Annotated in this window: 56 protein-coding genes (1 of these 56 only partly in view); 32 read left to right on the top strand and 24 right to left on the bottom strand. The window is 68.2% G+C overall.

The annotated features are described in order from the left end of the window. From lysA to H165_RS0114755, 5 genes are all read left to right on the top strand, one after another. Positions 1 to 404, top strand: the final stretch of a protein-coding gene (lysA, locus tag H165_RS0114775; protein WP_017939718.1) for a diaminopimelate decarboxylase. It extends 844 nt beyond the left edge of the window; the window shows 404 of its 1,248 coding nt (coding positions 845–1,248); its start codon lies beyond the left edge, outside the window; the stop codon is at positions 402 to 404. A gap of 4 nt (positions 405 to 408) precedes the next feature. Next, a complete protein-coding gene (gene dapF, locus H165_RS0114770) occupies positions 409 to 1,239 on the top strand; it encodes a diaminopimelate epimerase (RefSeq protein WP_017939717.1) in 831 nt (276 codons plus the stop codon). Further along, complete coding sequence (locus H165_RS0114765) at positions 1,236 to 1,928, top strand: DUF484 family protein (protein ID WP_017939716.1); 693 nt, start codon at positions 1,236 to 1,238, stop codon at positions 1,926 to 1,928. Before dapF ends, H165_RS0114765 begins: the two co-directional genes overlap by 4 nt. Positions 1,929 to 1,989: 61 nt before the next feature. Then, complete coding sequence (xerC, locus tag H165_RS0114760; RefSeq protein ID WP_026146656.1) at positions 1,990 to 2,889, top strand: tyrosine recombinase XerC; 900 nt, start codon at positions 1,990 to 1,992, stop codon at positions 2,887 to 2,889. Next, positions 2,886 to 3,584 (top strand): HAD family hydrolase, encoded by a 699-nt coding sequence (locus tag H165_RS0114755; RefSeq protein ID WP_017939714.1) that lies wholly within the window; start codon positions 2,886 to 2,888, stop codon positions 3,582 to 3,584. The genes xerC and H165_RS0114755 overlap by 4 nt, the downstream gene beginning before the upstream one ends. Before the next feature lie 101 nt (positions 3,585 to 3,685). On the opposite strand, the gene sutA is transcribed toward H165_RS0114755, so the two are convergent. The 4 genes from sutA to glnK all read right to left on the bottom strand — a co-directional run bounded on the left by sutA (position 3,686) and on the right by glnK (position 6,345). Further along, a complete protein-coding gene (gene sutA, locus H165_RS0114750; protein WP_017939713.1) occupies positions 3,686 to 4,009 on the bottom strand; it encodes a transcriptional regulator SutA in 324 nt (107 codons plus the stop codon). Positions 4,010 to 4,084: 75 nt separating this feature from the next. Further along, positions 4,085 to 4,510, bottom strand: a complete 426-nt coding sequence (locus tag H165_RS0114745; protein ID WP_017939712.1) for a secondary thiamine-phosphate synthase enzyme YjbQ — start codon at positions 4,508 to 4,510, stop codon at positions 4,085 to 4,087. Positions 4,511 to 4,651: 141 nt separating this feature from the next. Continuing rightward, entirely contained in the window at positions 4,652 to 5,974 is a 1,323-nt protein-coding gene (locus H165_RS0114740) for an ammonium transporter (protein WP_026146655.1), read from the bottom strand. 32 nt (positions 5,975 to 6,006) lie between these two features. After that, positions 6,007 to 6,345 (bottom strand): P-II family nitrogen regulator, encoded by a 339-nt coding sequence (gene glnK / locus H165_RS0114735; RefSeq protein WP_003457590.1) that lies wholly within the window; start codon positions 6,343 to 6,345, stop codon positions 6,007 to 6,009. Positions 6,346 to 6,741: 396 nt separating this feature from the next. Here glnK and H165_RS0114730 point away from each other — a divergent pair, with 396 nt between their 5' ends. Continuing rightward, positions 6,742 to 7,002, top strand: a complete 261-nt coding sequence (locus H165_RS0114730) for an accessory factor UbiK family protein (RefSeq protein ID WP_017939710.1) — start codon at positions 6,742 to 6,744, stop codon at positions 7,000 to 7,002. Between the two features lie 34 nt (positions 7,003 to 7,036). Further along, positions 7,037 to 8,533 carry a YifB family Mg chelatase-like AAA ATPase gene (locus H165_RS0114725; protein WP_017939709.1) on the top strand — a complete coding sequence of 499 codons (1,497 nt, stop codon included), beginning with the start codon at positions 7,037 to 7,039 and terminating at the stop codon, positions 8,531 to 8,533. Between the two features lie 71 nt (positions 8,534 to 8,604). On the opposite strand, the gene H165_RS0114720 is transcribed toward H165_RS0114725, so the two are convergent. Further along, the gene (locus H165_RS0114720) at positions 8,605 to 9,039 is read right to left on the bottom strand and encodes a YybH family protein (RefSeq protein ID WP_017939708.1); all 435 of its coding nucleotides are present in this window, start codon (positions 9,037 to 9,039) and stop codon (positions 8,605 to 8,607) included. 315 nt (positions 9,040 to 9,354) lie between these two features. On the opposite strand from H165_RS0114720, the gene H165_RS0114715 reads away from it, so the two are divergent. Further along, complete coding sequence (locus H165_RS0114715) at positions 9,355 to 11,322, top strand: BCCT family transporter (RefSeq protein ID WP_017939707.1); 1,968 nt, start codon at positions 9,355 to 9,357, stop codon at positions 11,320 to 11,322. A 279-nt stretch (positions 11,323 to 11,601) separates the two neighbouring features. Here the strand turns inward: H165_RS0114715 and H165_RS0114710 are convergent, their stop codons facing one another. Continuing rightward, positions 11,602 to 12,525: a LysR substrate-binding domain-containing protein gene (locus tag H165_RS0114710; RefSeq protein WP_017939706.1), complete on the bottom strand. Its 924-nt coding sequence runs from the start codon at positions 12,523 to 12,525 to the stop codon at positions 11,602 to 11,604. A gap of 137 nt (positions 12,526 to 12,662) precedes the next feature. On the opposite strand from H165_RS0114710, the gene H165_RS0114705 reads away from it, so the two are divergent. After that, positions 12,663 to 14,054 carry a NorM family multidrug efflux MATE transporter gene (locus H165_RS0114705; protein ID WP_017939705.1) on the top strand — a complete coding sequence of 464 codons (1,392 nt, stop codon included), beginning with the start codon at positions 12,663 to 12,665 and terminating at the stop codon, positions 14,052 to 14,054. A 10-nt stretch (positions 14,055 to 14,064) separates the two neighbouring features. On the opposite strand, the gene H165_RS0114700 is transcribed toward H165_RS0114705, so the two are convergent. Then, positions 14,065 to 15,735 (bottom strand): putative bifunctional diguanylate cyclase/phosphodiesterase, encoded by a 1,671-nt coding sequence (locus H165_RS0114700; RefSeq protein ID WP_026146654.1) that lies wholly within the window; start codon positions 15,733 to 15,735, stop codon positions 14,065 to 14,067. A gap of 310 nt (positions 15,736 to 16,045) precedes the next feature. Between H165_RS0114700 and rep the strand changes: the two genes are divergently transcribed. Together rep and H165_RS0114690 are read left to right on the top strand one after the other, a co-directional pair. After that, complete coding sequence (rep, locus tag H165_RS0114695) at positions 16,046 to 18,067, top strand: DNA helicase Rep (protein WP_026146653.1); 2,022 nt, start codon at positions 16,046 to 16,048, stop codon at positions 18,065 to 18,067. Positions 18,068 to 18,129: 62 nt separating this feature from the next. Continuing rightward, on the top strand, positions 18,130 to 18,702 hold the full coding sequence (locus H165_RS0114690) for a xanthine phosphoribosyltransferase (protein ID WP_017939702.1): 573 nt from the start codon (positions 18,130 to 18,132) through the stop codon (positions 18,700 to 18,702). Between the two features lie 90 nt (positions 18,703 to 18,792). Here the strand turns inward: H165_RS0114690 and H165_RS0114685 are convergent, their stop codons facing one another. From H165_RS0114685 to dadA, 5 genes are all read right to left on the bottom strand, one after another. Beyond that, positions 18,793 to 19,215, bottom strand: coding sequence for a c-type cytochrome (locus H165_RS0114685; RefSeq protein WP_026146652.1), 423 nt, complete (start codon positions 19,213 to 19,215; stop codon positions 18,793 to 18,795). A gap of 179 nt (positions 19,216 to 19,394) precedes the next feature. Continuing rightward, positions 19,395 to 19,943 carry a cupin domain-containing protein gene (locus tag H165_RS0114680; RefSeq protein ID WP_017939700.1) on the bottom strand — a complete coding sequence of 183 codons (549 nt, stop codon included), beginning with the start codon at positions 19,941 to 19,943 and terminating at the stop codon, positions 19,395 to 19,397. 214 nt (positions 19,944 to 20,157) lie between these two features. After that, positions 20,158 to 21,225 carry an alanine racemase gene (gene alr / locus H165_RS0114675; RefSeq protein ID WP_017939699.1) on the bottom strand — a complete coding sequence of 356 codons (1,068 nt, stop codon included), beginning with the start codon at positions 21,223 to 21,225 and terminating at the stop codon, positions 20,158 to 20,160. A gap of 96 nt (positions 21,226 to 21,321) precedes the next feature. Continuing rightward, entirely contained in the window at positions 21,322 to 21,675 is a 354-nt protein-coding gene (locus tag H165_RS0114670; RefSeq protein WP_017939698.1) for a RidA family protein, read from the bottom strand. Further along, on the bottom strand, positions 21,650 to 22,948 hold the full coding sequence (gene dadA / locus H165_RS0114665; protein ID WP_017939697.1) for a D-amino acid dehydrogenase: 1,299 nt from the start codon (positions 22,946 to 22,948) through the stop codon (positions 21,650 to 21,652). The genes H165_RS0114670 and dadA overlap by 26 nt, the downstream gene beginning before the upstream one ends. A 155-nt stretch (positions 22,949 to 23,103) precedes the next feature. On the opposite strand from dadA, the gene H165_RS0114660 reads away from it, so the two are divergent. Together H165_RS0114660 and H165_RS0114655 are read left to right on the top strand one after the other, a co-directional pair. Beyond that, positions 23,104 to 23,592, top strand: a complete 489-nt coding sequence (locus H165_RS0114660) for an Lrp/AsnC ligand binding domain-containing protein (RefSeq protein WP_017939696.1) — start codon at positions 23,104 to 23,106, stop codon at positions 23,590 to 23,592. Between the two features lie 110 nt (positions 23,593 to 23,702). Continuing rightward, a complete protein-coding gene (locus tag H165_RS0114655; RefSeq protein ID WP_017939695.1) occupies positions 23,703 to 25,034 on the top strand; it encodes an NAD(P)/FAD-dependent oxidoreductase in 1,332 nt (443 codons plus the stop codon). Between the two features lie 24 nt (positions 25,035 to 25,058). Here the strand turns inward: H165_RS0114655 and H165_RS0114650 are convergent, their stop codons facing one another. Together H165_RS0114650 and H165_RS0114645 are read right to left on the bottom strand one after the other, a co-directional pair. Further along, positions 25,059 to 26,216, bottom strand: coding sequence for an MFS transporter (locus H165_RS0114650; RefSeq protein ID WP_017939694.1), 1,158 nt, complete (start codon positions 26,214 to 26,216; stop codon positions 25,059 to 25,061). A 103-nt stretch (positions 26,217 to 26,319) separates the two neighbouring features. Then, positions 26,320 to 27,825, bottom strand: coding sequence for an aldehyde dehydrogenase (locus H165_RS0114645; RefSeq protein ID WP_017939693.1), 1,506 nt, complete (start codon positions 27,823 to 27,825; stop codon positions 26,320 to 26,322). Positions 27,826 to 28,046: 221 nt separating this feature from the next. Here H165_RS0114645 and H165_RS0114640 point away from each other — a divergent pair, with 221 nt between their 5' ends. Further along, positions 28,047 to 28,409, top strand: coding sequence for a cupin domain-containing protein (locus H165_RS0114640; RefSeq protein WP_017939692.1), 363 nt, complete (start codon positions 28,047 to 28,049; stop codon positions 28,407 to 28,409). Positions 28,410 to 28,530: 121 nt separating this feature from the next. On the opposite strand, the gene rpmG is transcribed toward H165_RS0114640, so the two are convergent. Both rpmG and rpmB read right to left on the bottom strand, forming a co-directional pair. Continuing rightward, entirely contained in the window at positions 28,531 to 28,686 is a 156-nt protein-coding gene (gene rpmG / locus H165_RS0114635; RefSeq protein WP_012703270.1) for a 50S ribosomal protein L33, read from the bottom strand. 10 nt (positions 28,687 to 28,696) lie between these two features. Then, positions 28,697 to 28,933 (bottom strand): 50S ribosomal protein L28, encoded by a 237-nt coding sequence (rpmB, locus tag H165_RS0114630; RefSeq protein WP_026146651.1) that lies wholly within the window; start codon positions 28,931 to 28,933, stop codon positions 28,697 to 28,699. A gap of 323 nt (positions 28,934 to 29,256) precedes the next feature. Between rpmB and H165_RS0114625 the strand changes: the two genes are divergently transcribed. Next, positions 29,257 to 30,837 carry an ABC transporter substrate-binding protein gene (locus H165_RS0114625; RefSeq protein ID WP_017939690.1) on the top strand — a complete coding sequence of 527 codons (1,581 nt, stop codon included), beginning with the start codon at positions 29,257 to 29,259 and terminating at the stop codon, positions 30,835 to 30,837. On the opposite strand, the gene radC is transcribed toward H165_RS0114625, so the two are convergent. Continuing rightward, complete coding sequence (radC, locus tag H165_RS0114620; RefSeq protein WP_017939689.1) at positions 30,838 to 31,512, bottom strand: RadC family protein; 675 nt, start codon at positions 31,510 to 31,512, stop codon at positions 30,838 to 30,840. 144 nt (positions 31,513 to 31,656) lie between these two features. Between radC and coaBC the strand changes: the two genes are divergently transcribed. The 4 genes from coaBC to argB all read left to right on the top strand — a co-directional run bounded on the left by coaBC (position 31,657) and on the right by argB (position 36,896). Next, a complete protein-coding gene (gene coaBC / locus H165_RS0114615) occupies positions 31,657 to 32,865 on the top strand; it encodes a bifunctional phosphopantothenoylcysteine decarboxylase/phosphopantothenate--cysteine ligase CoaBC (protein WP_017939688.1) in 1,209 nt (402 codons plus the stop codon). A 7-nt stretch (positions 32,866 to 32,872) separates the two neighbouring features. Next, positions 32,873 to 33,328: a dUTP diphosphatase gene (gene dut, locus H165_RS0114610; RefSeq protein ID WP_017939687.1), complete on the top strand. Its 456-nt coding sequence runs from the start codon at positions 32,873 to 32,875 to the stop codon at positions 33,326 to 33,328. Between the two features lie 1,237 nt (positions 33,329 to 34,565). Beyond that, a complete protein-coding gene (gene algC / locus H165_RS19835; protein ID WP_211206292.1) occupies positions 34,566 to 35,963 on the top strand; it encodes a phosphomannomutase/phosphoglucomutase in 1,398 nt (465 codons plus the stop codon). A gap of 27 nt (positions 35,964 to 35,990) precedes the next feature. Beyond that, positions 35,991 to 36,896 carry an acetylglutamate kinase gene (gene argB, locus H165_RS0114600; protein WP_017939685.1) on the top strand — a complete coding sequence of 302 codons (906 nt, stop codon included), beginning with the start codon at positions 35,991 to 35,993 and terminating at the stop codon, positions 36,894 to 36,896. A gap of 201 nt (positions 36,897 to 37,097) precedes the next feature. Here argB and H165_RS0114595 read toward each other — a convergent pair whose 3' ends face one another. Both H165_RS0114595 and pyrE read right to left on the bottom strand, forming a co-directional pair. Beyond that, positions 37,098 to 37,685, bottom strand: a complete 588-nt coding sequence (locus H165_RS0114595) for a DUF4124 domain-containing protein (RefSeq protein ID WP_017939684.1) — start codon at positions 37,683 to 37,685, stop codon at positions 37,098 to 37,100. Between the two features lie 21 nt (positions 37,686 to 37,706). Then, positions 37,707 to 38,348 (bottom strand): orotate phosphoribosyltransferase, encoded by a 642-nt coding sequence (gene pyrE / locus H165_RS0114590; RefSeq protein ID WP_017939683.1) that lies wholly within the window; start codon positions 38,346 to 38,348, stop codon positions 37,707 to 37,709. 80 nt (positions 38,349 to 38,428) lie between these two features. On the opposite strand from pyrE, the gene H165_RS0114585 reads away from it, so the two are divergent. Next, entirely contained in the window at positions 38,429 to 39,208 is a 780-nt protein-coding gene (locus H165_RS0114585; RefSeq protein ID WP_026146650.1) for an exodeoxyribonuclease III, read from the top strand. A 96-nt stretch (positions 39,209 to 39,304) separates the two neighbouring features. On the opposite strand, the gene H165_RS0114580 is transcribed toward H165_RS0114585, so the two are convergent. Both H165_RS0114580 and rph read right to left on the bottom strand, forming a co-directional pair. Next, positions 39,305 to 39,673 (bottom strand): DUF4870 domain-containing protein, encoded by a 369-nt coding sequence (locus H165_RS0114580; RefSeq protein ID WP_017939681.1) that lies wholly within the window; start codon positions 39,671 to 39,673, stop codon positions 39,305 to 39,307. A 33-nt stretch (positions 39,674 to 39,706) separates the two neighbouring features. Beyond that, a complete protein-coding gene (gene rph / locus H165_RS0114575) occupies positions 39,707 to 40,435 on the bottom strand; it encodes a ribonuclease PH (RefSeq protein ID WP_017939680.1) in 729 nt (242 codons plus the stop codon). Between the two features lie 153 nt (positions 40,436 to 40,588). Between rph and H165_RS0114570 the strand changes: the two genes are divergently transcribed. From H165_RS0114570 to H165_RS0114550, 5 genes are all read left to right on the top strand, one after another. Continuing rightward, positions 40,589 to 41,452: a YicC/YloC family endoribonuclease gene (locus H165_RS0114570; protein ID WP_017939679.1), complete on the top strand. Its 864-nt coding sequence runs from the start codon at positions 40,589 to 40,591 to the stop codon at positions 41,450 to 41,452. A gap of 44 nt (positions 41,453 to 41,496) precedes the next feature. Next, positions 41,497 to 42,117, top strand: coding sequence for a guanylate kinase (gmk, locus tag H165_RS0114565; protein ID WP_017939678.1), 621 nt, complete (start codon positions 41,497 to 41,499; stop codon positions 42,115 to 42,117). A 143-nt stretch (positions 42,118 to 42,260) separates the two neighbouring features. Next, positions 42,261 to 42,524, top strand: a complete 264-nt coding sequence (gene rpoZ / locus H165_RS0114560; protein ID WP_017939677.1) for a DNA-directed RNA polymerase subunit omega — start codon at positions 42,261 to 42,263, stop codon at positions 42,522 to 42,524. Between the two features lie 60 nt (positions 42,525 to 42,584). Then, the gene (gene spoT / locus H165_RS0114555) at positions 42,585 to 44,690 is read left to right on the top strand and encodes a bifunctional GTP diphosphokinase/guanosine-3',5'-bis pyrophosphate 3'-pyrophosphohydrolase (protein ID WP_017939676.1); all 2,106 of its coding nucleotides are present in this window, start codon (positions 42,585 to 42,587) and stop codon (positions 44,688 to 44,690) included. Positions 44,691 to 44,810: 120 nt separating this feature from the next. Beyond that, positions 44,811 to 45,191 carry a RidA family protein gene (locus tag H165_RS0114550; protein ID WP_017939675.1) on the top strand — a complete coding sequence of 127 codons (381 nt, stop codon included), beginning with the start codon at positions 44,811 to 44,813 and terminating at the stop codon, positions 45,189 to 45,191. 52 nt (positions 45,192 to 45,243) lie between these two features. Here H165_RS0114550 and H165_RS0114545 read toward each other — a convergent pair whose 3' ends face one another. The 3 genes from H165_RS0114545 to H165_RS0114535 all read right to left on the bottom strand — a co-directional run bounded on the left by H165_RS0114545 (position 45,244) and on the right by H165_RS0114535 (position 47,583). Beyond that, positions 45,244 to 45,858 carry a LysE family translocator gene (locus tag H165_RS0114545; protein ID WP_017939674.1) on the bottom strand — a complete coding sequence of 205 codons (615 nt, stop codon included), beginning with the start codon at positions 45,856 to 45,858 and terminating at the stop codon, positions 45,244 to 45,246. Between the two features lie 67 nt (positions 45,859 to 45,925). Next, on the bottom strand, positions 45,926 to 46,720 hold the full coding sequence (locus H165_RS0114540; protein WP_017939673.1) for a helix-turn-helix transcriptional regulator: 795 nt from the start codon (positions 46,718 to 46,720) through the stop codon (positions 45,926 to 45,928). After that, positions 46,717 to 47,583 carry an NAD-dependent epimerase/dehydratase family protein gene (locus H165_RS0114535; protein WP_017939672.1) on the bottom strand — a complete coding sequence of 289 codons (867 nt, stop codon included), beginning with the start codon at positions 47,581 to 47,583 and terminating at the stop codon, positions 46,717 to 46,719. Before H165_RS0114535 ends, H165_RS0114540 begins: the two co-directional genes overlap by 4 nt. 145 nt (positions 47,584 to 47,728) lie before the next feature. On the opposite strand from H165_RS0114535, the gene exbB reads away from it, so the two are divergent. The 7 genes from exbB to H165_RS0114500 form a co-directional block, all read left to right on the top strand. Next, positions 47,729 to 48,700: a tonB-system energizer ExbB gene (gene exbB / locus H165_RS0114530; RefSeq protein WP_017939671.1), complete on the top strand. Its 972-nt coding sequence runs from the start codon at positions 47,729 to 47,731 to the stop codon at positions 48,698 to 48,700. Positions 48,701 to 48,704: 4 nt separating this feature from the next. After that, positions 48,705 to 49,124: a TonB system transport protein ExbD gene (exbD, locus tag H165_RS0114525; RefSeq protein ID WP_017939670.1), complete on the top strand. Its 420-nt coding sequence runs from the start codon at positions 48,705 to 48,707 to the stop codon at positions 49,122 to 49,124. Next, complete coding sequence (locus tag H165_RS0114520) at positions 49,121 to 49,858, top strand: energy transducer TonB (RefSeq protein ID WP_026146649.1); 738 nt, start codon at positions 49,121 to 49,123, stop codon at positions 49,856 to 49,858. The genes exbD and H165_RS0114520 overlap by 4 nt, the downstream gene beginning before the upstream one ends. Positions 49,859 to 50,033: 175 nt before the next feature. Then, positions 50,034 to 50,957, top strand: a complete 924-nt coding sequence (locus tag H165_RS0114515; RefSeq protein WP_017939668.1) for a hydrogen peroxide-inducible genes activator — start codon at positions 50,034 to 50,036, stop codon at positions 50,955 to 50,957. Between the two features lie 5 nt (positions 50,958 to 50,962). Next, on the top strand, positions 50,963 to 53,038 hold the full coding sequence (recG, locus tag H165_RS0114510; protein ID WP_017939667.1) for an ATP-dependent DNA helicase RecG: 2,076 nt from the start codon (positions 50,963 to 50,965) through the stop codon (positions 53,036 to 53,038). A 67-nt stretch (positions 53,039 to 53,105) separates the two neighbouring features. Continuing rightward, the gene (locus H165_RS0114505) at positions 53,106 to 54,512 is read left to right on the top strand and encodes an aminoacyl-tRNA deacylase and HDOD domain-containing protein (RefSeq protein WP_017939666.1); all 1,407 of its coding nucleotides are present in this window, start codon (positions 53,106 to 53,108) and stop codon (positions 54,510 to 54,512) included. 87 nt (positions 54,513 to 54,599) lie between these two features. Further along, on the top strand, positions 54,600 to 54,873 hold a 274-nt coding region (locus H165_RS0114500; protein ID WP_017939665.1), incomplete at its 3' end, for an IS5 family transposase.

Below are 54,873 nucleotides of genomic sequence, written 5' to 3'. Positions count from 1 at the left end.
CCGGGGTGCTGCTGACCCGCGTGGAATACCTCAAGCACACCGCCCACAAGGACTTCGCCATCGTCGACGCGGCGATGAACGACCTGATTCGCCCAGCCCTCTACCAAGCCTGGATGGACATAGTCCCGGTGCGCCCGCGGGACGGCGAGTCGCGCTGCTACGACGTGGTCGGGCCGATCTGCGAGACCGGCGACTTCCTCGCCAAGCAGCGCGACCTGGTGCTGGAGGAAGGCGACCTGCTGGCCGTGCGCTCGGCGGGCGCCTATGGTTTCGTCATGAGCTCCAACTACAACACCCGCGGCCGCGCCGCCGAGGTGCTGGTGGACGGCACCCGGGCTTTCGAGGTGCGCCGCCGCGAGACCCTGACCGAGCTGTTCGCCGGCGAAAGCCTGCTGCCGGAGTGATGCCATGCTGCTGCGTTTCACCAAGATGCACGGCCTCGGCAACGACTTCATGGTCATCGATCTGATCAGCCAGCACGCGCACATCCAGCCCAAGCACGCCAAGGCCTGGGGCGACCGCCACACCGGCATCGGCTTCGACCAACTGCTGCTGGTCGAGGCGCCGTCCGACCCGGAGGTGGACTTCCGCTACCGCATCTTCAACTCCGACGGCTCGGAGGTGGAGCAGTGCGGCAACGGCGCGCGCTGCTTCGCCCGCTTCGTGCTGGACAAGCGCCTGACCGTGAAGAAGCGGATCCGCGTCGAGACCAAGGGCGGGATCATCGAGCTCAACGTGCGCCCCGACGGCCAGGTCACCGTGAACATGGGCGCGCCTCGCCTGGCCCCCGCGCAGGTGCCCTTCCAGGCCGACGACGAGGCGCTCAGCTATCTGGTGGAGCTGGATGGCCAGAGCATCGAGCTGGCCGCGCTGTCCATGGGCAACCCCCACGCGGTGCTGCGCGTCGACGACGTGCGCACGGCGCCGGTGCACGAGCTGGGGCCGAAGCTGGAGCATCACCCGCGCTTCCCGCAGCGGGTCAACGTCGGCTTCCTCCAGGTGCTCGACCGCCACCACGCCAAACTGCGCGTCTGGGAACGCGGCGCCGGCGAGACCCAGGCCTGCGGCACCGGCGCCTGCGCCGCGGCGGTTGCGGCGATCCGCCAGGGCTGGATGGACTCCCCGGTACAGATCGAGCTGCCCGGCGGCAAGCTGTCCATCGAGTGGGCAGGCCCGGGACAGCCGGTTATGATGACCGGCCCGGCCGTTCGCGTGTACGAAGGACAGGTTCGTCTATGACCGATCAGCAACAGCCCGCCGCCCTCGACGCCGAGCAGGTGGCCGCCTATCTGCGCCAGCACCCGGAATTCTTCGTCGACCACGAGGAGCTGATCCCCGAGCTGCGCATTCCGCACCAGCCGGGCGAGGCGGTATCGCTGGTGGAGCGCCAGGTCAAACTGCTCCGCGAGCGCAACATCGAGATGCGCCACCGCCTGTCGCAGCTGATGGACGTGGCCCGCGAGAACGACCGGCTGTTCGACAAGACCCGCCGCCTGGTGCTCGACATCCTCGACGCCACCAGCCTGGAGGAAGTGGTCGGCGCCGTGGAGGACAACCTGCGGCATGCCTTCCAGGTGCCCCACGTCAGCCTGATCCTGTTCAACGACACGCCGTTGGGCGTCGGCCGCTGGGTCAGCGACGCCGAGGCCCACCAGGCCATCGGCGGCCTGCTCGGCGGCAGCAAGACGGTCTGCGGCGTGCTGCGCGCCAACGAGCTGGAATTCCTGTTCGGCGCCGAGGCCCCACAGGTCGGCTCGGCGGCCATGGTCGCCCTGGCCCACCAGGGCCTGCACGGCGTGCTGGCGATCGGAAGCCCCGACCCGCAGCACTACAAGAGCTCGCTGGGCACCCTGTTCCTCGGCTACATCGCCGAGGTCCTGGCCCGCATCCTGCCGCGCTTCGTCGCTCCTCAGCCGTCGGCGCGCTAGACGCCGCGCGGCGCAGGCCTCAAGCTACGGGACAGGCCCCGCCGGGAGCACGAGCGTGACGCTGGAAGCCGACCTTACCGCCTACCTGGAACACCTGCGCAGCGAGCGCCAGGTGTCCGCCCATACCTTGGACGGCTACCGCCGCGACCTGGAGAAGGTCCGCGATCTCGCGGAGCAGGCCGGGATCGCCGCCTGGGCCGATCTGGACGGGCGCCGCCTGCGCGGCTTCGTCGCCCGCCTGCACGGCCAGGGCCAGTCCAGCCGCTCCCTGGCCCGCCTACTCTCGGCGGTGCGCGGCCTGTACCGCTACCTGAACCGCGAGGGCCGCTGCCGCCACGATCCGGCCAGCGGCCTGCGCCCGCCCAAGGGCGAACGGCGCCTGCCGCGCCTGTTGGATGCCGACCGTACCGCCCAATTGCTCGACGGCGCGGTGGAGGACGACTTCATCGCCCGCCGCGACCAGGCGCTGCTGGAGCTTTTCTACTCCTCCGGGCTGCGCCTCTCCGAGCTGGTCGGCCTGAACCTGGAGCAGCTCGACCTGGCCGCCGGGCTGGTGGAGGTACGCGGCAAGGGCAGCAAGACCCGCGTCCTGCCGGTGGGCAGCAAGGCCCGCGCGGCCCTCGAAGAGTGGCTGCCGCTGCGCGCGCAGAGCCGCCCGGCCGACGGCGCCCTGTTCGTCAGCCAGCAGGGCCGCCGCCTGAGCCCCCGCGCCGTGCAGCTGCGGGTACGCCAGGCGGGGATCCGCGAGCTGGGCCAGCACCTCCACCCGCACATGCTGCGTCACAGCTTCGCCAGCCATCTGCTGGAATCCTCCCAGGACCTGCGCGCGGTGCAGGAGCTGCTCGGGCATGCCGACATCGCCACCACCCAGGTCTATACCCACCTGGACTTCCAGCACCTGGCCAAGGTCTACGACAGCGCCCATCCGCGCGCCAAGCGCCGCAGCGGAGCGAGCGAATGAGCATTCGCCTGATCACCTTCGACCTCGACGACACCCTGTGGGACAACCGCCCGGTGATCCAGGGCGCCGAGGCGGCGATGCGCGACTGGCTGGCGGTCCACGCCCCGCGCCTGGTCGAACGGCCGGTGGAGTTCCTCTGGGCGATCCGCAGCCGCCTCGTGGCGCACGAGCCCGGTCTGCGCCACCGGCTCAGCGAGCTGCGCCGACGCACGCTGTTCCACGCCCTGACGGAGGTCGGCTACCCCCACCACGAGGCCCTGCGACTGGCCGAAGGCGCCTTCCAGGCGATGCTTAGCGCCCGCCACCGCATCACCTTCTTCCCGGACACGGTACCGACCCTGGAAACCCTCGCCGGCCGCTACCACCTGGGGGTGATCACCAACGGCAACGCCGACGTACGCCGCCTGGGCCTGGCCGACTACTTCCAGTTCGCCCTCTGCGCCGAGGAGCTGGGCGTCGGCAAGCCGGATCCGGCGCCCTTCCGCGAGGCGCTGAAGCGGGTCGGGGCGCACCCCGACCAGGCGGTGCACATCGGCGACCACCCCGGCGACGACATCCGCGGCGCCCTGGCCGCCGGCCTGCGCGCCGTGTGGTTCAATCCGGGCGGCCTGGACTGGGAAGGCGAGGACGCCCCGGATGGGCAAATCCGCAGTCTCGCCGAACTGCCGGGACTGCTGGCGCGCTGGGGCGGCTGAAGGGCCACTTTGCCCCTGAAACGAAGACACCCCGCGAAAGCAGCGCTCTCGCAGGGTGTCGGGCAAACCACCGAGGTCCGCGACGGACCTGGGCGACTGACTCAGATGGGCCGGCTGCCGTACTTGCTGTCCGGCTTGCGGGGCGGGTCGGCGACCACGTTGGGCTCGATCTCCTGGACCTTGCCGCCACGCGCGAGGAATTCCTGCATGGCGCGTTCCAGGGCTTCGCGCTCCTTCTGCTTGGCCTCGATGCTGGGCAGCTCTTCCGGCTCCACGGCCGCCTTGGCCTTCTTGCCGGGCTTGAGGACGGCTTCGCCCTCGTCGCCGTCGTCGATCTCCACATCGCCGTCATCGGCGGCCGCCAGCTCTTCGCCGTCGTCCTCGACGCCTTCCAGCTCGTCTTGTTCCAGTTCTTCGTCGCTCATGTTCAACCTCATGACTTGCGAAAAGCAGGTTAGTTATAGCCCGGCCACGTACCTATAGAACGCCGCCGGAAAATTTCAAACGGTCTCGCCATAGAGGGTGGCGATGACCTGGCGTGAGCCGCCATGCTCTCGGTGCTCGCCGAGGTAGATGCCCTGCCAGGTACCCAGCGCCAGGCGGCCATCGGCCACCGGCAGGCTCAGCTGGCAACCGAGCAGGCTGGCCTTGAAATGCGCCGGCAGGTCATCCGGCCCTTCGTAGTCATGCTCGTAGCCGCCCTCGCCCTCCGGCGCCAGCCGCGAGAAGAAGCGCTCGAAGTCGCGGCGCACCGCGGGATCGGCGTTCTCGTTGACGGTCAGCGAAGCCGAGGTGTGGCGCAGCCACAGGTGTAACAGACCGACGCGGCAGTCACGCAGTTCCGGCAAGGCGGCGAGGATCTCCTCGGTAACCAGGTGAAACCCCCGCGGCCGCGGTTGCAGGCGGATCAGGCGCTGCTGCCACATACTGAGCCCTCCAGTTTGGCGCGCATTCTAGCGTGCCCCGTGGAAAAGCAAAGAGCGACCTTGGCCGGGCCTGGCAGGTCATGTCCGCAGACAGCAAAACGCCCGGCGAGAGCCGGGCGTTTCGGGTACCGCAGGCGAGGCTTACAGGTTGTAGCCGCGCTCGTTGTGCAGGGCCAGGTCGAGACCGACGGTCTCTTCCTCTTCGCTGACACGCAGGCCCATCACCGCATCCACGACCTTGAGGATGATGAAGGTCAGCACGGTGGTGTAGACGATGGTGAACAGCACGCTCTCGGTCTGGATCCACAGCTGGCTGGCGATGCTCTCGATCTCGCCAAAGCCGCCCAGGGACGGGGCGCCGAAGGCACCGACCAGGATCGCGCCGACGATACCGCCGATGCAGTGCACGCCGAACACGTCGAGGGAGTCGTCATAGCCCAGCTTGCGCTTCAGGCTGGTGGCGGAGAAGAAGCAGATCACGCCGGCGGCGATGCCGATCACCAGGGCGCCCACCGGGCCGACCGCACCGGCAGCCGGGGTAATGGCCACCAGACCGGCCACCACACCGGAGGCGATGCCCAGGGCGCTCGGTTTGCCGTGGGTGACCCACTCGGCGAACATCCAGCCCAGTGCGGCAGCAGCGGTGGCGATCTGGGTCACCAGCATGGCCATGCCGGCGGTGTCGTCAGCGGCGGCCGCGGAGCCGGCGTTGAAGCCGAACCAGCCGATCCACAGCATGGCAGCACCGATCAGGGTGTAGCCGAGGTTGTGCGGGGCCATCGGGGTGGTCGGATAGCCCTTGCGCTTACCCAGCACCAGGCAGGCCACCAGGCCGGCGATACCGGCGTTGATGTGCACCACGGTGCCGCCGGCGAAGTCGATCACGCCTTCATCCCACAGGAAGGCACCGTCGCCGGACCACACCATGTGGCACATGGGGGCGTAGACGATGGTGAACCAGATGGCCATGAAGACCAGCATCGCGGAGAACTTCATGCGCTCGGCGAAGGCACCGACGATCAGCGCCGGGGTGATGATCGCGAAGGTCATCTGGAAGGTGACGAACACGCTTTCCGGGAAGGCGCCGACCAGGCTGTCCTTGGTCAGGTTGCTCAGGAAGGCGTTATTCAGGCTACCCACGAAGGAGTTGAAGTTGACGACACCCTGTTCCATGCCGGTGGTGTCGAAGGCCAGGCTGTAGCCGTAGGCGAACCACAGGATGCTCATCAGGCCGGTGATGGCGAAGCATTGCATCATCACCGAGAGGATGTTCTTGGAACGCACCATGCCGCCGTAGAACAGCGCCAGGCCGGGGATGGTCATGAACAGCACCAGCGCGGTGGAGGTCAGCATCCACGCGGTATCGCCGGCGTTCAGGGTGGCCGCTTCCTCGGCCATGGCCAGGCCGGGTGCGGTGAACAGGGACACGAGGGCTCCTAGCCCTGCGAGCTTACGCAGAGTCATATGTTTTCTCCTGGGGCTTTGGGTTCGGCGAATTAGATGGCGTCTGTGCCGGTTTCGCCGGTACGGATGCGGATAGCCTGTTCCAGATTGACCACGAAGATCTTGCCGTCACCGATCTTGCCGGTATTGGCAGCCTTGGTGATGGCTTCGATCACCCGGTCGAGCTGGTCATCGGCGATCGCCACGTCGATCTTCACCTTGGGCAGGAAGTCGACGACGTACTCGGCACCGCGATACAGCTCGGTATGACCCTTCTGCCGTCCGAAGCCCTTGACCTCGGTAACGGTGATGCCCTGCACGCCGATCTCGGACAACGACTCACGCACGTCGTCCAGCTTGAACGGCTTGATGATGGCAGTGACTAGCTTCATGAAATCTCTCCCGTTTTGGTGGACTCGCCCCAGGAAATAAACGAACCCGGTTCAAGTCTATGCGCAGTGTCTGGCTTTGTAACGCATCGGGAGCCCTGGCTCGGCCATCCCGACAACAACCAACCGCCTTCCGGTGGAACGACTCCCCCCGTTCCACCCTGCACCGAACTGCATCAGTGCATGCGTCAGCGCTTACCAAGCAGAAACCTTGCCATGTCCGTGCAGTCCAGGATTTTCGAGGCATGGCGCGCGTCCCCGGACGGCATGCGGGGCAATTTGCCACGACACGCGCACCATATTGGTGCAACCAACCCGACGGGCTCGCTCAATAGCTGTGCAAATTCTGGCCGCCGGGCGGCGTGATACACTGCGAGCGTCTTCATCGGAACCATCGCCATGCTGCCACCCAAAGCCCTGCTCGACGCCCTCGCCAGCCAAGCCACCCGCCTGTTCGGCACCGACAGCCCGCTGCCCCGCACGGAGCTGGAAAGCCAGTTCAAGGCCCTGCTGCAGAGCGCCTTCAGCAAGCTCGACCTGGTCAGCCGCGAGGAATTCGACAGTCAGATGACCGTGCTGGCCCGCACCCGTGCGCGCCTGGAGGCGCTGGAGGCGCGGGTCGCCGAGCTGGAAGCCAAGCAGAACCCGCCCGCCGAGTGACCCCGCAGGCGGGACAGTCGATCAAGGAGCGATCATGTCCCTGGCCATCATCCACAGCCGCGCACTGGTCGGCGTCGAGGCGCCGGCCGTCACCGTCGAGGCCCATCTCGCCAACGGCCTGCCGTCCCTGACCCTGGTCGGCCTGCCGGAAACCAGCGTCAAGGAAAGCAAGGACCGCGTGCGCAGCGCGATTCTCAACGCCGGCTTCGACTTCCCAGCGCGGCGCATCACCCTCAACCTGGCCCCCGCCGACCTGCCCAAGGACGGCGGACGCTTCGACCTGGCCATCGCCCTGGGCATTCTCGCCGCCAGCGGACAGCTTCCGGGAGAGGCCCTGGACGACCTGGAATGCCTCGGCGAGCTGGCCCTCTCCGGCGCCCTGCGCCCGGTGCAGGGCGTGCTGCCGGCGGCCCTGGCAGCCCGCGCCAGTGGACGCACCCTAGTGGTGCCGCGGGCCAACGCCGAGGAGGCCAGCCTGGCCTCGGGCCTAAAGGTGCTGGCGGTGGACCACCTACTGGAGCTGGCCGGGCACCTCAACGGCAGCGCGCCGCTGGCCGCCTATCAGGCCCGCGGCCTGCCGCAGCAGCCGACGCCCTATCCGGACCTCGCCGAGGTACAGGGCCAACTGGCCGCCAAGCGTGCCCTGCTGGTGGCCGCCGCCGGCGCACACAACCTCCTGCTCAGCGGCCCGCCAGGCACCGGCAAGACCCTCCTGGCCAGCCGCCTGCCTGGCCTGCTGCCGCCGCTCACCGAAGCCGAGGCCCTGGAGGTGGCCGCCATCCACTCGGTGGCCAGCCAGACGCCGCTGGAGGCCTGGCCGCAGCGGCCGTTCCGTACCCCACACCATTCCGCCTCCGGCCCCGCTCTGGTCGGCGGCGGCAGCCGCCCGCAGCCCGGCGAGATCACCCTGGCGCACCACGGCGTGCTGTTCCTCGACGAGCTGCCGGAGTTCGACCGCAAGGTTCTCGAGGTGCTCCGCGAGCCCCTGGAAACCGGACACATCGTGATCGCCCGGGCCCGCGACCGGGTACGCTTCCCGGCGCGCTTCCAACTGGTCGCGGCGATGAACCCCTGCCCCTGCGGCTATCTGCACGACCCCGGCGGGCGCTGCCGCTGCACCCCGGAACAGGTGCAGCGCTACCGCGCCAAGCTGTCCGGACCACTGCTCGACCGCATCGACCTGCACATCACCGTGGCGCGGGAAACCACCTCGCTCGAGGCGAGCGGCGAACCCGCTCAGACGAGCGCTAGCGTCGCCGCCCGGGTGGCCGCCGCGCGGCAGCGCCAGCTGGCCCGCCAGGGCTGTACCAACGCCGCCCTCGACCTGCCCGGACTGCGACAGCACTGCCCATTGCGCACGGCCGACCGGCACTGGCTGGAGCAGGCCTGCGAGCGCCTCGGCCTATCCCTGCGCGCCACCCACCGGCTGCTCAAGGTGGCGCGCACCCTCGCCGACCTGGACGAGCAGGAGACCATCGCCCGGCCGCACCTGGCAGAGGCGCTGCAGTATCGGCCGGGGCTGGGGGCTTAGACGGACTTGGGGCTGGCTTGGCCCCTCGCCAAGGGAAAGGGAGCGGCTGGCGGGCCCCCAAGACCGGGGGCTCAGGGCTGAGCGTCGACCAGCGCCTTGTTGCTTTCCAGGTCGATCGGGAAGGAGAAGTGCTCGTGAACGATCAGCCAGCGCCCTTCGATCTTGCGGAAGCCCTGGGTGACGCGGCACCAGCAGCCCTGCACGTTGCCCTGCGCATCGACCCCGCCGCAATGGGAGAGGTAGTGGGCGAAGGCCAGGTTGCCGTCGACCTGCAGTTCCCGTTCGCGGGTCTCGTAGATCGGCTTGCCCTCGCAGAGGCCCATGCAGAACTCCCAGTGCGCGCGGTAGGCGTCGCGGCCCTTGAACTGCAGCTGCTGGATGGCATCGAAGGCGACGATGTCCTCGGCGTAGGTGGCCACCACGGTGGCGACGTCCTTGTCGATGAAGCCCTTCACCCAGGTATCCAGCAGGGCGAGGATCTGGTCGCGGTCGGAGACAGTAGTCATGGCGATTTCCTCTGGTTGTCATGGTCGGGCTCGATGCTTCACAGCTGCGGCTGGCCTACCGGCGCACCTCGACGCGGCGCGGGGATCCGCATGACGCGCTCCGCTACGGGCTCAGCGCATCGCCTAGGCTCTGGAGTCCGGCGGCGTGGCCCCATGGTAGGCGATGGTCGCAGACGGAGCGGCGACGGCGACGGATGGAGCAAGCAAAAAACTATCGATGCGAAATATTAGATTGTAAAAAGCTATCGAAATTGGTTAACATGGGACACTTTTCCGCCCTTGGGCGCCCATCCGATCACAAGGAGAGCTGTCTCAATGGAGGCCAAGCAGTCTTCGCTCAACCCGCCGGTTTTCTTCGGCTCCGCCATCCTGATCTGCGCCACGGTGGCGTACTGCATGCTGTTCCCGACGCAGGCGCAGCAGACCTTCGGCCAGGTCCAGGAATGGATCGTCAACAACGCCAGCTGGTTCTACGTGCTCGCCGTGGCACTGATTCTGATCAGCGTAGTGTTCCTCGCCACCAGCCGCTACGGCGACCTCAAGCTGGGTCCCGACCATAGCCAACCCGAATACCGCAACCTCACCTGGTTCGCCATGCTGTTCTGCGCCGGCATGGGCATCGGCCTGATGTTCTTCGGCGTGGCCGAGCCGCTGATGCACTACGCAGCGCCGCCGGTGGGCGAGCCGCAAAGCGTGCAGGCGGCTCGCGAGGCAATGAAGCTGACCTTCTTCCACTGGGGTCTGCATGCCTGGTCGATCTACGCCATCGTGGCGCTGATCCTCGCCTTCTTCAGCTTCCGCCACGGCCTGCCGCTGACCCTGCGCTCGGCGCTCTACCCGCTGATCGGAGCACGCATCCACGGGCCCATCGGCCATGCGGTGGACATTTTCGCCATCCTTGGCACCGTGTTCGGGGTGGCCACCTCGCTGGGCTACGGGGTGCTGCAGATCAACAGCGGCCTGCACCACCTGTTCGGCGTGCCGGTCAGCGTGCCGGTGCAGGTCACCCTGATCGCCGGCACCTGCGCCTTGGCTACCCTGTCGGTAGCCAGCGGCCTGAACCGCGGCATCCGCATCCTCTCCGAGCTGAACATGGGCCTGGCGGTGCTCCTGCTGCTGTTCGTGCTGGTCCTCGGGCCCACGGTGTTCCTGCTCAAGACCTTCGTGCAGAACACCGGCAGCTACCTCTCGGAGATCGTCAGCAAGACCTTCAACCTGTACGCCTACGAACCGACCGACTGGATCGGCGGCTGGACCCTGCTGTACTGGGGCTGGTGGCTGTCCTGGTCGCCCTTCGTCGGCCTGTTCATCGCGCGCATCTCCCGCGGGCGGACCATCCGTGAGTTCGTCTGCGGCGTGCTCTTCGTGCCCGCCGGCTTCACCCTACTGTGGATGACGGTGTTCGGCGACACGGCCATCCACCTGGTGCTCCAGGAGGGCGTCGGCAGCCTGCTGGACACGGTGCGCGCCGACAGCTCGCTGGCATTGTTCGCCTTCCTCGAACAGCTGCCGCTGTCGGGCCTGATGTCCAGCCTGGCGGTGCTGATGGTGGTGATCTTCTTCGTCACCTCGGCGGACTCCGGCGCCCTGGTGGTAGACATGCTGGCCTCCGGCGGCCAGGAGCGCACGCCACTCTGGCAGCGCCTGTTCTGGTCGATCCTGATCGGCGTGGTGGCCGTCGCCCTGCTCCTCGCCGACGGCCTCAAGGCCCTGCAGACCGCCACCATCGCCAGCGCCCTGCCGTTCGCCATGGTCCTACTGGCGGCCACCTGGGGACTGTTCAAGGCCCTGCGCCTGGATGCCACCAAGCGCGGCATCCGCTACCAGGCGCTGAACAGCTCGCGGCCCGCGCCGCGCCACCCCGGCGGCTGGCAGCGCCGCCTGCGCAGCCTGGTGATGTTCCCGCGCCGCGCTCATGTCACCCGTTTCATCAGCGAGGTGGTGGAACCGGCCTGCCAGGCCGTGGCTGAGGAACTGCGCAAGCAGGGTCTGGACGCCCAAGTGATCGACGGCGAGGACGGCCGCATCGGCCTGGAGGTAGCCCACGGCACGGAGATCGATTTCCGCTACGAGGTGCGCCCACGCGCCTTCGTGCAGCCCAGCTTCGCCCTGCGCGACACCAGCGACGCCGGCAGCGAGGAGCGCAAGTACTTCCGCGCCGAGGTCTACCTGCGCGAGGGCGGCCAGGACTACGACGTCATGGGCTGGGGCCGCGACGAGGTGATCAGCGATATCCTCGACCAGTACGAGAAGCACATGCACTTCCTGCACCTGGTGCGCTAGCTGCGAGATCTCTCCGTAGGTTGTTCATCCGGAGCATTCCCGGATTCTGGACGTGTGCCCTCCAGGAGCTCCGGATGGACCCGCATGAAAGCAGCGGCACCCAGCGCGAACGCCTGATGCCCCGACGTTGTGCGGACGCCGCGCAAGGCGTTGGCCGGATCGACGCGCACCCGGTCGATCACTTCCTGGCACAAGCCTCGCGCCAGCCTTGGCTAGCCCCCTCCCATCAGCCGCGCGCCACATCCACTGGACCACGTACTGGGTTTACACAGCTAGCGCTCAGGACCGGACGAACTCCACCTGCGGCAGGCGCATCGCCGCCACTTCGGCCTGCAGGAAGTCGCGCAGGCGACGGAAGCGCTCCTGGCCGCGACGCGCCTTCGGCCACACCAGGTAGTAGCCGCTGCCGCTGAACACCGCGCTCGGCCAGGGCAGACCGAGGCGCCGGTCGGCGACGTCCTCGGCGACCATCAGCAGGTCGCCGATGGACACCCCGTAACCGCGCGCCGCGGCGACTATGCCCAGCTCCAGCATGTCGAAGGTCTGCCCGCTGCGCAGCGGCACCTGGCGGTCCAGCTTCATGGCCTTCAGCCAGCGCCGCCAGTCGCGGCGGTCCGGGGTCGGGTGCAACTGGTCGGCGGCCTGCAGGCGCGGCAGGTCCCAGGGCCCGTCGGCCGCCGCCTCGGGGGCGCAGACCGGGATTAGCCATTCCTCGAAGAGCAGCGCGCTCTCCCAGTCATCGGGAAAGCTGCCGTCGCTGAGCAGCACCGCGCAGTCGTAGGGCTCGTGCTGAAAGTCCACGCCGTCCACGTCCATCCAGGCGCTGGTCAGCTGCACCTCGATGTCGGGGTTGTGCATGCGAAAGCGCGACAGGCGCGCCAATAGCCAGCGCACCGTGAGGGTGGAGGGCGCCTTCAGGCGCAGCGCGCCCTCCTCACTGCGCAGGCTGGCGCAGGCCCGTTCCAGGGCGTCGAAACCGTCGCGCAGGCCGGGCAGCAGCAGACGCGCGCTCTCGGTGAGGCGCAGGTGGCGACCGGCGCGCTCGAACAGCCGGCAGGCGAAGTGCTCTTCCAGGGTGCGCACGTGCCGGCTCACCGCGCTCTGGGTGATGGCCAGCTCCTCGGCGGCGCGGGTGAAGGACAGGTGCCGGGCAGCGGCCTCGAAGGCACGCAGGGCATAGAGCGGCGGCAGGCGACGGGCCATGGCGGCATCCCATGAGTCTGTGTCATGACAGGCATGGCTTTTTTCCCTTTGTCCGCAGCGTGCCTGCCCTGGAAAATTAAGACATTCTCCTGCTGCCGGCGTTCTGCCGGCAAGCCACTGCCTGAGCCTGACTCATCATGTCGAACCTCACCCGCGACGAGTTGGTCGCCCTCTTCCGTCTCGCCGGTCCGCTGATCGCCGCACAGTTGGCCCACGTACTCATGGTGTTCACCGACACCATCATGATGGGCTTGCTCGGCCCCGAGCAGTTGGCCGGCGGCGCCTTGGGCGCCACCTGCTACTTCATGCTCTCGCTGTTCTGCGTCGGCATGGTGGCGGCGGTCGGCAGCCTGGTGGCGATCCGCCACGGCGCCGGGGACGCCGCGGGTGCCACGCGCCTGCTGCAGAACGGCCTGTGGCTGGCCCTGCTGCTCGGCATCGGCGGCGCCCTGTGCCTGCGCTCCCTCGGTCCGCTGCTGCCGTATCTCGGCCAGCAGCCGGAAGTGGCGACGCGCGCCATGCAGCTGCTCGGCCCACTGGCCCTCGCCCTGCCCGGCTACCTAGCCTTCATGGCCCTGCGCGGCTTTACCAGCGCGATCGGCCATCCCGGTCCGGTGATGACCATCGGCCTGGCCGGCGCGGCGGCCAACCTCCTGATCAACTACGCGCTGATCCGCGGCTGGTTCGGCCTGCCCCGGCTGGGCCTGGCCGGCATCGGCCTGACCACCGCGCTGGTCAGCAGCGGCATGGCCCTGGCACTGGCCCTGTACATCCTGCGCGCGCCGGTCTATCGCCAGTACCGGGTACTGCGCGGCCTGCTGCGCCCGCGCCGCGCCGAGCTGGGCGCGCTGCTGCGCCTGGGTCTGCCGATCGGCGGCACCTACGCCGCCGAGCAGGGCATGTTCAGCTTCGCCACCCTGTGCATGGGCGCCCTGGGCAGCGTGCAACTGGCCGCGCACCAGATCGCCCTCCAGGCGGTGACCCTGGCCTTCATCCTGCCCCAGGGGCTGTCCTACGCGGTGACCTACCGGGTCGGCCAGCACCTCGGCGCCGGCCACCCGGCCTTGCTGCGCCGCGCCGGACGCCTGGGCATCGCCAGCGGCGCCGCCTGCATGCTGGTCTTCGCCCTGCTGTTCTGGCTGCTGCCGGAGCCGGTGATCGGCCTGTTCGTCGACCGCCACGACCCGGCCTTCACCGAGGTGGTCAGCCTGGCCGTCGGCCTGCTGGCGGTGGCCGCGGTGTTCGAGCTGTTCGACGGCACCCAGAGCATCGCCATGGGCACCATCCGCGGCCTGGGCGACGGCAAGACCACTCTCCTGGTCGGCCTCGGCTGCTACTGGCTGATCGGCATCCCGCTGGCCTGGGGGCTGGCCTTTCCGCTCGGCTGGGGCGCCCACGGGGTCTGGTGGGGCCTGGCCGCCGGCCTGGCCTGTGCGGCACTGGGCCTGAGCCTCGGCTTCGAGGCCAAGTGCGCGCGTCTGCTGCGCCGGGCGCGGCGCGAGCCGGCGGCGGAAGGGTGTCCGGCCTGAGTGACCGGAGTCAGGACTGCTCGGCGAGCAGCGCCTGGCGCTCGCTCTGCATCAGGAAACGCACCAGCTCGGCGAGCGGTAGCGGAGGGCTGATCAGGTAGCCCTGCACCTGGTCGCAGCCATAGCGGCGCAGCAGGGCCAGCTGATCGCTGTGCTCGACGCCCTCGGCGACCACCTCGAGGCCGAGGTTGTGCGCCAGGTTGATCATCGCCCGCACCAACTGATGGTTCTCCCCGTGCTTGCCCATGTCGGCGACGAAGCTCTTGTCGATCTTCAGGAGGGTGATCGGCAGGCTGTTGAGGTGCACGAAGGACGAGAAGCCGGTGCCGAAGTCGTCCAGGGAGAAGCGCACGCCCAGCTGGGCCAGGCCGTGCATGGTCTGCTGCACCGGCTCGCGGCGGCGCATCACCGCGGTTTCGGTGAGCTCGAACTCCAGCCAGCGCGCCTCAACGCCGCGGTCGGCGATCAGCCGCTGCAGGGTGGACAGCAGCTGACTGTCCTGGAACTGCCGGAACGACAGGTTGACCGCCATGTGCATGGCCGGCAGGCCGCGGCCGCGCAGCCACTGCATGTCGCGCAGGGCGCGGGCCATCACCCAGTAGCCGAGCGGCACGATCAGCCCGCTCTGCTCGGCCAGGGGGATGAACTGGTCGGGGCCGAGCAGGCCGCGCTCGGCGTGCTGCCAGCGCACCAGCGCCTCCAGGCCGACGATGCGCCCGCTGGCCAGGCTCAGGCGCGGCTGGTAGTGCAGCTCCAGCTCGTCGCGGCGCAGGGCGTGGCGCAGCTCGCCCTCCAGGTCGGCGAGGCTGCGCGCACTGCGGTTGATGCGCTCGTCGAAGATGTGGAAGGTGCAGCCCTGCGCGCTCTTGGCCTGTTGCATGGCGATGTGCGCATGCCACATCAGCGGGTCGGCGCCGGCACCGGCGCGGGCGTGGGCGATGCCCAGGCTGCAGCCGAGCAGCAGACTCTCGCCGTCCACCAGGTAGGGTTCGGAAAGCGCTTCGGTGAGCCGCTCGGCGAGGCGCTCGGCGCGCTGTGGGTCGCGGCGGGTGTCGATGAGCAGGGCGAACTCGTCACTGCCCAGACGCGCCAGCTGGTCGCCGGGAGCCAGTTGCGCCTGCAGGCGGGCCACCACCTGGAGGATCAGACGGTCGCCGGCACGGTGGCCGAGGGCGTCGTTGGCGTGGTGGAAGTTGTCCAGGTCGAGGTGGCCGAGGGCCAGACCGCGCCCGCCGGACTCGGCCAGACGGGCGGCCAGCAGGGCCTGGAAGCCCTGGCGGTTGGCGATGCCGGTCAGCGGGTCCTGCTCAGCCAGGCGCTGCAGGCTGAGCTTCAGCTGCACCTGCTCGCGCACGTGGCGCAGGCAACGACGCAGCATGTCGGCACAGAAGCCGTCGCGCACCAGCCAGTCGCAGGCGCCCAGCGGCGGCTCGCGGGGTTCCTCGTCGAGAAGCAGGACCACCGGCAGCGAGCAACGCTCCGGCGCCGGCTGGAAGCGCGGGGTGGTCAGCAGCAGCCCCTGGGGATGGTCGTCGAACAGCGCGCTGGCCGCCTCCCATGACGGCGCGGTGATCAGCGCGGAGGGATTGCCCAGCGCCGCCAGCTGCTCACGCAGCAGGCGCCCCCAGTCCGACCCATCGGCCAGCAGCACCATCCGCAAGGGCTCAATGAACGCGGACAAGCATCCCCCCGACACAAGAACAATGGCGGTTCGAACCGCCCCGGCGCACCTTTCCAGGTGTCTAGCTCGCCCTTCCCATGGCGAATCGAAGCATCCTGCGGCATCGTCCGTCGGGCGACAAGCCCTGACGGTGCAACAAAGCCTACTGCATCTCATCCTCGGATCGAAGAAAGCATAGTGGCATCGCGCCCAACCGGGCAGACCCGTCGCGCGACCGCACCGCCAGGCGGCGCCTTCCGGACGGTTAGGGCATCGCCGGCCCCGGCCTGCTAGAATGCGCGCCCATCCTTTCCCGTTCCCCGACTGCGAGATGTCCCGACTCAACCCCCGGCAACAGGAAGCCGTGAACTACGTCGGCGGTCCCCTGCTGGTGCTGGCCGGCGCCGGCTCCGGCAAGACCAGCGTGATCACCCGCAAGATCGCCTACCTGATCCAGCAGTGCGGCATCCGCGCCCAGTACATCGTGGCGGTGACCTTCACCAACAAGGCCGCCCGCGAGATGAAGGAGCGCGTCAGCAGCCTGCTGCGCCCCGGCGAGGGCAAGGGGCTTACCGTCTCCACCTTCCACAACCTGGGGCTGAACATCATCCGCAAGGAGCACGCGGTACTCGGCTACAAGGCCGGCTTCTCGATCTTCGACGAGTCGGACATCAAGGCGCTGCTCAGCGACATCATGCAGAAGGAGTACGCCGGGGACGACGGCATCGACGAGGTGAAGAACCTGATCGGCGCCTGGAAGAATGACCTGATCCTCCCCGAGGAGGCCCTGGCCAAGGCCCGCTCGCCCCGCGAGCAGACCGCAGCGATCGTCTACCTGCACTACCAGCGCACCCTCAAGGCGTACAACGCGGTGGACTTCGACGACCTCATCCTGCAACCGGTGAAGCTGTTCCAGGAGCACCCGGAGATCCTCGAAAAATGGCGCAACCGAGTGCGCTACATGCTGGTCGACGAATACCAGGACACCAACGCCAGCCAGTACCTGCTGGTCAAACTGCTGGTCAAGGAGCGCGCGCAGTTCACCGTGGTGGGTGACGACGACCAGTCGATCTACGCCTGGCGCGGCGCACGGCCGGAGAACCTGATGCAGCTGAAGGAGGACTTCCCCTCCCTGAAGGTGGTGATGCTCGAGCAGAACTACCGCTCCACCAGCCGCATCCTCAAGTGTGCCAACGTGCTGATCGCCAACAACCCGCACGTGTTCGAGAAGCAGCTGTGGTCGGAAATGGGCCACGGCGACCCGATCCGGGTGATCCGCTGCAAGAACGAGGACGCCGAGTGCGAGCGGGTGGCCATGGAAATCCTCACCCAGCACCTCCGCACCGGCCGGCCGTACAGCGACTTCGCCATCCTCTACCGCGGCAACTACCAGGCCAAGCTGATGGAGCTGAAGCTCCAGCACCACCAGATCCCCTACCGACTGTCCGGCGGCACCAGCTTCTTCGCCCGTCAGGAGGTGAAGGACCTGATGAGCTACTTCCGCCTGCTGGTCAACCCGGACGACGACAACGCCTTCCTGCGGGTGATCAACGTGCCGCGCCGCGAGATCGGCTCGACTACCCTGGAGAAACTCGGCAACTACGCCAGCGAGCGGCAGATCAGCATGTACGCGGCGATCGACGAGCTGGGCCTCGCCGAGCATCTCGACAGCCGCTACATCGAGCGCCTGCAGCGCTTCAAGCGCTTCATGGACAGGATCCGCCAGCAGTGCGCCGAGCAGGAGCCGATCACCGTGTTGCGCAGCATGGTGATGGACATCGACTACGAGAACTGGCTGCGCCAGAACGCCTCCAGCGACAAGGTCGCCGAGGCGCGCATGGGCAACGTCTGGTTCCTCCTCGACGCGCTGAAGAACACCCTCGAAAAGGACGAGGACGGCGACATGACCATCGAGGACGCCATTGGCAAGCTGGTGCTGCGCGACATGCTGGAGCGCCAACAGGAGGAGGAGGAAGGCGCCGAGGGCGTACAGATGATGACCCTGCACGCCTCCAAGGGTCTGGAGTTCCCCCAAGTGTTCATCATCGGCGTGGAAGAGGACATCCTTCCCCACCGCTCGAGCATCGAGGCCGACACCATCGAGGAGGAGCGCCGCCTAGCCTACGTGGGCATCACCCGTGCGCGGCAGAACCTGACCCTCACCTACGCGGCGCGGCGCAAGCAGTACGGCGAGATCATCGAGTGCTCGCCGAGCCGTTTCCTCGACGAACTGCCCCAGGAGGATCTGCAGTGGGAAGGCCAGGAGGACACCCCCGTGGAGGTCAAGGCCGCCCGCGGCAACGACGCCCTGGCGGCGATGCGCGCCATGCTGAAGCGACCGGCGCTGGAATGAGCCCGGCCACCCGAACCACCCCCGGCCGCCGCCGGGCCCAATGTCACTGAGAGGAACAAAGCGTGGAAGCGCTGAAACAGAAGATTCGTGAGGAGGGCATCGTGCTCTCCGACCAGGTGCTGAAGGTCGACGCCTTCCTCAACCACCAGATCGACCCGGCCCTGATGCAACAGATCGGCCACGAGTTCGCCGAGCGTTTCCGCGGCCAGGGCATCACCAAGATCGTCACCATCGAGGCCTCGGGCATCGCCCCGGCGGTGATGGCCGGCCTGGAGCTGGGCATCCCGGTGATCTTCGCCCGCAAGTTCCAGTCGCTGACCCTGAAGAGCGACCTGCTGATCTCCAAGGTGTTCTCCTTCACCAAGCAGACCGAGAGCACCATCGCCATCTCCGCGCGGCACCTGAGCAGCACCGACCACGTGCTGGTGATCGACGACTTCCTCGCCAACGGCCACGCCGCCAAGGCGCTGATCGACCTGATCCAGCAGGCCGGGGCGAGCGTCGCCGGGATCGGCATCGTCATCGAGAAGTCCTTCCAGGACGGCCGCGCCCTGCTGGAGCGCGAGGGCTACCGGGTGGAATCCCTGGCCCGGGTGCGCTCGCTGGCCGATGGTCAGGTGCACTTCCTCGACTGACCCGCGCGGGCCGCAGGCGCTACGGCCCCAGGGCGGATCCCAGGCATGAAAAAACCGCCCGAAGGCGGTTTTTTCGTCGGAAGGCGTCGGTCAGAGACCGGACATCTTCTTGATGGCGGCGAGCAGCTCGTCGTCCGAGCAGTCCGCGCAGGTGCCTTTCGGCGGCATGGCGTTGAGACCGGCGACGGCGCTGGCCACCAGCCCCTCTACACCGCCCTTGCCGTCGGCACGACCTTTCCAGGCTGCGCTGTCGCCGATCTTCGGCGCGCCCAGCAGGCCTGCGCCGTGGCAGGCGTTGCAGTGCTTGCCGATGATGTCGTCGGCGCTACGGTTGCCGCCGCCGGCAGCCGCCGCCACGGCGCCGACGCCCTGGCATTCCTGACCCTGGATACACACTTCGCCGACCGGCTTGAGACGCTCGGCAATGGCCTCATCGGTCGTGGCCTGAGCAGACACTGCCCACAGGGCCATCACGGCAACCGGCGCCGCCAGCATTTTGCTAATTGGATTCACGGTACACCCTCATCGTGGCTAGTCACGCCCGCGGCCACGGTTTCGCGAGCGGGCGACAGTATAGCGGCAAGCCTGCCTGGCCGGAATAACCAGATTGTCGCAGGAATTCCGTCCGGGGCCCCGGGCAGATGGTGCACAGGCGCCTCAGTACTGCTCCGGGGAGTGCGGCTTGCCGCGGCCTAGAAATTTGCCGGCGTGGTGGCGCTGATCAGCCGTGCCGGCACGTCGAACGGATTGCGGAAGCGGTGCGGCTTGCTGCTTTCGAAGTAGTAGCTGTCGCCCGGCTCGAGGATGTACACCTCGCTGCCGACGGTCAGCTCCAGGCGGCCCTCGATGAGCATCCCGGCCTCCTCGCCGTCGTGGCTGTACATCTCGTCGCCGGTGTCGCTACCCGGCGGGTAGGTCTCGTCGAGGAAGGAGATGGCCCGGCTCGGATGCGCCTTGCCGACCAGCTTCATGGTGATGGCGCCGCTGCAGATGTCGGTGAGTTCGGCGGCCCGGTAGACCACCTGGGTGTGGCTTTCCTGCTCCAGGTCGAGGGAGAAGAATTCCACCAGGGACATGGGAATGCCGCTCAGCACCTTCTTCAGCGAACTGATGGAGGGGCTGACGCTGTTCTTCTCGATCATCGAAATGGTGCTGTTGGTGACGCCCGCACGCTTGGCGAGCTCACGCTGGGAAAGGCCTTTCAGCTTGCGGATGGATTGCAGTCGAACGCCGACGTCCAATGGCGGGTTCCTCCTCTGGGAACGGGACTTGAGTGCCGGAGTATCATGGCAACGGCGTTCAGAATTTTCAACACGCCGGCGACCAATGTCGCGAAAACACCCCTCCAAACGAGTAACTTTCTCGCGAAAGCCTTGTTCTAGAGGGGTTTTATCGGTTTCCGCTCATTTTTCTGAGCGCTTTGCCCTGTTTCGGGAGATGCCCGCGGGCGCCGCCTCAGAAGTAGCTCAGCGGCACCCGGCGCAGGTTGCAGAAGATCTGGTAGGGGATGGTTCCGGCGCAGGTCGCTACCTCGCTGGCCGGCACCTGCTTGCCCCACAGCTCGACGCGGCTGCCCAGGCCAGCCTGGGGCAGGTCGGTGAGGTCCACGGTGAGCATGTCCATGGACACCCGGCCGATGATCCGGCTCGGCTGGCCGTCGATGGCCACCGGGGTGCCGGTCGGCGCATGGCGCGGATAGCCGTCGGCGTAGCCCATGGCGACCACCCCGACGCGGGTCGGCCGCTCGCTGACGAAGCGCGCGCCGTAGCCCACCGGCTCGCCGGCCGGCAGTTCGCGGACGCTGATGATCTTCGACTCCAGGGTCATCACCGGCCGCAGGCGCTCGGCCAGCGGGTGCGGCTGCGCGAAGGGAGTGGCGCCGTAGAGCATGATGCCGGGACGCACCCAGTCGCTGGGGATCTCCGGCCAGCCGAGCAAGGCCGGCGAGTTGCGCAGGCTGATCTCGGCGGAGAGGCCCTGGGCGGCCTGCTGGAAGGTCACCAGCTGTTCGCGGCTGCGCGAACAGTCCAGCTCGTCGGCGCGGGCGAAGTGAGTCATCAGCACGATGCGCGCCACCTTGCCGCTGGCTTCCAGGCGGCGGTAGGCGGCCTGGTACTGCTCGGGATGGAAGCCGACCCGGTGCATGCCGGAGTCGAGCTTCAGCCAGATGGTCAGCGGCCGGCGCGGGCGGGCCTGTTCGACGGCCGCCAGCTGCCAGGGTGAATGCACCACGCACCACAGGTCGTGGCGATCGATCAGCTCCAGCTCGCCAGCCTCGAAGAAGCCCTCGAGGAGCAGGATCGGCTTCTGGATGCCCGCCTCACGCAGCTGCAGGGCCTCCTCGATGCAGGCCACCGCAAAGCCGTCGGCCTCGCCCTGCAGCGCCTCGGCGCAGCGCACCGCGCCGTGCCCGTAGGCATCCGCCTTGACCACTGCCAGGGCGCGGGCGCCGGAGAGTTCGCGGGCCAGCCGGTAGTTGTGACGCAGGGCTTGCAGATCGATCAGGGCACGGGCGGGACGCATGGCTATATCACTACTTCGTCATTCTGATGGAAGCGGCCGCGGCGTAGCGCGGCCGGAGGGCAGGCCAGCCCGGCGCAAGTACCGGGCTGGTAGGAGTCACTTGAGCGCGGCGACCACGGTGATTTCCACCAGGACTTCGGGCGCATACAGCTTGGCTTCGACGCAGGTGCGCGCAGGCGCGGTACCCGGCACCAGCCAGGCGTCCCACTCGGCATTCAGCCCCGCATAGTGGGCGGCGATGTCCTTGAGGTAGACGGTCGCCGAGAGGATCCGCGACTTGTCGCTGCCGGCCTCGGCCAGCAGGCGCTCGATGCTGGCCAGGGTCTCGCGAGTCTGCTGGCGGATGTCGCCGCTCAGGTCGTCGGCCAGTTGGCCGGCCAGGTAGACAGTGCCGTTGTGAATCACCGCCTCGCTGTAACGGGTCTCAGTGTGCAGGCGCTGGATGGCCATGGGCCGAGCCCTCCTTGCAGTTGCCGTAACGGAAGATGTCCAGGCCCTCGGTGCTGATCTGCGGCCGGCGGCTCGCCATCAGGTCGGCGAGGTAGCGGCCCGAGCCACAGGCCATGGTCCAGCCAAGGGTGCCGTGGCCGGTGTTGAGGAACAGGTTGCGGTACGGCGTGGCGCCGACGATCGGCGTGCCGTCCGGGGTGGCCGGGCGCAGACCGGTCCAGAAGGTGCCCTGGGACACGTCGCCGCCTTCCGGGTAGAGGTCGCGGGTGATCATCTCCAGGGTCGCCCGGCGCTTCGGGTTCAGGCTCAGGTCGAAGCCGGCGATCTCCGCCATGCCGCCGACCCGGATGCGGTCGTCGAAGCGGGTGATGGCCACCTTGTAGGTCTCGTCGAGGATGGTCGAGGTCGGCGCCATCGCCGGGTTGCTGATCGGCACGGTCAGCGAGTAGCCCTTCAGCGGGTAGACCGGCAGCTTCAGGCCCAGCGGCTTGAGCAGCTGCGGGCTGTAGCTGCCGAGCGCCAGCACGTAGCGGTCGGCGGTCTCCAGCTTGCCGTTGATCCACACCCCGTTGATGCGGTCGCCGGCTACGTCGAGGCGCTCGATGGTCTGCCCGAAGCGGAACTCGACGCCCAGCTTGGCAGCCAGTTCGGCCAGGCGGGTGGTGAACATCTGGCAATCGCCGGTCTGGTCATTGGGCAGGCGCAGGGCGCCGGCCAGCTTGTGGACGACCTTGGCCAGGGCCGGCTCGACACGCACGATGCCGTCACGGTCGAGCACCTCGTAGGGCACCCCAGAGGCTTCCAGCACGGCGATGTCCTTGGCCGCGGCGTCCAGCTGCTGCTGGGTACGGAACAGCTGGGTGGTGCCCAGCTGGCGGCCTTCGTAGGCGATGCCGGTCTCGGCGCGCAGCTCGTCCAGGCAGTCACGGCTGTACTCGGAGAGGCGCACCATGCGCTCCTTGTTCACCGCGTAACGGGCCGCGGTGCAGTTGCGCAGCATCTGCCACATCCAGCGGTACTGGTCGAGGCTGGCGGTGAGCCGGATGGCCAGCGGCGCATGTTCCTGGAGCAGCCACTTGATGGCCTTCAGCGGCACGCCGGGGGCGGCCCAGGGCGAGGCGTAACCGGGCGACACCTGGCCGGCGTTGGCAAAGCTGGTTTCCAGGGCCGGCCCCGGCTGGCGGTCGACCACGACCACTTCGAAACCGGCCCGGGCGAGATAGTAGGCGCTGGCGGTGCCGATCACACCGCTGCCGAGAACCATCACACGCATCGTCTTCTCCTCGCCGCGATAATACGCTGGCGTTTGTTATCTAGGCATGAGATACGCGCAGTATATGAATCCCAATCCAGTGCTTTTCACTATTGTTACGGCTATATTTGGTGAGATTCACCGTTAAAAATCCCTTTCATGGAGTGGCAGCCATCATGCGTACCCAGCACCAGAGTCGCCGCGAGCTGGACAAGATCGACCGCAACATCCTCCGCATCCTCCAGCAGGACGGACGCCTGTCCTTCACCGAGCTGGGCGAACGCGTCGGCCTGTCCACCACCCCCTGCACCGAGCGGGTCCGCCGCCTCGAGCGCGAAGGCATCATCATGGGCTATTCAGCGCGCCTCAACCCGCACCACCTGAAGGCCAACCTGCTGGTCTTCGTAGAAATCAGCCTAGACTACAAGTCCGGCGACACCTTCGAGGAATTCCGCCGCGCCGTGCTCAAGCTGCCCCACGTGCTGGAGTGCCACCTGGTGTCCGGCGACTTCGACTACCTGATCAAGGCGCGGATCAGCGAAATGGCCAGCTACCGCAAGCTGCTCGGCGACATCCTCCTCAAGCTGCCCCACGTGCGCGAATCCAAGTCCTACATCGTCATGGAAGAGGTGAAGGAAACCCTCGCCCTGCCGGTGCCGGACTGAGCCTGCGACCGCCGCCGGACGCGGCGACCGGCGGCCGGTGACTTGTGGCCGGACGACGGCCCGCATATGCTCCGTTCAATTTCCAAAACACAACAAGCAGGATTCCGCACATGAACGCCCGCGTTCACCGCCCCGTGCACAGCGACCAGCACGCGCCCTCCTACTACGCCGCCACCGCCAACCGCCAGCTCGACTACCCGCCCCTGGCCGGCGAGCAGTTGGCCGACGTGTGCATCGTCGGCGGCGGCTTCTCCGGTCTGAACACCGCCATCGAGCTGGCCGAGCGCGGCTTCTCGGTGGTCCTCCTGGAAGCCCGGCGGATCGGCTGGGGAGCCAGCGGACGCAACGGCGGCCAACTGATCCGCGGTGTCGGCCACGACCTCGACCAGTTCGCCAACCTCATCGGCGCGGACGGCGTGCGCGAGCTCAAGCTGCTCGGCCTGGAGGCGGTTGAGATCGTCCGCCGGCGCATCGAGCACTTCGCCATCGACTGCGACCTGACCTGGGGCTACTGCGACCTGGCCAACACCCCGAAGCACTTCGAGGGCTTCCTCGAGGATCGCGAGGAGCTGCGCGCACTCGGCTATCGCCACGAGCTGCTGGTGGTCAAACCCGACGAGATGTACCGGGTAGTCGGCTCCGACCGCTACTGCGGCGGCCTCATCGACATGGGCTCCGGGCACCTGCACCCGCTCAACCTGGCCCTCGGCGAGGCCGCCGCGGCCGAGTCCCTGGGCGTGCGGCTGTTCGAGCACTCGCCGGTGACGCGCATCGACTACGGTCCGGAAGTCAGGGTGCACGCGGCCCAGGGCTGGGTACGGGCGAAGACCCTGGTGCTGGCCTGCAACGCCTACCTGAACGACCTCAACCCCGAGCTGGGCGGCAAGGTGCTGCCGGCCGGCAGCTACGTGATCGCCACCGAACCGCTTGGCGAGGCCCGCGCGCGCAGCCTGATCCCGCAGAACATGGCGCTCTGCGACCAGCGCGTGGCCCTCGACTACTACCGCCTGTCCGCCGACCATCGCCTGCTGTTCGGCGGCGCCTGCCACTACTCCGGGCGCGACCCCAAAGACATCGCCGCCTACATGCGGCCGAAGATGCTCGCGGTGTTCCCGCAGCTGGCCGACGTGCGCATCGACTTCCAGTGGGGCGGGATGATCGGCATCGGCGCCAACCGCCTGCCACAGATCGGCCGTCTCAAGGACCAGCCCAACGTCTACTACGCCCAGGCCTACGCCGGCCACGGGGTGAACGCCACCCACCTGGCCGGGCGGCTGCTCGCCGAGGCCATCGCCGGCCAGGAAAGCCGCGGCTTCGAGCTGTTCGCCCAGGTGCCGCACATCACCTTCCCCGGCGGCAGGTACCTGCGCTCGCCGCTGCTCGCCCTGGGCATGCTCTGGTATCGCCTCAAGGAGCGCCTGGATCTGGCCCTGTCGCACTGAGCGGCAGGGTCGAAGCCCGGCAGTTCAGCCGCCCGGCCGCGCCTCGGCCAGCGGCACGCTGAAGGCGTCACGGCGCCAGGCCAGGCAGACGAAACCGAAGGCCCCGGCAGCCATCAGCAGCGGCAGGGCATGGCTGCTCAGCCACTGACTGGCGGCACCGGTGAACAGCGGGCCGATCAGGCAGCCGGTGCCCCACAGCTGGGCGACGTGGGCATTGGCGCGCACCAGGGCGTCGTCGCGGAAGCGCTCGCCAATGAGGATCAGCGCCAGGGTGAACAGGCCACCGGCGCTGGCCCCGAACAGCACCAGCAGCGGCCAGGCCAGCGGGCCGTGGAGCAGCAGCGGCAGAGCCAGGCTGGAGCCCAGCAGGACCAGCCCGCAGGCGCGGAACAGCGCGGAGCGCGACAGCCGGTCGGCCAGCCAGCCGATTGGCAGCTGCAGGGCCGCGTCGCCGACCACCACCACGCCGACCATGGTCAGCGCCAGCTGTTCGGCGAAGCCCTCGCGCAGCAGGTAGACGGGCAGCAGGGTCAACACCATGGCCTCGAAGGCGGCGAACAGGGTCACCGCCCAGGCGATCGCCGGCAGCTGGCGGCAGAAGGCCAGCAGGCCGCGCCCCGCGCCGCCGTGAGCCTCGGTCCTGGGCGCCCCCGTGCGGCCGAGCAGCACCAGGGAGCCACCGACCAAAAGCGCCGTGCCGACCCAGAAGCCCAGGTCGGTGCCGCTGCCGATCGCGCCCAGGAGCAGCGGCCCGGCCAGTTGGCTAAGCGCGTAGCCGGTGCCGTAGAGGGCGACCAGGCGGCCGCGCCACTGCTCGACGGCCAGCTGGTTGATCCAGCTCTCGCCGAGGATGAACACCACGGTCAGGGCCACTCCGATCACCAGGCGCAGCGCCAGCCACAGCCAGTAATGCGGCAGCAGGGCGAGCAGCGCCACCGAGACGGCGCTGAACAGCAGGCATGCCTGCATCAGCCGGGTGGTGCCGAGGATTGCCGCCCAGCGGCTGGCCACCAGGGCGCCGAGCAGCACGCCGAGCGCCGGGGTGGCGGCCATCACGCCGATGGCGAAGCCGCCATAGCCCCAGCTCTCCAGGCGCAGGGAGACCAGCGGCATGGTCACCCCGAGGGCCAGGCCGATGCTGATCACCGCCGCGCACACGGCGAAATAGGTTTTCCAGGCCATGGCAAGATTCGCTCCCGAACGACGAGCAGCCACGGCCGGCAGGCACAGACGGCGTTCGCGCCGCCTGCGGCAGCCGGCCGTGGCCGCGCCGACTAGCGGAGGATCACAGCTTGATCCAGGTGGCCTTGATCTCGGTGTACTTGTCGAAGGCATGCAGCGACTTGTCGCGGCCGTTGCCCGACTGCTTGAAGCCGCCGAACGGCGCGGTCATGTCACCGCCGTCGTACTGGTTCACCCACACGCTGCCGGCACGCAGCGCCCGCGCCGTGCGGTGCGCCCGGGACAGGTCGCGAGTCCACACCGCCGCCGCCAGACCGTAGATGGTGTCGTTGGCGATGCGGATCGCCTCTTCCTCCGTCTCGAACTCGATCACCGAGAGCACCGGGCCGAAAATCTCCTCGCGGGCGATGCGCATGGCGTTGGTCACCCCGTCGAACAGGGTCGGCTCCACGTACACCCCGCCGGTCTCCTCCAGGGTGCGCTTGCCGCCAAGCAGCAGGCGGGCGCCGTCGGCATGCCCGGCCTCGATGTAGCCGAGCACGGTGTTCAGTTGCTGGCTGTCCACCAGGGCTCCGACGTTGGTCGCCGGGTCCAGCGGGTGGCCCGGCTTCCAGGCCTTGAGCGCCTCTACCACCAGGGGCAGGAGCTCATCCTTGATGGATTTTTCCACCAAGAGGCGCGAGCCGGCGGTGCACACCTCGCCCTGGTTGAAGAAGCCGAGCACCAGCCCCTCGGCGGCCTTCTCGATGAACGCCGGCTCGGCCTGCATGATGTCCTCGAAGTAGATGTTCGGGCTCTTGCCGCCAGCTTCCAGCCAGACGCGCTTCATGTTCGATTCGCCGGCGTAGACCATCAGTTGCTTGGCCACCCGGGTCGAGCCGGTGAACACCAGGGTGTCGACGTCCATGTGCAGGGCCAGAGCCTTGCCCACGGTATGCCCGTAACCGGGCAGCACGTTGAATACCCCGGCGGGAATGCCCGCTTCGCTGGCCAGCTGGGCCAGGCGAATGGCGGTCAGCGGAGACTTCTCCGAGGGCTTGAGGATCACCGAGTTGCCGGTGGCCAGCGCCGGGCCGAGCTTCCAGCAGCTCATCAGCAGCGGGAAGTTCCACGGCACGATGGCCGCCACCACGCCCACCGGCTCGCGGGTCACCAGGCCCAGCTCGTCGTGCGGGGTGGCCGCCACTTCGTCGTAGATCTTGTCGATCGCCTCGCCGCTCCAGCGAATCGCCCGCGAGGCAGCCGGCACGTCGATGCCCAGCGAGTCGCTGATGGGCTTACCCATGTCCAGCGTTTCCAGCAGGGCCAATTCCTCGCCGTGGGCGTCGATCAGCTCGGCGAAGCGGATCATGATCTGCTTGCGTTTGACCGGCGCCAGGCGCGACCACACCCCAGCCTCGAAAGCGGCCCGCGCCGCGGCCACCGCACGGTCGGCGTCCGCACCATCGCAGCTGGCCACCTGGCCGAGCAGCCGGCCATCCACCGGGCTTATGCACTCGAAGGTCGCCCCCGAGGCGGCGGCGGTGTATTCGCCCTGAATGTAGGCGCGGCCCTCGATCTCCAGGGCCTGGGCGCGGCGTTCCCAGTCGGCACGGGTCAAGCTGGTCATGGGGATTTCCTCATTGTCTTGTTGTGGTGGCGGCCCGGAAAGCGGCCGCCCGAATTCGGATGAGGCCTGAACGGCCGATTCGTCCAACACTAAACCAGCGCCCGACGGCTTTTCAATATTTTTGACAAAGCACCGCTCACGGCCTTGTCATGTGCGTTTTTTTAAACATAGACTGCCGGCTTCCGACGCCCATACCAATCGCCAACAATGCAGGCATCGTCATGAACATCCAGCAGATCGTCGATTTCGCCCAGGCCGACACCCCCACCGAGTACTACCGCCCGGCAGCGGATAAGATCCTCAAGGGCGACCCCGAGCAGAGCGTGCGCAACCACTACTCGAGCCCCTGCGGGCAGTTCAGCAGCGGCAGCTGGGAAGGCGCGGCGGGGCTGTGGAAGGTGAACTACACCGAGCACGAGTACTGCGAGATCCTCCAGGGCGTCTCGGTGCTGACCGACCGCGAGGGCAACAGCAAGACCCTGCGCGCCGGCGACCGCTTCGTGATTCCCGCTGGCTTCCAGGGCACCTGGGAGGTGCTGGAGCCGACCCGCAAGGTCTACGTGATCTTCGAACCGAAGGCCTGAACCGCTTCACTCTCCCCGCAAGACCTCGACCCGCCTGGTGCGGGTCTTTTCTTGCCGGCCCAAAGATCGGACAGAAAAAAACCCGCACTCAGGCGGGTTTCTTTCGTGGGAGGCCGATCAATTACTTGATCTTGGCTTCCTTGTAGATCACGTGCTTACGCACGACCGGATCGTACTTCTTAATCTCGATCTTGTCGGGGGTGGTGCGCTTGTTCTTGTCGGTGGTGTAGAAGTGGCCGGTACCGGCGCTGGACACCAGACGGATCAGTTCACGCATGATTGTCTCCTTAAACCTTCTCGCCGCGAGCGCGCAGCTCAGCCAGCACGGCGTCGATACCGCGCTTGTCGATCACGCGCATGCCCTTGGCGGAAACGCGCAGACGCACGAAGCGTTTTTCCGACTCGACCCAGAAACGGTGATACTGCAGGTTCGGCAGAAAACGACGACGGGTTTTGTTGTTCGCGTGAGAAACGTTGTTCCCCACAGCCGGACCCTTACCGGTCACTTGACAGACTCTCGACATACCTCAGCCCTCTAAACCACATGCCCAACCCGGCATGGGTTGGCCGCTTGAACTCAATGTCATTGGCGCGCTGCGCCGCGTTTCCTGGGGTCTTACCGGCTTCCTGAACCAGCATGGCAACCGGGCCCCGAGAAAAGAGCGCTGCTTTATACCAGAAAGGCCCACGGGCAACAAGAATAACCTTGCGCCGCGACTGGACCGGCGCGACGGAATGCGCCCGACACCGGCCCGCGTCCGGATCGTCGTCCGTCGCCGCGCTGCCGTTGTCCCGGGGCGCGCCTTGGTCTAGGGTAGGCCGCTCAGTCCGACAGGAGTCCTGCTTCATGCGCCTCGCCGCCCTGCCCCTGCTGTTGTTCGCCCCGCTGATCGCCCAGGCCGCCGCGCTCAGCATCTGTACCGAAGCCAGTCCGGAAGGCTTCGACGTGGTGCAGTACAACTCACTGACCACCGCCAACGCCTCGGCGGACGTGCTGATGAACCGCCTGGTGGAGTTCGATGCCGCCAGCGGCCAGCTGGTGCCCAGCCTGGCGGAAAGCTGGGAAGTTTCCGCGGACGGGCGCAGCTATCTGTTCCGCCTGCGCCCCGGGGTGAGGTTCCAGCGTACCGCGTGGTTCACCCCGAGCCGCGAGCTGAACGCAGAGGACGTGCTGTTCAGCTTCCAGCGCATGATCGACCCCACGCATCCCTGGCACGCGAGCGCGCCGAACGGCTACCCGCACGCCCAGTCCATGCAACTGCCGGCGCTGATCGAGGCTATCGAGGCCCCCGACCCGCTCAGCGTGCGCTTCACCCTGGCTCACCCGGACGCCACCTTCCTGGCCACCCTGAGCATGGGCTTCGCCTCCATCTATTCCGCCGAGTACGCCGCCCAGCTGCTCGCCGCAGGCACCCCGGAGAAGCTCAACAGCCAACCGGTGGGCACCGGCCCCTTCATCCTCAAGCGCTACCAGAAGGACGCCCTGGTCCGCTACGTGGCCAACCCCGAGCATTTCGCCGGCAAGCCGGCAGCCGACGCCCTGATATTCGCCATCACCCCGGACGCCAACGTGCGCCTGCAGAAGCTGCGCCGCGGCGAGTGCCACATCGCCCTGTCGCCCAAGCCGCTGGACGTGCAGGCCGCGGCCAAGGACCCCAGCCTGCAGGTGCTGGAAACCCCGGCGTTCATGACCGCCTTCGTGGCCCTGAACAGCCAGCACCCGCCGCTGGACGACCCCAAGGTGCGCCAGGCGATCAACCTGGCCTTCGACAAGGCCAGCTACCTGAAGGCGGTGTTCGAGGAAGGCGCCACCCCGGCCGACGGTCCCTTCCCGCCGAACACCTGGAGCTACGCCGGCGAGCCGCCCGGCTACCCCCACGACCCCGAGCGGGCCCGCGCCCTGCTCGCCGAGGCCGGCCTGGCGCAGGGCTTCAGCACCACCATCTGGACCCGCCCGTCGAGCAGCCTGCTCAACCCCAACCCCAGCCTGGGCGCCCAGCTGCTGCAGGCCGACCTGGCCGACGTGGGCATCCGCGCGGAGATCCGCGTGGTCGAGTGGGGAGAGCTGATCCGCCGCGCCAAGGCCGGCGAACACGACCTGCTGTTCATGGGCTGGGCCGGCGACAACGGCGACCCGGACAACTTCCTCACCCCGCAGTTCTCCTGCGCGGCGGTGCAGTCCGGCACCAACTTCGCGCGCTACTGCGACCCGGCCCTCGACCGACTGATCGCCGCCGGCAAGCGCAGCACCGACCGCGAAGAACGCAGCCGCCTATATAAGGAAGCGCAGGCGATCATCCGCGCGCAGGCGCTATGGCTGCCCCTGGCCCATCCCCAGGCCAGCGTGCTGGCCCGCAAGGAAGTCAGCGGCTACCAGGTCAGCCCCTTCGGCCGCCAGGACTTCGCCAAGGTCGCCGTGAAACGCTGATCACAGCCAGCCCAGCTCGGCCATGGACTGGGGCTCGCCGTCGCCGACCACGAAGTGGTCCAGCAGGCGCACGTCGATCTGCGCCAGCAGCTCCTTGAGGCGGCGGGTCAGCTGCAGATCCGCCTGGCTGGGCTCGGCGACGCCCGAGGGGTGGTTATGGGTGAGGATCAGCGCCGCCGCGTTGTGGTGCAGGGCCCGCCTGATCACCTGCCGGGGATAGACGCTGGCGCCGTCCACGGTGCCGCGGAACAGCACCTCGAAGGCCAGCACCCGGTGCCGGGCGTCGAGGAACAGGCAGCCGAACACCTCGTGGGGCTCGTGGCGCAGGCAGGCCTTGAGGTAGTCGCGCACCGCCTGCGGCGATTCCAGCGCGGATTCCCGGCGCAGCCGCTCGGCCAGATGGCGGCGGGCCATTTCCAGCACCGCCTGGAGCTGCGCGTACTTGGCCGCGCCGAGGCCCAGATGGCGGCTGAAGGTGGCCAGGTCGGCCTCCAGCAGCGCGCGCAGGCTGCCGAACTCGGCGAGCAGCTGGCGAGCCAGGTCCACCGCGCTGCGCCCAGCCACCCCGGTGCGCAGGAAGATCGCCAGCAGCTCGGCGTCGCTCAGGCTGGCCGCCCCCTGGGCCAGCAGTTTTTCCCGCGGGCGCTCGGCCGCGGGCCAATCGCGAATGCTCATCGTCGTACCCTCCCTGGGAATGCCCTGCGCCCGCTGCTCCCCTGCGGGCGCTGTGCTATCGTAGCCGCTCTTTTTTCCAGCGGCGACCGGCCTGGGCAGGCAGCGTCGGCGAACTTTCCACCATCTGTTTTTTAAGGCAATGCTATGCAGCGCTTGTATCGGAAACGCATCGTCCTCGGCGTGGGTGGCGGCATCGCTGCCTACAAGAGCGCGGAGCTGATCCGCCGACTGCGCGACCAGGGCGCCGAGGTGCGCGTGGTCATGACCCAGGGCGGTCGCGAATTCATCACCCCGCTGACCCTCCAGGCGCTGTCCGGCCATCCGGTCCACCTCGACCTGCTCGACCCTGCCGCCGAGGCGGCCATGGGCCACATCGAGCTGGCCCGCTGGGCTGACCTGGTGCTGATCGCCCCGGCCACCGCCGACCTGCTGGCGCGCCTAGCCCAGGGTCTGGCCAACGACCTGCTGACCACCCTGGTGCTGGCCACCGACGCCCAGGTCGCCCTGGCCCCGGCGATGAACCAGGCGATGTGGCGCGATGCGGCCACCCAGGCCAACCTCGAACTGCTCAGGCAGCGCGGCATGCTGGTGTTCGGCCCGGCCTCAGGGGCCCAGGCCTGCGGCGACGTCGGCCTCGGCCGGATGCTCGAGCCCGACGACCTCGCCCTGCTCGCCGCCGACTGCTTCCAGCGCGGCAGCCTCGACGGCAGACACGTGCTGATCACCGCCGGGCCGACCCAGGAGAACATCGACCCGGTGCGCTACATCACCAACCACAGCTCCGGAAAGATGGGCTTCGCCCTCGCCGAGGCGGCCGCCGAGGCCGGTGCTCGGGTCACCCTGGTGAGCGGCCCGGTGCATCTACCGACCCCCGATCGGGTTACCCGCATCGATGTGGTCAGCGCCCGCGACATGCTCGCCGCCTGCGAGGCCGCAATGCCCTGCGACCTGCTGATCGCCGCCGCCGCGGTGGCCGACTACCGCCCCGAGGTGGTCGCCCCGCAGAAAATGAAGAAGGACCCGACCAGCGGCGAGGGCCTGCTCCTCCAGCTGGTGCGCAACCCGGATATCCTCGCCACCCTGGCCGGCCGCCCGGACCGCCCGTTCAGCGTCGGCTTCGCCGCGGAGACCGAGAACCTCCTCGACTACGCCTCGCGCAAGCTGCGCGACAAGAACCTCGACCTGATCGTCGCCAACGACGTGGCCAACCCGAGCATCGGCTTCAACAGCGAGGAGAACGCCATCACCATCATCGACCGCGCGCAGCAGCAGATCAGCTTCGCACAGACCAGCAAGGGCAAGATCGCCCGCCAACTGATCGCCTTCATCGCCGACCGCCTCAACCAGGCCTGAGACCACCATGCACTCCCTGCAAGCCAAGATCCTCGACCCTCGCCTCGGCCGCGATTTCCCGCTGCCGCAATACGCCACGCCGGGCTCCGCCGGGCTCGACCTGCGCGCCATGCTCGACCGCGACACCCTGGTCGAGCCCGGACAGACCCTGCTGATCCCCACCGGCCTGGCCATCCACATCGCCGATCCGGGCCTGGCCGCGCTGATCCTGCCCCGCTCCGGCCTCGGCCACAAGCACGGCATCGTGCTCGGCAACCTGGTCGGGCTGATCGACTCCGACTACCAGGGCGAACTGATGGTCTCCTGCTGGAATCGTGGGCAAAGTGCCTTCACTATTGCCGTGGGCGAGCGCATCGCCCAGCTGGTGCTGGTCCCGGTGGTCCAGGCGCACTTCGACCTGGTCGATGAGTTCCACGCCAGCGAGCGCGGCGCCGGAGGTTTCGGCCACTCCGGCAGCCACTAAGGCCCACTGCGTCCCCGTTCAGGATGAATCGTCGAGGAGACACCGCGTGAAACTCTTCAAGCGCGCCAACCAGGAACCGGCCCCCATCAATCCCGAACAGCCCCAGACGGAACCCCGCCGCACCGACTTCCCGGCCCTGCTGCCGGGCCTCGGCGCCGGCCTCGTCGGCCTGCTCGCCGCCGCCGCGCTGCTCTGGTTCGGCGCCCTGCAGAGCCAGCAGGCCGAACAGCGCCAGCGCCTCGCCGAAGCCTGGGGCGGCAGCCAGGCCGGAGCCCTGCAGCAGGCCCTCAGGCAGCTACAGGCCGACACCCAGGCCGCCGCGGCCGACCCGCAGCTGCTGCATGCCCTGCACAGCGAGGATGGCGAGCAGCTGCGCGCCGCCGAGCGCAGCCTGCGGCACTGGGACGGGGTGCTGGGCGCACGCCTCAACCTGCGCGGACAGGCCACCCAGGACAGCCACGGCGCGGTGCCGGTGAACTTCGCCGCCCTCGACCTGATCCGCCGCGCCGAGAACGGCCAGATCCCCGCCCCGGAGGCCTACCGGATCGGCGAGCGCTGGCTGGTCTACAGCGTCGCCCCGCTGCACGCCGCGGACGGCGAGCCACCGGTCGGCACCCTGCTGCTCGGCGTCGACCTACAGCGCCTGCTGGCCAGCCTGCCGCCACTGCCCGCCGGGGTCGGCCAGCTGCAGCTCGCCCAGCAGTTCGCCAACGGCCCGGCCCAGCTGCTCAGCCAGCGCGGCGAGGCGGCCGACGCCCCACCCCTGCCGCTGAACAGCGGCAACCCCAACTGGCAGCTCAGCTTCACCCCCGGCAGCGCTCTGGCGCATGACGGCGTGCCGCTCTGGGTGCTGGCCTCGGCCATCCTGCTGGCACTCAGCGGCCTGCTGCTCGGCCTGCTCCTAGTACAGCGTGCCCAGCAGCGCCGCCTGAACGATGACGTCGAGCAGCTCGGCCAACTGCTCCGCGAACTCTCCAGCGGCAAGAGCGTCAAAACCTTCAGCCTGCGCCTGCCGGAGCTCAACGCCCTGGCGCAGAGCCTGGCACGCCTGCCACGCCCCGCCGCTGCCGCCGCCAATGGCAACGGCGCCATCAAGAGCGCAACCAGCAGCGAAGCGGCGCCCCCCGCACCGGCCCGCGACAGCGAGCTGAGCGCCCCGCTATTTCAGGACACCGATATCCTCGATATCGACATTCTCGACGAAGACCAGGATCTCCTGGGACTGGAGCAAAACCCCATGGCCGATGACGCCATCACCCCCCCCAAACTGCCCGCCAGCATCTTCCGCGCCTACGACATCCGCGGAGTGGTCGGCGACACCCTGACTCACGAAACCGCCTACTGGATCGGCCGCGCAGTCGGATCCGAGAGTCTCGCCCGCGGTGAGCCCTGCGTCGCGGTCGGCCGCGACGGCCGCCTGTCCGGCCCCGAGCTGGTCCAAGCGCTGATCCAGGGCCTGGTCGACACCGGCTGCCAGGTCAGCGACGTCGGCATGGTGCCGACCCCAGCGCTCTACTACGCGACCCATGTCCTGGAAGGCAAGTCCGGGGTGATGCTCACCGGCAGCCACAACCCGCCGGACTACAACGGCTTCAAGATCATGATCGCCGGCGACACCCTGGCCAACGAGCAGATCCAGGCGTTGCGCCAGCGCATCGAGCACAACGACCTGGTCAGCGGCGTCGGCAGCGTCGAGCAAGTCGACATCCTCGAGCGCTACTTCAAGCAGATCCGCGACGACATCGCCCTGGCCAAGCCGCTGCGCGTGGTGGTGGACTGCGGTAACGGCGTCGCCGGGGTGATCGCCCCGCGCCTGATCGAGTCCCTGGGCTGCAAGGTGATCCCGCTGTACTGCGAGGTAGACGGCACCTTCCCGAACCACCACCCGGACCCGGGCAAGCCGGAGAACCTCCAGGACCTGATCGCCAAGGTCAGGGAGGAGCAGGCCGACCTCGGCCTGGCCTTCGACGGCGACGGCGACCGCGTCGGCGTGGTGACCAACGAGGGCACCATCATCTACCCCGACCGCCTGATGATGCTGTTCGCCAAGGACGTGGTGTCGCGCAACCCCGGCGCCGACGTGATCTTCGACGTCAAATGCACCCGCCGCCTGGGCGCGCTGATCAGCGGCTACGGCGGCCGCCCGGTGATGTGGAAGACCGGCCACTCGTTGATCAAGAAGAAGATGAAGGAGACCGGCGCGCTGCTGGCCGGCGAGATGAGCGGCCACATCTTCTTCAAGGAACGCTGGTTCGGCTTCGACGACGGCATCTACAGCGCCGCCCGCCTGCTGGAGATCCTCAGCCTCGACAAGCGCGACGCCGAGCACGTGTTCTCCGCCTTCCCGGTGGACGTTTCCACCCCGGAAATCAACATCCAGGTCACCGAAGAGAGCAAGTTCCGCATCATCGAGCGCCTGCAGCATTCCGGCGAATGGGGCGAAGGCAGCGTGACCACCCTGGACGGTGTACGCGTCGATTATCCCAAGGGCTGGGGCCTGGTGCGCGCCTCCAACACCACCCCGGTGCTGGTGCTGCGCTTCGAAGGCGACACCCAGGCGGAACTGGAGCGCATCCGCGAGCTGTTCCGCACCCAGCTGCTGGCCGTCGACCCCAGCCTCAATCTGCCGTTCTGATCCCTATCCGTTCCTCTGGAGCCCCGAATGACCCTCGATCGTGAAGCCGCCACCAACATCGCCCAAGTGCTTTCCGAAGCGCTGCCGTACATTCGCCGCTTCGTCGGCAAGACGCTGGTGATCAAGTACGGCGGCAACGCCATGGAAAGCGACGAACTCAAGGAAGGCTTCGCCCGTGACATCGTGCTCATGAAGGCGGTGGGCATCAATCCGGTGGTGGTCCATGGCGGCGGCCCGCAGATCGGCGACCTGCTCAAGCGCCTGTCCATCGAGAGCCGCTTCATCGACGGCATGCGGGTCACCGACAGCCAGACCATGGACGTGGTGGAGATGGTCCTCGGCGGCCAGGTCAACAAGGACATCGTCAACCTGATCAACCGCCACGGCGGTAGCGCCATCGGCCTGACCGGCAAGGACGCCGGACTGATCCGCGCCAAGAAGCTCAAGGTCACCCGCCAGACCCCGGAAATGACCCAGCCGGAGATCATCGACATCGGCCAGGTCGGCGAGGTCACCGGGGTCAACGTCGGGCTGCTGAACATGCTGGTCAAGGGCGACTTCATCCCGGTGATCGCCCCCATCGGCGTAGGCGCGGACGGCGAGTCCTACAACATCAACGCCGACCTGGTGGCCGGCAAGGTGGCCGAGGCACTGCAGGCCGAGAAGCTGATGCTGCTGACCAACATCGCCGGCCTGCTGGACAAGCAAGGCAAGGTGCTGACCGGCCTGTCCACCGCCCAGGTGGACGAGATGATCGCCGACGGCACCATCTACGGCGGCATGCTGCCGAAGATCCGCTGCGCCCTGGAAGCGGTGCAGGGAGGGGTGACCAGCGCGCACATCATCGACGGGCGGGTGCCCCACGCGGTGCTCCTGGAGATCTTCACCGACAGCGGCGTCGGCACCCTGATCTGCAATCGCAAGAAGGCCTGAGCCCGGGCGCATGGCTGGCTTCCGCTTCGCGCGGCCCCAGCGGGGGCAGTGGGAGAAAACCGGCCGCGCGGCAGCACCTGCAACGACCACGGACAGGTCTGCGCTACGCCACGATGGCTGAGCGCGAGCATTCGACCGTTCGTGCGCGGAAAGGGCCGTACCGCCCACCCGAGGGTGCGGTCAGCCCGAGGCATGTGGGGGTCAGCGGTTGCCGAGCAGCTCAAGCAGCCGCTGGCGGTCGGCGTCGAAGCTCACTTCCGCATCGGCACGGGCCTTGCGGTAGCGCTCGATGTCGCGCAGGGTGTGCGCCTGCTCGGCCTTGAGGTTCTCGATCTGCGCCACTAGGTGCGCCGGCACCTCGCGGCCGGCACGCTCATGGTCGGCGGCCTGGCTCTGCAGGTTGGCTTGCTGGGTGCGCAGTGACTGCAGGTTGCCGCTGGCCACGCTGATCAGTCCGTCGAGTTCCGCCAGCTTGCGCGCCTTGGCGCGCTCGACGTCCTCCGCCGAGCTGTACAGGCGCAGCAGCTGGGCGTCGGAGCGCTCGCGGGCCTTCTCGGCCAGGCGCCGCTGCATCTCCTCGGGACTCGGCGCCGGGGGAATCACCCGGATCACCCGGCCCTGCTCGTTGAGCACCTCGTAGCCCTTGGCGACGTACTGCGGCGGGACGCCCTGGCGGTCGAGCACCACCACACCCTTGTCGTTCACGTAGCGATACAGCTCGGCGGCCTGGCCCGCCAGTGGCAACAGCGTCCCCAACAACGTCACGCACAGCGAAGCCGGTTTGAGCATGGACGATTCCCGTCGGCGAAGTTAGATCCCGTACTGGTCGCGGTACGCCTGTACCGCCGGCAGATGCCGCTTCAGCTCGGCATCCTCGGAAAGATACTCCAAGACTTGTGCCAACGAGACGATGCTGATCACAGGCATGCCGAAATCCCGCTCGACCTCCTGGATCGCCGACAGCTCGCCCTGGCCGCGCTCCTGGCGGTCGAGGGCGATCAGCACGCCGGCCGGCTGGGCCTGCTGGGCGCGGATGATCTGCATTACCTCGCGAATCGCGGTGCCGGCGGTGATCACGTCGTCGATGATCAGCACACGCCCTTCCAGGGGCGCACCGACCAGGGTGCCGCCCTCGCCGTGATCCTTGGCCTCCTTGCGATTGAAGCACCAGGGCAAGTCGCGGCCGTGCTTGTCGGCCAGCGCCACGGCGGTGGCCGCGGCCAGCGGGATGCCCTTGTAGGCCGGACCGAACAGCACGTCGAAAGCCACGCCGCTGGCGATCAGCGCCTCCGCGTAGTACTGGCCGAGGCGGGCCAAGGCGGCGCCGCTGTTGAACAGCCCGGCATTGAAGAAATAGGGGCTGACGCGCCCGGACTTGAGGGTGAACTGACCGAAACGCAGCACCCCGCGCTCGATGGCAAAACGAATGAAGTCGCGCTGATACGCCTGCATGAAAAGCCCCGGACGGCACGGATTTAGCTAATTGGGATGAGCTCGGGTATCATACACGGACGTGTTTTTGGGGGCCATTTATGCGGATTATCAGTGTGAACGTGAACGGTATTCACGCAGCAGTCGAGCGGGGTCTCCTCAGCTGGCTGCAAGCGCAGAATGCCGATGTCATCTGTCTGCAGGATACCCGCGCTTCTGCCTATGAATTGGACGATCAGGCCTTCCAGCTGGATGGCTATTTCCTCTATGCGTGCGAAGCCGAAGTGCCCGAACAAGGTGGCGTGGCACTTTACTCGCGGCTGCAACCCAAGGCGGTGATCAGCGGACTCGGTTTCGAGACCGCCGATCGCTACGGGCGCTACCTGCAGGCCGATTTCGACAAGGTGAGCATCGCCAGCGTGCTGCTGCCCTCCGGGCAGGGCGGCGACGAGCACCTGAACCACAAGTTCAAGTTCATGGACGACTTCACCCACTACCTGGACAAGCAGCGCCGCAAGCGCCGCGAATACATCTATTGCGGCTCGCTGTTCGTCGCCCATCAGAAGATGGACGTGAAGAACTGGCGAGACTGCCAGCAGTCGCCGGGCTTCCTCGCTCCCGAGCGCGCCTGGCTGGACGAGGTAATCGGCAACATGGGCTACGTCGACGCCCTGCGCGAGGTCAGCCGCGAGGGCGAACAGTTCAGCTGGTGGCCGGATACCGAGCAGGCGCAGATGCTCAACCTGGGCTGGCGCTTCGACTACCAGCTGCTCACCCCCGGACTGCGCCGCTTCGTGCGCAACGCCCGCCTGCCGCGTCAGCCACGCTTCTCCCAGCACGCGCCGCTGATCGTCGACTACGACTGGACCCTGACGGTCTGACGGACCACCGGGGCGGCACCAGGCCCACGGCCGCCCGGATTCCGGACAAACGAAAAGCCGGCAGCGAGCCGGCTTTCGTCGTTCGGGCGAGGCGGCCTACTTCACCAGCCCCCAGCAGAAGGGATAGCGGTAGTCCTGGCCCTCGTTGGCCTTGATGCCGGCGATGATGGTCAGCACCAGGGCGATCAGCGGCACCGCCCAGAGCAGCAGGAAACCGATCACCACCAGCAACAGCAGGAAGCTCGCCAGGATCGCCAGGGTCACGGTGATCTGGAAGTTCAGCGCCTCCTTGCCCTGGGCATCGACGAAGGGGGCGAGATCCTTCTTGAGCTGCCAGACGATCAGCGGCCCGATCAGGTTGCCGAAGGGGAAGACCAGGCCGAAGAAGGCCGCGAAGTGGCAGAACATCGCCCACTGACGGGCTTCCTGACTGACCGGCACGGCCGGTAGCGGTTCGTCGCTCATTTGGGTGCTCCTTGCTGAGAAGAGGAAACGGGCTTAGGCGTCGGCGGCCAGGGCGGCGCGCTGCAGCTCGATCAGCTCGGCCATGCCCTTGCGGGCCAGGTCGAGCATGGCCTGCAGGGCCTCGGGCTGGAAGGGTGCGCCTTCTGCGGTGCCCTGGATCTCGATGAAGCCGCCGGAGTCGGTCATCACCACGTTGAGATCGGTCTCCGCGGCGGAGTCCTCCAGGTAGTCGAGGTCGAGCACCGGCTCGCCCTGGTAGACGCCCACCGACACCGCGGCGATCAGCTGCTTGAGCGGGTCGCCGGCCTTCAGGGCGCCGCGCTTCTTCAGCACGCGCAGGGCATCGACCAGCGCCACCATGCCGCCGGTGATGGAGGCGGTACGGGTGCCGCCGTCGGCCTGGATCACGTCGCAGTCGACGTACAGGGTGATCTCGCCGAGCTTGCTCATGTCCAGGGCGGCGCGCAGGGAACGGCCGATCAGCCGCTGGATCTCCAGGGTCCGCCCACCCTGCTTGCCCTTGCTCGCCTCACGCTGGTTACGCTCGCCGGTGGCGCGCGGCAGCATGCCGTACTCGGCGGTCAGCCAGCCCTGGCCCTGGCCCTTGAGGAAGCGCGGCACGCCGCTCTCGACGCTGACCGTGCAGATCACCTTGGTGTCGCCGAACTCCACCAGCACCGAGCCCTCGGCATGCTTGGTGTAGTTGCGGGTGATGCGGATCGGACGCAGTTGATCGGGCGCGCGGCCACTGGGACGAATCATGTCGAACTACCTATGGGAACGTGAGTCTGCCGGCCATTATAGGGGCTGTTGGCCTCCGCCCGCGAACGGCGGTGCGCCGCGACCGCCCAACGGGCCGGCGCACTGCGCTACAATCCCGACCTTTTAATCCCCAGTCACTCGCGAGGACTCCCCATGGTGCACAGCATGACCGCTTTCGCCCGCGTCGAACGGGCGGGTACCCACGGCACCCTGAGCTGGGAACTCCGCTCGGTCAACCACCGCTACCTGGAGCCGCACCTGCGCCTGCCCGACGCCTTCCGCGACCTCGAGGGCGCGGTGCGCGAGGCGCTGCGCCAGGGCCTGTCGCGCGGCAAGGTGGAGTGCACCCTGCGCTTCGCCGAGGACAGCGCCGGCCAGCCCCTGCAGATCGACCGCGAGCGCGCCGCCCAGGTGGTCGCCGCGGCCGAGAGCATCGCCGCGCTGATCCAGCAGCCGGCGCCGCTCAATCCGCTGGAGGTGCTGGCCTGGCCGGGCGTGCTGGTGGCCGATGCCGCCGATCCGCAGGCGCTCAACAAGGCCGCCATGGAGGTCTTCGAGGCCGCCCTCGAGGAGCTGAAGAAGGGCCGCGCGCGGGAAGGTGCCGAGCTGGCCCGGCTGCTCAACGAGCGCCTGGACGGCATCCTCGCGGAGGTCGGCGCGCTGCGCGCACTGGTGCCGCAGATGCTCGCCGCGCAGCGCCAGAAGATCCTCGACCGCTTCGCCGAACTCAAGGCCGAGCTGGACCCGCAGCGCCTCGAGCAGGAGCTGGTGCTGCTCGCCCAGAAGAGCGACGTGGCCGAGGAGCTGGACCGCCTGACCACCCACGTCGCCGAGGTGCGCCGGGTGCTCAAGGCCGGCGGCGCGGCCGGGCGGCGCCTGGACTTCCTGATGCAGGAGCTCAACCGCGAGGCCAACACCCTCGGCTCCAAGGCCTTCGACCCGCGCAGCACCCAGGCGGCGGTCAACCTCAAGGTGCTGATCGAGCAGATGCGCGAACAGGTGCAGAACATCGAGTGACGCCCTCGGGCATCATCCCGGCAACCCCTTTCGGAATTCCCAGCATGGCCACCACCCAAGGCATCCTGTACATCATTTCCGCCCCCTCCGGCGCGGGCAAGACCAGCCTGGTCAAGGCCCTGGTCGACGCCGTGCCGCAGATCCGCGTGTCCGTCTCGCACACCACCCGGGCCATGCGCCCCGGCGAGGTAGACGGGGTCAACTACCACTTCGTCAGCCGCGAACAGTTCACCGCCATGCTCGAGCGCGGCGAGTTCCTCGAACACGCCCAGGTGTTCGACAACCTCTACGGCACCTCGCAGCGCTGGGTCGAGCAGACCCTCGCCGAGGGCTACGACCTGATCCTCGAGATCGACTGGCAGGGCGCCCAGCAGGTCCGCAAACTGATGCCCCAGGCCAGATCCATCTTCATCCTGCCGCCGACCCAAGAAGCCCTGCGCCACCGCCTGACCAACCGCGGCCAGGACAGCGCCGAGGTGATCGAGCGGCGCATGCGCGAGGCGGTCAGCGAGATGAGCCACTACGTCGAGTACGACTACCTGGTGATCAACGACGACTTCGCCCATGCCCTCGAGGACCTCAAGGCGATCTTCCGCGCCAACCAGCTCAGCCAGGAACACCAGCAACGCCGCCACGCCGGCCTGCTCAGCGAGCTGCTGACCTGAGGCTCCGGAACCGCGGGAAAGCGCAGCGAGCGGCCATTCCCCGCGGTTTTCTCTTCCCTTGAGGCTGTCTATTTTTTAAACTAATCAATCCGCCGGACCACCCGGGTCCGGCTCCGCCTACTTTTTGTCGCTAGAGGAACACCATGGCCCGCGTTACCGTTGAAGACTGCCTGGACAACGTCGATAACCGCTTCGAGCTGGTCATGCTCGCCACCAAGCGCGCCCGTCAGCTGGCCACCGGCGGCAAGGAACCCAAGGTAGCCTGGGAAAACGACAAGCCGACCGTGGTCGCCCTGCGCGAGATCGCCGCCGGCCTGGTCGACTCCACCGTGATCGCCGAGGAAGAGCTGGTCGAGGAAGAGCCGATCTTCGTCAACTTCGAGGAAGAGGCCAACGAGGGCCTGTAAGCCTATGCCTGGCCGAAGCGTCGCGACGGCATGGCCGGATGCCCGGCAGGGGGTGAACCCTTGTCTGGCATAGAGGCCCTCGCCGAACGCCTTTCGACCTACCTCGGACCGGAACAGATCAATCTGGTCCGCCGCGCCTACTTCTACGCCGAACAGGCCCACGACGGCCAGCGCCGCCGCAGCGGCGAAGCCTACGTCACCCACCCGCTGGCCGTCGCCAACATCCTCGCCGACATGCATATGGACCATCAGAGCCTGATGGCCGCCATGCTGCATGACGTGATCGAGGACACCGGGATCGCCAAGGAAGCACTCGTCGCGCAGTTCGGCGAGACCGTCGCCGAGCTGGTGGACGGGGTCAGCAAGCTGACCCAGATGGACTTCCAGAGCAAGGCCGAGGCGCAGGCCGAGAACTTCCAGAAGATGGCCCTGGCCATGGCCCGCGATATCCGGGTGATCCTCGTCAAGCTGGCCGACCGCCTGCACAACATGCGCACCCTCGATGCCATGCCGCACGAGAAGAGCCGGCGCATCGCCAAGGAAACCCTGGAGATCTACGCGCCCATCGCCAACCGCCTGGGCATGCACAGCATGCGCGTGGAGTTCGAGGACCTGGGCTTCAAGGCCATGCATCCGATGCGTTCCGAGCGGATCCGCGCCGCGGTGCGCCAGGCGCGCGGCAATCGCAAGGAGATCGTCGCCAAGATCGAGGAATCCCTGATCAACTGCCTGCAGCGCGAGGGAATGAGCGGCGAGGTGGTCGGTCGCGAGAAGCACCTGTACAGCATCTACAAAAAGATGCGCAGCAAGCGCAAGGCGTTCAACGAGATCATGGACGTCTACGCCTTCCGCATCATCGTCGACAAGGTGGACACCTGCTACCGGGTGCTGGGCGCCGTGCACAACCTCTACAAGCCGCTGCCGGGACGCTTCAAGGACTACATCGCAATTCCCAAGGCCAACGGCTACCAGTCGCTGCACACCACCCTGTTCGGCATGCACGGCGTGCCCATCGAAATCCAGATCCGCACCCGCGAGATGGAGGAGATGGCCAACAACGGCATCGCCGCGCACTGGCTGTACAAGTCCGAGGACGACTCGCCGAAAGGCAGCCACGCGCGTGCCCGGCAGTGGGTCAAGGGGGTGCTGGAGCTGCAACAGCGCGCCGGCAACTCGCTGGAATTCATCGAGAGCGTGAAGATCGACCTGTTCCCCGACGAGGTCTACGTGTTCACGCCCAAGGGCCGCATCATGGAGCTGCCGAAGGGCTCCACCGCGGTGGACTTCGCCTACGCGGTGCATACCGACATCGGCAACGCCTGCATCGCCTGTCGCATCAACCGTCGTCTAGCGCCGCTGTCCCAGGCCCTGGAAAGCGGCTCGACGGTGGAGATCGTCACCGCACCCGGGGCGCGGCCGAACCCGGCCTGGCTGAACTTCGTGGTCACCGGCAAGGCGCGTACCCACATCCGCCACGCCCTCAAGCAGCAGCGCCGCTCGGAATCCATCAGTCTCGGCGAGCGCCTGCTCAACAAGGCCCTGTCCGCCTTCGATAGCCACCTCGACAAGGTCCCCGCCGAGCGCCTCCAGCAGGTGCTCGCCGAGTACCGGCTGGAGGTGGTCGAAGACCTGCTGGAAGACATCGGCCTTGGCAACCGTATGGCCTACGTGGTGGCCCGCCGCCTACTGGCCGACGATCACGAGCAGTTGCCGGCCAGCCAGGGCCCGCTGGCGATCCGCGGCACCGAGGGTCTGGTGCTCAGCTACGCCAAGTGCTGCACGCCGATCCCCGGCGACCCCATCGTCGGCCACCTGTCCGCCGGCAAGGGCATGGTGGTGCACCTGGACAACTGCAGGAACATCGCCGAGATCCGCCACAACCCGGAGAAATGCATCCAGCTATCCTGGGCCAAGGACGTGGCCGGCGAGTTCAACGTCGAGCTGCGCGTCGAGCTGGAGCACCAGCGCGGCCTGATCGCCCTGCTGGCCAGCAGCGTCAACGCCGCCGACGGCAACATCGAGAAGATCAGCATGGACGAGCGCGACGGGCGCATCAGCGTGGTCCAGCTGGTGGTCAGCGTGCACGACCGCGTGCACCTGGCCCGAGTGATCAAGAAGCTGCGCACCCTGAAGGGCGTGGTGCGCATCACCCGCGTGCGGGCCTGAGCCCCGCGCCTGTCACCCGCCAGGGTGTTGCCGCTCCGCCTTCCCGCCTGTAGCCTGACGCCCGTCCTTACCGCTGCCCGAAGGCCAGAGCCCCGGGCTGTCCCTTTCCAAGGAGTTCCCATGAGCAAGAGCGTCATCCACAGCGACAAGGCCCCCGCCGCCATCGGCACCTACTCCCAGGCCATCAAGGTCGGCAACACCGTGTACCTGTCCGGACAGATCCCCCTCGATCCGAAGACCATGGAACTGGTGGACGGCTTCGAAGCCCAGACCGTCCAGGTGTTCGAGAACCTCAAGGCGGTGATCGAGGCTGCCGGCGGCAGCTTCAAGGACCTGGTCAAGCTGAACATCTTCCTCACCGACCTCGGCAACTTCGCCAAGGTCAACGAAATCATGGGCCGCTACTTCGAGCAGCCCTATCCGGCCCGCGCCGCCATCGGCGTCGCCGCCCTGCCGCGCGGCGCCCAGGTGGAGATGGACGGCATCCTGGTGCTGTCCTGAGAGCCTTCCGGCGGGGCGCTCGCCCCGCCATCCCCCTGCTTCCGCGCCGCCCTCAGGCACCCAGCAGCAGCCACGCTCCCAGCAGCAACAGGAACGCACCGCACAGCCGGTCCAGCCAGGCGACCCGCCGCGCCAGCCAGCGTCGCCAGCCTTCCCGTCCCAGCAGGCGCACCAGCAGCAGATCCCAGAAGAGCACCACCAGCCCCATCCAGAGCATGCTCAGGGCCAGCCCCCAAGCCGGCATGGCCGCCTGGCGCAGTACCCCGAACAGCCCGGCGTAGAAGATCGGCAGCTTGGGATTCAGGCTGCTGGCCAACAGTCCCTGGAGCAGCCCCGCTCGCCAGTCACCGCGTGCCGCGGCTTCGTCCTCCGGCATGCGCAGCTCACGGCGGACGGCCAGGGCCTGCAGGCCGAGCCAGAGGAAATAGCCGCCGCCCAGCCACTGCAGGCCGCGCCACAGTCCGCCGCCCTGTTCTGGCAGCAGATGCAGGGCGCCCAGCACCAGCGCCATGCTCAGCAGGTTGGCCAGGGCAATGCCGCAGGCGCATCCATCGGCATGCCGACGGCCCTGCAGCAGGGTGGCGCGGATCAGCAGGAAGAAGTCCGGCCCCGGCGACAGCAGGGCGGCGAAGTGAGTACTGGCGACCAGAGCGAACCAGGCGAGCATCACGACCCTCCGATGAACACGGAAGGCCAGTCTCGGGCGTGGCAAGGCGCGTAGTCTTGGAAAAAACTCAGGCGCCGCCGCGACGGTAATGCCCCGGCGTCACCCCGGTGAAGCGCCGGAAGGTCGAGGAGAAGTGTGCCTGGTCGTAGAAGCCCAGCTCCACCGCCAGGTCGGCCAGCCGCGCGCCGGCCAGCAGACGGCGCTTGGCCTCGGCGATACGCCGCTGTAGCAGGTAGGTATGCGGCGGCACCCCGTAGGCCCGCCGGAAGGCCTCGATCAGGTGGCGCGGATGGCGCTGCAGCTGGGCCGCCAGCGCCTCCAGGCTGAGCGCCTCGCGGTAGTGCGCCTCCAGGTAGTCGCGCAACCGTTCGGTGACACCGCCGTCGCGCGGAGCGGGCCCGGCCTCGCGCAACCCGCCGTGGCGGCTGAACACCAGCTCCAGCAGGCCGAGCAGCTCGGACTCCACGGCCAGGGCATCGCCGCGCTCGAACTCCGCGGCCAGGCGGCCGAGGGCCGTCGCTACCGCACCGTCGTCGCGCGGGTTGAGCTCGGCGAAGCCGCGCGGCAGGCGCTTGCGTCCGAGCAGCCGGGGCAGCCGGGACTCCTCGACGTAGAGCATCCGATAGACCAGCCGCGGCGACTCGGCATACCCGGTGTGCGGTTCCTCCGGGTTCATCAGTGACAGGGTACCGGCCGGCAGCGCATGGCGGGCGCCGCGGCACTGGTAGCCGCCGACGCCGTGGAGGATGGCGCCGATGGCGAAGGCATCGTGGCTGTGACGGCCGAACGGCTGGCCGGAGAAGTCGGCGTGGAACAGCTCCACGCCGGGCAGCCAGGAACGCACCAGCAGGCGGTTGTTCATGACCGCTCCCCGGCGTCGAGCAGCGCCGCGTAACCCTCGCGGTAACTCGGGTAGCGCGGCATCCAGCCCAGAGCCCGGGCGCGGGCATTGCGGCAGCGCTTGCTGCCGGTGCGGCGTATCTCCTCCTGGGCGCTCCAGTGGCGGACGCCGAGCAGGGCACGCAGCCAGTCGACCACCTCGTGCAGCGGCGCGGGCTCGTCGTCGACGCCCAGGTAGCAGTCGGCCAGGCGTTCGCCGCGAGCGGCGGCCTCCAGCAGGCAGGCAAGCAGCCCCGCGGCGTCCTCAGCATGGATGCGGTTGGCGTACAGCGGCGGCTCGCGGCGCACCCGCCAGCCCTCGCGGATCTGGCGCAGCAGCCATTCGCGGTCCGGGCCGTAGATCCCGGCCAGGCGCACCACGCTGGCCGGATGGCCACTGCCTAGGGCCAGACGCTCGGCTTCGCGCATGATCCGCGCGGAGAAGCCCGCGGCCTCGGCCGGCGAGTCCTCGTCGACCCATTCGCCGGTGTCCTGCCCGTAGACGCCGCTGCTGGAGACGAACAGCAGGCGCCGCGGCCGCTGGCCGCGGGCGGCCAGCCAGTCGAGCAGGTTGTGCAGCCCGTCGACGTAGGTCGCGCGGTAGCCGGCCTCGTCATGGCGGCTGGCGGCGGCGCTGTAGACCAGATAGTCCAGCGGCCCCTCCGGCCAGGCCCGCGGGCACTCGGCGGCGGTCAGGTCGGCGGCCACCGGTCGCACTCCGGCAGGCAGGGCATCGGCGTTGCGGCGCAGGCCATGCACGCGCCAGCCGGCATCACGCATGCGACTGGCGAGACGGCAGCCGACGTCGCCGCAGCCAGCGATCAGCAGGGAAGGCGAGGAGGTCATCGAAGGCTCCAGAGCGCAGGAAGCGCGTTAAAAAGTCACGCCCTTACTTTTGTTAACAAGAATTACTTGCAATAATAGCGACCCTTTCTCACTACCGGCCCGTGCCGGCAGTCCAGCGACTTCTTTTTCACAGGGTCCGGCCAGCATGAACACTCAGAACGCCTCCGCTCAACCCCTTCGCCACTCCCGCGCCTCACGCGGCCTGGCCGCACTGCTCTGCGGCCTGCTGCTGATGCCGCCGCTGGCTAGCGCCGAGGAGCCCAGCGCCGTCGCCCAGCCGGCCGCCGCCAGCGCCCCGGCCGACCCCGCCGCCTCCGCCCAGCCAACCAGCGAGGCCCCGGCCGCCCAAGCGAGCGGTAGCGAAGGCGCCGCCGATCCCGCCGCGCCGGCGGCCGGCGAGCCGTCGATCATGACCCATGACCTGTCGCCCTGGGGCATGTACCAGAATGCCGACGTGGTGGTGAAGGCGGTGATGATCGGCCTGGTGATCGCCTCGATCATCACCTGGACCATCTGGATCGCCAAAGGCCTCGAACTGTTCACCGCACGTCGCCGCCTGGTGGCCGAACTGGCCGGCCTGAAGCAGTCGCGCACCCTCAAGGAGGCCGACGAAGGCACCGCGCGGCCCGGTTGCCTGAGTCACCAGTTGGTCCAGGAAGCCCTGGAGGAGGTCAAGCTTTCCGCCAACGCCCGCGAGAAGGAAGGCATCAAGGAGCGCGTCAGCTTCCGCCTGGAGCGCCTGGTGGCGGCCAGCGGTCGGCACATGAGCAAGGGCACCGGTCCGCTCGCCACCATCGGTTCCACCGCACCCTTCGTCGGGTTGTTCGGCACCGTGTGGGGCATCATGAACAGCTTCATCGGCATCGCCAAATCCCAGACCACCAACCTCGCCGTGGTCGCCCCCGGCATCGCCGAGGCTCTGCTGGCCACTGCCCTGGGGCTGGTCGCGGCGATCCCCGCCGTGGTGATCTATAACGTCTTCTCCCGCTCCATCTCGGCCTACAAGGCCCAGGTGGCCGACTGCTCGGCACAGGTCCTGCTGCTGCTCAGCCGCGACCTGGACCACCTGCCTGCCAGCGAGCGCAACCTGCAGGCCAATGTGGTGAAACTGGGGTAATTCGATGGCACTGCATCTGAACGAAGGTGGCGATGATCTCGTCGAAGCCCACGAGATCAACGTCACCCCCTTTATCGACGTCATGCTGGTGCTGCTGATCATCTTCATGGTCGCCGCACCGCTGGCCACCGTGGACATCAAGGTCGACCTGCCGGCGTCCACCGCCAAGCCGGCGCCACGCCCGGACAAGCCGATCTACCTGAGCATCAAGGAAGACCACAGCCTGTACCTGGGCAACGACCCGGTCAGCAAGGAAGAGCTCGGCGCGGCGCTGGACAGACTGACCCAGGCCGACAAGGACAAGACCATCTTCGTCCGCGGCGACAAGGACGTGAACTACGACAGGCTGATGGAAGTCATGGACGCCCTGCGCGGCGCCGGCTACCTGAAGATCGGGCTGGTAGGACTCGAGACCGTGCAATGACGACACCTACCCGCTCGCTGTCCCGCTACGGGTTGAGTCTGCTGGTGGTGCTCGGCCTGCACGGAGCCCTGGCCTTCTGGGCGCTGTTCTGGCACCCCCAGGCCAAGCCCGTGGACATGCCCCCGCCAGCCGTGATGATCGAACTGGCGCCACTACCGCCGGCCGCGCCCAAGCCGGCGCCGCCCCCCGAGGTGGTGGAACCGGAACCCGAGCCTGAGCCGCCCAAGCTGGTCGAGGTGCCCAAGCCGAAGATCGCCATCCACCAGCCGAAGCCGAAACCCAAGCCGAAGCCGAAACCGCCGAAGCCGGTCGAAAAGCCGCAACCCAAGCCGGTCGAGGAGCCGCCGCAGGAAGCCGCGCCGCCAGCACCGCCCGCGGAGAACCAGAGCAAGCCGGCCGCCCAGCAGCTGGCCTCAGTGCAGCGCCCGTCGAAGGCCGAGATCAGTTGGCAGAGCCGCCTGCTCAGCCACTTGAGCCGCTACAAGCGCTACCCGGAAGACGCCCGCCGGCGCGGTTTCGAGGGCACCACCAAGGTGCGCTTCAGCATCGACCGTAACGGCCGGGTGCTGTCCGTGGAAGTGGTCGGCAGCTCCGGCAGCGCCTCGCTGGACCGCGCCACCCTGGCAATGATCCGCCGCGCCCAGCCGGTACCCAAGCCGCCGGTCGAGCTGCTCAAGGGCAACAGCCTGGAAGTGGTGGCACCCTTCGTCTACTCGCTGGACCGCCGCCACTGAGGTATCCGCCGCCGCAGCGCGGCGGATACCCTCCTTCCCTGGCGGTCCCCTGCCCGCCCCGCCTCCTGAGGGTCGCGCCCGCGGCGCGACCGGTCACGGCCAAAAAATCGCCACCTATTTTTGTGTCCCTCAGCAACTGAGGCTATGATAGGCAGCAATCTCATGGAATTTGCCTATGACCCTGACCGAACTGCGCTACATTGTGACCCTCGCCCAGGAACAGCACTTCGGCCGCGCGGCCGAGCGCTGCCATGTCAGCCAGCCCACCCTGTCGGTAGGGGTGAAGAAGCTGGAGGACGAACTCGGCGTGCTGATCTTCGAACGCAGCAAGAGCGCCGTGCGCCTGACCCCGGTGGGCGAGGCCATCATCGCCCAGGCCCAGAAGGTCCTCGAGCAGGCCCAAGGCATCCGCGAGCTGGCCCAGGCCGGCAAGAACCAACTGGCCGCGCCGCTCAAGGTGGGCGCCATCTACACCGTCGGCCCCTACCTGTTCCCGCACCTGATCCCGCAGTTGCACAAGGTGGCGCCGCAGATGCCGCTGTACATCGAGGAAAACTTCACCCACGTGCTGCGCGACAAGCTGCGCAACGGCGAGCTGGACGCGATCATCATCGCCCTGCCTTTCCAGGAAGCCGACGTGCTGACCATGGCGCTCTACGACGAGCCCTTCCAGGTCCTGCTGCCGGCTGGCCACCCCTGGAGTCGCCAGGAGACTATCGACAGCTCCCAGCTCAACGACAAGAGCCTGCTGCTGCTCGGCGAGGGCCACTGCTTCCGCGACCAGGTGCTGGAGGCCTGTCCGACCCTGCGTCGCCACGGAGAGGAAGGCACCCAGTTCACCACGGTGGAATCCAGCTCCCTGGAAACCATCCGCCACATGGTCGCCTCCGGCATGGGCATCTCGATCCTGCCGCTCTCCGCGGTTGAGAGCCACCACTACGCGCCGGGCGTCTTCGAGGTCCGCCCGCTGACCCCGCCGGCGCCCTACCGCACCGTGGCCATCGCCTGGCGCGCCAGTTTCCCGAGGCCCAAGGCCATCGACGTGCTGGCCGACTCGATCCGTCTGTGCTCGGTGGCACGCAACCCCCAAGCCGCCTGAAGGCCATGACGGAACTGGCGACCTTGCCGGTCACCGCGCTCAAGGGCGTGGGCGCCGCGCTGGCGGAAAAGCTCGCCAGGGTCGGCCTGGAAACCCTGCAGGACGTGCTCTTCCACCTGCCGCTGCGCTATCAGGATCGCACCCGCATCACCCCCATCGGCGCCCTGCGCCCCGGCCAGGACGCGGTGGTCGAGGGCGTGGTGGCCGGCGCCGACGTGGTCATGGGCCGCCGGCGCAGCCTGCTGGTGCGCCTGCAGGACGGCAGCGGCACCCTGTCCCTGCGCTTCTATCACTTCAGCCAGGCGCAGAAGGACGGCCTCAAGCGCGGTACCCGGCTACGCTGCTACGGCGAGGTACGCCCCGGCGCCTCGGGGCTGGAGATCTATCACCCGGAATACCGCGCCACCTCCGGCCACGAGCCGATCGCCGTAGAACAGACCCTGACGCCCATCTATCCGACCACCGAGGGGCTCACCCAGCAGCGTTTGCGCCAGCTTAGCGCCCAGGCCCTGGCCCGGCTCGGGCCACACAGTCTGCCGGACTGGCTGCCCGCCGAGCTGGCCCGGGAGTACCGCCTGGGCCCCCTCGACGAGGCGCTGCGCTACCTGCACCGGCCGCCGCCGGATGCCAACCTGCAGGAGCTCGCCGAGGGCCGCCACTGGGCGCAGCGGCGCCTGGCCTTCGAGGAGCTGCTCACCCACCAACTGTCCCTACAGCGCCTGCGCGAGACCCTGCGTGCCCAGCAGGCACCCTGCCTGCCGCCGGCCAGACGCCTGCCGCAGCAGTTCCTCGCCAACCTCGGCTTCACCCCCACCGGCGCCCAGCAGCGGGTCGGCGCCGAGATCGCCTACGACCTGGCGCAGCCCGAACCCATGCTGCGCCTGGTGCAGGGCGACGTCGGCGCCGGCAAGACGGTGGTCGCCGCCCTGGCCGCCTTGCAGGCCCTAGAGGCCGGCTACCAGGTGGCGCTGATGGCGCCCACCGAGATCCTCGCCGAGCAGCACTACCTGAACTTCAGCAAGTGGCTGACTCCGCTGGGCATCGAAGTCGCCTGGCTGGCCGGCAAGCTCAAGGGCAAGGCGCGCGCCGCGGCCCTGGCGCAGATCGCCGGCGGCGTGCCCATGGTGGTCGGCACCCATGCGCTGTTCCAGGACGAGGTGCAGTTCCGCAATCTGGCTCTGGTGATCATCGACGAGCAGCACCGTTTCGGCGTCCAGCAGCGCCTGGCCCTGCGCCAGAAGGGCGTCGCCGGGCGGCTCTGCCCGCACCAGTTGATCATGACCGCCACGCCCATCCCGCGCACCCTGGCGATGAGCGCCTACGCCGACCTGGACACCTCGATCCTCGACGAGCTGCCGCCCGGGCGTACCCCGGTGAACACCCTGGTGATCGCCGACAGCCGCCGCCCGGAGGTGATCGAGCGGGTCCGCGCCGCCTGCCGGGAGGGTCGCCAGGCCTACTGGGTGTGCACCCTGATCGAGGAGTCCGAGGAGCTCACCTGCCAGGCCGCGGAGACCACCTACGAGGAGCTGTCCCAGGCCCTGGCTGGCCTGCGCGTCGGGCTCATCCACGGGCGCATGAAGGCCGCCGAGAAGGCCGCGGTGATGGAACAGTTCAAGACCGGGCAGCTGCAGCTGCTGGTGGCCACCACGGTGATCGAGGTGGGGGTCGACGTGCCCAACGCCAGCCTGATGATCATCGAGAACCCGGAACGCCTCGGCCTGGCCCAGCTGCACCAGCTACGCGGGCGGGTCGGCCGCGGCAGCGCGGCCAGTCACTGCGTGCTGCTCTATCACCCACCGCTCTCCCAGCTCGGCCGCGAGCGCCTGGCGATCATGCGCGAGACCTGCGACGGCTTCGTGATCGCCGAGAAGGACTTGGAGCTGCGCGGCCCAGGCGAGATGCTCGGCACCCGGCAAACCGGCCTGCTGCAGTTCAAGGTGGCCGACCTGATGCGCGACGCCGAGCTGCTGCCGGCGGTACGCGACGCCGCGCAGACCCTGCTGGCGCGCTGGCCGCAGCACGTCAGCCCGCTGCTCGAGCGCTGGCTGCGCCACGGCCAGCAGTACGGCCAGGTCTGACCATCCAACGATCTTCGCCCGCGCGGCATTATACTCGGCAGCATCGTCGCCCCAGCCGGACTCCTTCATGACCGAACTTGCCCGCTCCACCCCCATCCCGCCACAGCCACCCTCAGTGATCCTGCAACAGCTCGACAGGCTCGGTGTCCCCTATCGGATCACCCGCGAATCGTCCGGCCTAGACGGCTCGCGGCGGATCCAGGCGGTGCTTCTGGAAGACACCGTTGGGCCGCTGCTGGTGCTCTTTCCGCGCAACCAGTTGCTCGACCTCAAGCGTCTCACCGAACTGACCGGCCGCCAGCTCACCGCGCTCCGCGCCGAACGCCAAGAGCGCCTGCTCGGCAAGCACGGCCTGGAGCGCCTACCGGCCCTGCCGCCGCTGACCAGCGCCCCCTGCCTGTACGACGAACGCTTGCTGGCGGAGGACTCCCTGCTAATCGAGTCGGGCACCCCCGGCATCCTCCTGGAGATTCCCCGCGACGCCTACAAGGGTCTGCTCGCCAAGGCCAGCGCGGCGCACTTCGGCGAGCCACTGAACGGCATCCGTCCGAACCTCGACCGACCGCACGACGATCGTGCGGAAATCTCCCAGGCGGTGCAGGCCTTCACCGCCCGGCGCATCCAGCAACGTCTGGAAGAAACCATCGAGATCCCGCCGCTGCCGGAAACCGCGCAGCGCATCGTCAAGCTGCGCGTCGATCCCAACGCCACGCTGGACGACATCACCGGCGTGGTGGAGACCGACCCGGCACTGGCCGCCCAGGTGGTCAGTTGGGCGGCCTCGCCCTACTACGCGGCACCCGGCAAGATCCGCTCGGTGGAGGACGCCATCGTCCGTGTGCTGGGCTTCGACCTGGTGATCAACCTGGCCCTCGGCCTGGCCCTCGGCAAGACCCTCAGCCTGCCCAAGGACCAGCCGCAGCAGGCCACCCCCTACTGGCAGCAGGCCATCTATACCGCCGCGGTGATCGAGGGCCTGACCCGCGCCGTGCCCCGCGCGGTGCGCCCGGAAGCCGGCCTGACCTACCTGGCCGGGCTGCTGCACAACTTCGGCTACCTGGTCCTCGCCCACGTCTTCCCACCGCACTTCTCGCTGATCTGCCGGCACCTGGAGGCCAACCCGCACCTGCCGCACAGCTACGTCGAGCAGCATCTGCTGGGCATCACCCGCGAGCAGATCGGCGCCTGGCTGATGCGCCACTGGGCGATGCCCGAGGAACTGGCCGACGCCCTGCGCTTCCAGAACGACCCGGACTACCGGGGCGACAACGCCGCCTACGCCAACCTGGTGTGCCTGGCGGTGCGCCTGCTGGCCAACCGCGGCATCGGCGAGATGTCGCCGGCGGAAATCCCGCCGAGCCTCTACGAGGGCCTGGGACTGAGCCGCGAGAAGGCCGAGGAGGCGGTGGACAAGGTGCTCGCCGCCGAGGCCGCGCTGCGCGAGCTGGCCCGCCAGTACCAGCAGGGCCACTGACCCCCGGCGAGAACGCGGCCCGGGACTAGGTTCTGTACGAAAAGTCCGAACGGGTAGAATCGGCGCCATGACCGGCTGGAGGCCCGCATGGCAAAGCGTTACGAACTCCCGGATGCAGCTTGGGAGCTGATCGCGGATCTGGTTTCCCCCGAGCAGAAAATGGGGCGACCCCGCAGTGATGACCGGCTGATGCTCAACGGCCTCCTCTGGATCCTGTGCTCAGGCGCAGCTTGGCGTGACCTGCCAGAGCGGTTTGGCCCATGGTCGACGGTGTATCAACGGTTTCGTGACTGGCGGGATGACGGTACGTTCGACCAAGTTCTTGAGCGTTTGCAGATTCGATTGAATCAGGAAGGACTGA

Source organism: Pseudomonas thermotolerans DSM 14292 (assembly GCF_000364625.1).
Classification (GTDB): Bacteria; Pseudomonadota; Gammaproteobacteria; order Pseudomonadales; family Pseudomonadaceae; genus Aquipseudomonas; species Aquipseudomonas thermotolerans.
The sequence above is the reverse complement of the archived record's forward strand: the minus strand, read 5'-3'. Positions and strand labels throughout refer to the sequence as shown.

Bases quoted from the DNA above. Each gene is read 5' to 3' on its own strand.
- H165_RS0114625 (WP_017939690.1), top strand. From the start codon at position 29,257: ATGCGCCTCGCCGCCCTGCCCCTGCTGTTGTTCGCCCCGCTGATCGCC.
- rep (WP_026146653.1), top strand. From the start codon at position 16,046: ATGTCCCGACTCAACCCCCGGCAACAGGAAGCCGTGAACTACGTCGGC.
- H165_RS0114520 (WP_026146649.1), top strand. From the start codon at position 49,121: ATGACGACACCTACCCGCTCGCTGTCCCGCTACGGGTTGAGTCTGCTG.
- H165_RS0114645 (WP_017939693.1), bottom strand. From the start codon at position 27,825: ATGACCAGCTTGACCCGTGCCGACTGGGAACGCCGCGCCCAGGCCCTG.
- H165_RS0114595 (WP_017939684.1), bottom strand. From the start codon at position 37,685: ATGCTCAAACCGGCTTCGCTGTGCGTGACGTTGTTGGGGACGCTGTTG.
- alr (WP_017939699.1), bottom strand. From the start codon at position 21,225: ATGCGTCCCGCCCGTGCCCTGATCGATCTGCAAGCCCTGCGTCACAAC.
- H165_RS0114705 (WP_017939705.1), top strand. From the start codon at position 12,663: ATGTCGAACCTCACCCGCGACGAGTTGGTCGCCCTCTTCCGTCTCGCC.
- H165_RS0114540 (WP_017939673.1), bottom strand. From the start codon at position 46,720: ATGAACAACCGCCTGCTGGTGCGTTCCTGGCTGCCCGGCGTGGAGCTG.
- H165_RS0114640 (WP_017939692.1), top strand. From the start codon at position 28,047: ATGAACATCCAGCAGATCGTCGATTTCGCCCAGGCCGACACCCCCACC.
- H165_RS0114505 (WP_017939666.1), top strand. From the start codon at position 53,106: ATGACCGAACTTGCCCGCTCCACCCCCATCCCGCCACAGCCACCCTCA.
- H165_RS0114765 (WP_017939716.1), top strand. From the start codon at position 1,236: ATGACCGATCAGCAACAGCCCGCCGCCCTCGACGCCGAGCAGGTGGCC.
- dut (WP_017939687.1), top strand. From the start codon at position 32,873: ATGCACTCCCTGCAAGCCAAGATCCTCGACCCTCGCCTCGGCCGCGAT.
- rph (WP_017939680.1), bottom strand. From the start codon at position 40,435: ATGATTCGTCCCAGTGGCCGCGCGCCCGATCAACTGCGTCCGATCCGC.
- glnK (WP_003457590.1), bottom strand. From the start codon at position 6,345: ATGAAGCTAGTCACTGCCATCATCAAGCCGTTCAAGCTGGACGACGTG.
- H165_RS0114545 (WP_017939674.1), bottom strand. From the start codon at position 45,858: ATGCTCGCCTGGTTCGCTCTGGTCGCCAGTACTCACTTCGCCGCCCTG.
- H165_RS0114570 (WP_017939679.1), top strand. From the start codon at position 40,589: ATGGTGCACAGCATGACCGCTTTCGCCCGCGTCGAACGGGCGGGTACC.
- rpmB (WP_026146651.1), bottom strand. From the start codon at position 28,933: ATGTCGAGAGTCTGTCAAGTGACCGGTAAGGGTCCGGCTGTGGGGAAC.
- H165_RS0114725 (WP_017939709.1), top strand. From the start codon at position 7,037: ATGTCCCTGGCCATCATCCACAGCCGCGCACTGGTCGGCGTCGAGGCG.
- H165_RS0114720 (WP_017939708.1), bottom strand. From the start codon at position 9,039: ATGACTACTGTCTCCGACCGCGACCAGATCCTCGCCCTGCTGGATACC.
- algC (WP_211206292.1), top strand. From the start codon at position 34,566: ATGGCCGATGACGCCATCACCCCCCCCAAACTGCCCGCCAGCATCTTC.
- H165_RS0114715 (WP_017939707.1), top strand. From the start codon at position 9,355: ATGGAGGCCAAGCAGTCTTCGCTCAACCCGCCGGTTTTCTTCGGCTCC.
- argB (WP_017939685.1), top strand. From the start codon at position 35,991: ATGACCCTCGATCGTGAAGCCGCCACCAACATCGCCCAAGTGCTTTCC.
- rpoZ (WP_017939677.1), top strand. From the start codon at position 42,261: ATGGCCCGCGTTACCGTTGAAGACTGCCTGGACAACGTCGATAACCGC.
- H165_RS0114535 (WP_017939672.1), bottom strand. From the start codon at position 47,583: ATGACCTCCTCGCCTTCCCTGCTGATCGCTGGCTGCGGCGACGTCGGC.
- dapF (WP_017939717.1), top strand. From the start codon at position 409: ATGCTGCTGCGTTTCACCAAGATGCACGGCCTCGGCAACGACTTCATG.
- H165_RS0114670 (WP_017939698.1), bottom strand. From the start codon at position 21,675: ATGGCCATCCAGCGCCTGCACACTGAGACCCGTTACAGCGAGGCGGTG.
- H165_RS0114655 (WP_017939695.1), top strand. From the start codon at position 23,703: ATGAACGCCCGCGTTCACCGCCCCGTGCACAGCGACCAGCACGCGCCC.
- H165_RS0114550 (WP_017939675.1), top strand. From the start codon at position 44,811: ATGAGCAAGAGCGTCATCCACAGCGACAAGGCCCCCGCCGCCATCGGC.
- exbD (WP_017939670.1), top strand. From the start codon at position 48,705: ATGGCACTGCATCTGAACGAAGGTGGCGATGATCTCGTCGAAGCCCAC.
- H165_RS0114740 (WP_026146655.1), bottom strand. From the start codon at position 5,974: ATGACTCTGCGTAAGCTCGCAGGGCTAGGAGCCCTCGTGTCCCTGTTC.
- gmk (WP_017939678.1), top strand. From the start codon at position 41,497: ATGGCCACCACCCAAGGCATCCTGTACATCATTTCCGCCCCCTCCGGC.
- H165_RS0114515 (WP_017939668.1), top strand. From the start codon at position 50,034: ATGACCCTGACCGAACTGCGCTACATTGTGACCCTCGCCCAGGAACAG.
- dadA (WP_017939697.1), bottom strand. From the start codon at position 22,948: ATGCGTGTGATGGTTCTCGGCAGCGGTGTGATCGGCACCGCCAGCGCC.
- H165_RS0114650 (WP_017939694.1), bottom strand. From the start codon at position 26,216: ATGGCCTGGAAAACCTATTTCGCCGTGTGCGCGGCGGTGATCAGCATC.
- rpmG (WP_012703270.1), bottom strand. From the start codon at position 28,686: ATGCGTGAACTGATCCGTCTGGTGTCCAGCGCCGGTACCGGCCACTTC.
- H165_RS0114580 (WP_017939681.1), bottom strand. From the start codon at position 39,673: ATGAGCGACGAACCGCTACCGGCCGTGCCGGTCAGTCAGGAAGCCCGT.
- pyrE (WP_017939683.1), bottom strand. From the start codon at position 38,348: ATGCAGGCGTATCAGCGCGACTTCATTCGTTTTGCCATCGAGCGCGGG.
- H165_RS0114585 (WP_026146650.1), top strand. From the start codon at position 38,429: ATGCGGATTATCAGTGTGAACGTGAACGGTATTCACGCAGCAGTCGAG.
- recG (WP_017939667.1), top strand. From the start codon at position 50,963: ATGACGGAACTGGCGACCTTGCCGGTCACCGCGCTCAAGGGCGTGGGC.
- H165_RS0114730 (WP_017939710.1), top strand. From the start codon at position 6,742: ATGCTGCCACCCAAAGCCCTGCTCGACGCCCTCGCCAGCCAAGCCACC.
- sutA (WP_017939713.1), bottom strand. From the start codon at position 4,009: ATGAGCGACGAAGAACTGGAACAAGACGAGCTGGAAGGCGTCGAGGAC.
- H165_RS0114745 (WP_017939712.1), bottom strand. From the start codon at position 4,510: ATGTGGCAGCAGCGCCTGATCCGCCTGCAACCGCGGCCGCGGGGGTTT.
- H165_RS0114755 (WP_017939714.1), top strand. From the start codon at position 2,886: ATGAGCATTCGCCTGATCACCTTCGACCTCGACGACACCCTGTGGGAC.
- H165_RS0114660 (WP_017939696.1), top strand. From the start codon at position 23,104: ATGCGTACCCAGCACCAGAGTCGCCGCGAGCTGGACAAGATCGACCGC.
- H165_RS0114710 (WP_017939706.1), bottom strand. From the start codon at position 12,525: ATGGCCCGTCGCCTGCCGCCGCTCTATGCCCTGCGTGCCTTCGAGGCC.
- exbB (WP_017939671.1), top strand. From the start codon at position 47,729: ATGAACACTCAGAACGCCTCCGCTCAACCCCTTCGCCACTCCCGCGCC.
- radC (WP_017939689.1), bottom strand. From the start codon at position 31,512: ATGAGCATTCGCGATTGGCCCGCGGCCGAGCGCCCGCGGGAAAAACTG.
- coaBC (WP_017939688.1), top strand. From the start codon at position 31,657: ATGCAGCGCTTGTATCGGAAACGCATCGTCCTCGGCGTGGGTGGCGGC.